Origin of the sequence: Vagococcus jeotgali, from assembly GCF_035918315.1 — a bacterium.
In the GTDB taxonomy this organism is placed as follows: domain Bacteria; phylum Bacillota; class Bacilli; order Lactobacillales; family Vagococcaceae; genus Vagococcus; species Vagococcus jeotgali.
Genome location: NZ_CP142146.1, coordinates 1,326,444 through 1,384,114, shown reverse-complemented (window position 1 = coordinate 1,384,114; position 57,671 = coordinate 1,326,444). Strand labels below are relative to the sequence as shown.

The 57,671-nt window shown below is 34.4% G+C and carries 55 protein-coding genes, 3 pseudogenes and 1 other annotated feature (1 of these 59 only partly in view); of the genes and pseudogenes, 45 read left to right on the top strand and 13 right to left on the bottom strand.

All coding sequences use genetic code 11. The annotated features are described in order from the left end of the window. The 32 genes and pseudogenes from VSF34_RS06975 to VSF34_RS06825 form a co-directional block, all read left to right on the top strand. Positions 1-2,008, top strand: the 3' portion of a protein-coding gene (locus VSF34_RS06975; RefSeq protein WP_326716622.1) for a PolC-type DNA polymerase III. 2,321 nt of this gene lie to the left of the window's left edge; the window shows 2,008 of its 4,329 coding nt (coding positions 2,322-4,329); its start codon lies beyond the left edge, outside the window; it ends in the stop codon at positions 2,006-2,008. Between the two features lie 175 nt (positions 2,009-2,183). After that, positions 2,184-3,353 carry an IS256 family transposase gene (locus VSF34_RS06970; RefSeq protein ID WP_326716337.1) on the top strand — a complete coding sequence of 390 codons (1,170 nt, stop codon included), beginning with the start codon at positions 2,184-2,186 and terminating at the stop codon, positions 3,351-3,353. 125 nt (positions 3,354-3,478) lie between these two features. Continuing rightward, a complete protein-coding gene (locus tag VSF34_RS06965; RefSeq protein WP_326716621.1) occupies positions 3,479-3,742 on the top strand; it encodes a linear amide C-N hydrolase in 264 nt (87 codons plus the stop codon). Between the two features lie 61 nt (positions 3,743-3,803). Continuing rightward, positions 3,804-4,505 (top strand): linear amide C-N hydrolase, encoded by a 702-nt coding sequence (locus tag VSF34_RS06960; protein ID WP_326718043.1) that lies wholly within the window; start codon positions 3,804-3,806, stop codon positions 4,503-4,505. An 81-nt stretch (positions 4,506-4,586) separates the two neighbouring features. Beyond that, positions 4,587-5,576, top strand: coding sequence for a UDP-glucose 4-epimerase GalE (gene galE, locus VSF34_RS06955; RefSeq protein WP_326716620.1), 990 nt, complete (start codon positions 4,587-4,589; stop codon positions 5,574-5,576). 168 nt (positions 5,577-5,744) lie between these two features. Beyond that, complete coding sequence (gene rimP, locus VSF34_RS06950; RefSeq protein ID WP_326716619.1) at positions 5,745-6,218, top strand: ribosome maturation factor RimP; 474 nt, start codon at positions 5,745-5,747, stop codon at positions 6,216-6,218. 20 nt (positions 6,219-6,238) lie between these two features. Beyond that, entirely contained in the window at positions 6,239-7,483 is a 1,245-nt protein-coding gene (gene nusA / locus VSF34_RS06945; protein ID WP_326716618.1) for a transcription termination factor NusA, read from the top strand. Between the two features lie 21 nt (positions 7,484-7,504). Next, complete coding sequence (gene rnpM, locus VSF34_RS06940) at positions 7,505-7,804, top strand: RNase P modulator RnpM (RefSeq protein ID WP_326716617.1); 300 nt, start codon at positions 7,505-7,507, stop codon at positions 7,802-7,804. Then, on the top strand, positions 7,794-8,099 hold the full coding sequence (locus tag VSF34_RS06935) for a YlxQ-related RNA-binding protein (protein WP_326716616.1): 306 nt from the start codon (positions 7,794-7,796) through the stop codon (positions 8,097-8,099). Before rnpM ends, VSF34_RS06935 begins: the two co-directional genes overlap by 11 nt. A gap of 12 nt (positions 8,100-8,111) precedes the next feature. Next, a pseudogene (locus VSF34_RS09950) lies at positions 8,112-8,220 on the top strand (translation initiation factor IF-2 N-terminal domain-containing protein); the annotation flags it as partial. 380 nt (positions 8,221-8,600) lie between these two features. Then, positions 8,601-10,457, top strand: a pseudogene (gene infB / locus VSF34_RS06930) (translation initiation factor IF-2); the annotation flags it as partial. A gap of 30 nt (positions 10,458-10,487) precedes the next feature. Next, complete coding sequence (gene rbfA / locus VSF34_RS06925; RefSeq protein ID WP_326716614.1) at positions 10,488-10,835, top strand: 30S ribosome-binding factor RbfA; 348 nt, start codon at positions 10,488-10,490, stop codon at positions 10,833-10,835. A 107-nt stretch (positions 10,836-10,942) separates the two neighbouring features. Continuing rightward, positions 10,943-11,914 carry a Gfo/Idh/MocA family protein gene (locus VSF34_RS06920; protein ID WP_326716613.1) on the top strand — a complete coding sequence of 324 codons (972 nt, stop codon included), beginning with the start codon at positions 10,943-10,945 and terminating at the stop codon, positions 11,912-11,914. Between the two features lie 132 nt (positions 11,915-12,046). After that, the gene (gene truB / locus VSF34_RS06915; protein ID WP_326716612.1) at positions 12,047-12,964 is read left to right on the top strand and encodes a tRNA pseudouridine(55) synthase TruB; all 918 of its coding nucleotides are present in this window, start codon (positions 12,047-12,049) and stop codon (positions 12,962-12,964) included. A gap of 13 nt (positions 12,965-12,977) precedes the next feature. Next, complete coding sequence (ribF, locus tag VSF34_RS06910) at positions 12,978-13,925, top strand: riboflavin biosynthesis protein RibF (protein ID WP_326716611.1); 948 nt, start codon at positions 12,978-12,980, stop codon at positions 13,923-13,925. Between the two features lie 2 nt (positions 13,926-13,927). Continuing rightward, positions 13,928-15,079 carry a radical SAM family heme chaperone HemW gene (gene hemW, locus VSF34_RS06905; RefSeq protein ID WP_326716610.1) on the top strand — a complete coding sequence of 384 codons (1,152 nt, stop codon included), beginning with the start codon at positions 13,928-13,930 and terminating at the stop codon, positions 15,077-15,079. A gap of 316 nt (positions 15,080-15,395) precedes the next feature. Further along, entirely contained in the window at positions 15,396-16,433 is a 1,038-nt protein-coding gene (gene hrcA / locus VSF34_RS06900; protein ID WP_326716609.1) for a heat-inducible transcriptional repressor HrcA, read from the top strand. A gap of 24 nt (positions 16,434-16,457) precedes the next feature. Continuing rightward, positions 16,458-16,997, top strand: a complete 540-nt coding sequence (gene grpE / locus VSF34_RS06895; RefSeq protein WP_370659282.1) for a nucleotide exchange factor GrpE — start codon at positions 16,458-16,460, stop codon at positions 16,995-16,997. Positions 16,998-17,053: 56 nt separating this feature from the next. Then, on the top strand, positions 17,054-18,883 hold the full coding sequence (gene dnaK, locus VSF34_RS06890) for a molecular chaperone DnaK (RefSeq protein WP_326716607.1): 1,830 nt from the start codon (positions 17,054-17,056) through the stop codon (positions 18,881-18,883). A 140-nt stretch (positions 18,884-19,023) separates the two neighbouring features. Further along, positions 19,024-20,184 carry a molecular chaperone DnaJ gene (gene dnaJ / locus VSF34_RS06885; RefSeq protein WP_326716606.1) on the top strand — a complete coding sequence of 387 codons (1,161 nt, stop codon included), beginning with the start codon at positions 19,024-19,026 and terminating at the stop codon, positions 20,182-20,184. A gap of 135 nt (positions 20,185-20,319) precedes the next feature. Then, positions 20,320-21,285: a metal ABC transporter substrate-binding protein gene (locus tag VSF34_RS06880; protein WP_326716605.1), complete on the top strand. Its 966-nt coding sequence runs from the start codon at positions 20,320-20,322 to the stop codon at positions 21,283-21,285. A gap of 190 nt (positions 21,286-21,475) precedes the next feature. Next, positions 21,476-22,903 (top strand): NADP-dependent phosphogluconate dehydrogenase, encoded by a 1,428-nt coding sequence (gnd, locus tag VSF34_RS06875; RefSeq protein WP_326716604.1) that lies wholly within the window; start codon positions 21,476-21,478, stop codon positions 22,901-22,903. Positions 22,904-23,057: 154 nt separating this feature from the next. After that, entirely contained in the window at positions 23,058-24,785 is a 1,728-nt protein-coding gene (locus tag VSF34_RS06870; protein ID WP_326716603.1) for an ABC transporter ATP-binding protein, read from the top strand. Next, a complete protein-coding gene (locus VSF34_RS06865) occupies positions 24,778-26,553 on the top strand; it encodes an ABC transporter ATP-binding protein (protein ID WP_326716602.1) in 1,776 nt (591 codons plus the stop codon). Before VSF34_RS06870 ends, VSF34_RS06865 begins: the two co-directional genes overlap by 8 nt. A gap of 156 nt (positions 26,554-26,709) precedes the next feature. After that, on the top strand, positions 26,710-27,399 hold the full coding sequence (locus tag VSF34_RS06860) for a response regulator transcription factor (RefSeq protein WP_326716601.1): 690 nt from the start codon (positions 26,710-26,712) through the stop codon (positions 27,397-27,399). Beyond that, a complete protein-coding gene (locus VSF34_RS06855) occupies positions 27,399-28,922 on the top strand; it encodes a HAMP domain-containing sensor histidine kinase (protein ID WP_326716600.1) in 1,524 nt (507 codons plus the stop codon). Before VSF34_RS06860 ends, VSF34_RS06855 begins: the two co-directional genes overlap by 1 nt. A 109-nt stretch (positions 28,923-29,031) precedes the next feature. Next, positions 29,032-29,373 (top strand): putative DNA-binding protein, encoded by a 342-nt coding sequence (locus VSF34_RS06850; RefSeq protein WP_326716599.1) that lies wholly within the window; start codon positions 29,032-29,034, stop codon positions 29,371-29,373. Between the two features lie 12 nt (positions 29,374-29,385). Beyond that, positions 29,386-30,828 (top strand): signal recognition particle protein, encoded by a 1,443-nt coding sequence (gene ffh, locus VSF34_RS06845; protein ID WP_326716598.1) that lies wholly within the window; start codon positions 29,386-29,388, stop codon positions 30,826-30,828. A 40-nt stretch (positions 30,829-30,868) separates the two neighbouring features. Beyond that, positions 30,869-31,375, top strand: coding sequence for a P-loop NTPase family protein (locus VSF34_RS06840; protein WP_326716597.1), 507 nt, complete (start codon positions 30,869-30,871; stop codon positions 31,373-31,375). A gap of 125 nt (positions 31,376-31,500) precedes the next feature. Beyond that, positions 31,501-32,949 (top strand): amidase, encoded by a 1,449-nt coding sequence (locus tag VSF34_RS06835; protein ID WP_326718042.1) that lies wholly within the window; start codon positions 31,501-31,503, stop codon positions 32,947-32,949. A gap of 144 nt (positions 32,950-33,093) precedes the next feature. After that, positions 33,094-33,369, top strand: coding sequence for a 30S ribosomal protein S16 (rpsP, locus tag VSF34_RS06830; protein ID WP_326716596.1), 276 nt, complete (start codon positions 33,094-33,096; stop codon positions 33,367-33,369). Between the two features lie 13 nt (positions 33,370-33,382). Continuing rightward, entirely contained in the window at positions 33,383-33,637 is a 255-nt protein-coding gene (locus VSF34_RS06825; RefSeq protein WP_326716595.1) for a KH domain-containing protein, read from the top strand. A gap of 80 nt (positions 33,638-33,717) precedes the next feature. On the opposite strand, the gene VSF34_RS06820 is transcribed toward VSF34_RS06825, so the two are convergent. Both VSF34_RS06820 and VSF34_RS06815 read right to left on the bottom strand, forming a co-directional pair. Beyond that, positions 33,718-34,578: a YitT family protein gene (locus VSF34_RS06820; protein ID WP_326716594.1), complete on the bottom strand. Its 861-nt coding sequence runs from the start codon at positions 34,576-34,578 to the stop codon at positions 33,718-33,720. A 104-nt stretch (positions 34,579-34,682) separates the two neighbouring features. Next, positions 34,683-35,501: an NUDIX domain-containing protein gene (locus tag VSF34_RS06815; RefSeq protein ID WP_326716593.1), complete on the bottom strand. Its 819-nt coding sequence runs from the start codon at positions 35,499-35,501 to the stop codon at positions 34,683-34,685. A gap of 198 nt (positions 35,502-35,699) precedes the next feature. Here VSF34_RS06815 and VSF34_RS06810 point away from each other — a divergent pair, with 198 nt between their 5' ends. The 3 genes from VSF34_RS06810 to VSF34_RS06800 are packed head-to-tail and all read left to right on the top strand — an operon-like array spanning position 35,700 to position 37,933. After that, a complete protein-coding gene (locus VSF34_RS06810) occupies positions 35,700-36,011 on the top strand; it encodes a rhodanese-like domain-containing protein (RefSeq protein ID WP_326716592.1) in 312 nt (103 codons plus the stop codon). Beyond that, positions 36,011-37,651: an FAD-dependent oxidoreductase gene (locus VSF34_RS06805; RefSeq protein ID WP_326716591.1), complete on the top strand. Its 1,641-nt coding sequence runs from the start codon at positions 36,011-36,013 to the stop codon at positions 37,649-37,651. The genes VSF34_RS06810 and VSF34_RS06805 overlap by 1 nt, the downstream gene beginning before the upstream one ends. Before the next feature lie 21 nt (positions 37,652-37,672). Next, the gene (locus VSF34_RS06800; protein WP_326716590.1) at positions 37,673-37,933 is read left to right on the top strand and encodes a metal-sensitive transcriptional regulator; all 261 of its coding nucleotides are present in this window, start codon (positions 37,673-37,675) and stop codon (positions 37,931-37,933) included. 58 nt (positions 37,934-37,991) lie between these two features. On the opposite strand, the gene VSF34_RS06795 is transcribed toward VSF34_RS06800, so the two are convergent. The 3 genes from VSF34_RS06795 to deoC all read right to left on the bottom strand — a co-directional run bounded on the left by VSF34_RS06795 (position 37,992) and on the right by deoC (position 40,524). Next, on the bottom strand, positions 37,992-38,558 hold the full coding sequence (locus tag VSF34_RS06795) for an NADPH-dependent FMN reductase (RefSeq protein ID WP_326716589.1): 567 nt from the start codon (positions 38,556-38,558) through the stop codon (positions 37,992-37,994). An 8-nt stretch (positions 38,559-38,566) separates the two neighbouring features. Continuing rightward, the gene (locus VSF34_RS06790) at positions 38,567-39,625 is read right to left on the bottom strand and encodes an LLM class flavin-dependent oxidoreductase (RefSeq protein WP_326716588.1); all 1,059 of its coding nucleotides are present in this window, start codon (positions 39,623-39,625) and stop codon (positions 38,567-38,569) included. Positions 39,626-39,879: 254 nt separating this feature from the next. Continuing rightward, positions 39,880-40,524, bottom strand: a complete 645-nt coding sequence (gene deoC, locus VSF34_RS06785; protein ID WP_326716587.1) for a deoxyribose-phosphate aldolase — start codon at positions 40,522-40,524, stop codon at positions 39,880-39,882. 170 nt (positions 40,525-40,694) lie between these two features. After that, positions 40,695-40,945 (top strand) — a binding site (T-box leader). Between the two features lie 68 nt (positions 40,946-41,013). Between deoC and VSF34_RS06780 the strand changes: the two genes are divergently transcribed. Genes VSF34_RS06780 through VSF34_RS06770 form a run of 3 tightly spaced genes read left to right on the top strand, consistent with a single transcriptional unit; the run spans position 41,014 to position 43,586 of the window. Beyond that, positions 41,014-42,051 carry a methionine ABC transporter ATP-binding protein gene (locus VSF34_RS06780; protein ID WP_326716586.1) on the top strand — a complete coding sequence of 346 codons (1,038 nt, stop codon included), beginning with the start codon at positions 41,014-41,016 and terminating at the stop codon, positions 42,049-42,051. After that, positions 42,044-42,730: a methionine ABC transporter permease gene (locus VSF34_RS06775; protein WP_326716585.1), complete on the top strand. Its 687-nt coding sequence runs from the start codon at positions 42,044-42,046 to the stop codon at positions 42,728-42,730. The genes VSF34_RS06780 and VSF34_RS06775 overlap by 8 nt, the downstream gene beginning before the upstream one ends. Before the next feature lie 25 nt (positions 42,731-42,755). After that, positions 42,756-43,586, top strand: coding sequence for a MetQ/NlpA family ABC transporter substrate-binding protein (locus VSF34_RS06770; protein ID WP_326716584.1), 831 nt, complete (start codon positions 42,756-42,758; stop codon positions 43,584-43,586). A gap of 84 nt (positions 43,587-43,670) precedes the next feature. Here VSF34_RS06770 and VSF34_RS06765 read toward each other — a convergent pair whose 3' ends face one another. From VSF34_RS06765 to VSF34_RS06750, 5 genes are all read right to left on the bottom strand, one after another. Then, a complete protein-coding gene (locus VSF34_RS06765; RefSeq protein ID WP_326716583.1) occupies positions 43,671-43,910 on the bottom strand; it encodes an LrgB family protein in 240 nt (79 codons plus the stop codon). Then, positions 43,874-44,101 carry a transposase family protein gene (locus tag VSF34_RS09945; RefSeq protein WP_370659281.1) on the bottom strand — a complete coding sequence of 76 codons (228 nt, stop codon included), beginning with the start codon at positions 44,099-44,101 and terminating at the stop codon, positions 43,874-43,876. Before VSF34_RS09945 ends, VSF34_RS06765 begins: the two co-directional genes overlap by 37 nt. 194 nt (positions 44,102-44,295) lie before the next feature. Next, on the bottom strand, positions 44,296-45,159 hold the full coding sequence (locus VSF34_RS06760) for a DUF2268 domain-containing putative Zn-dependent protease (RefSeq protein ID WP_326716582.1): 864 nt from the start codon (positions 45,157-45,159) through the stop codon (positions 44,296-44,298). Continuing rightward, positions 45,143-45,916: a MerR family transcriptional regulator gene (locus VSF34_RS06755; protein WP_326716581.1), complete on the bottom strand. Its 774-nt coding sequence runs from the start codon at positions 45,914-45,916 to the stop codon at positions 45,143-45,145. Before VSF34_RS06755 ends, VSF34_RS06760 begins: the two co-directional genes overlap by 17 nt. 35 nt (positions 45,917-45,951) lie before the next feature. Beyond that, the gene (locus VSF34_RS06750) at positions 45,952-47,814 is read right to left on the bottom strand and encodes a LytS/YhcK type 5TM receptor domain-containing protein (protein WP_326716580.1); all 1,863 of its coding nucleotides are present in this window, start codon (positions 47,812-47,814) and stop codon (positions 45,952-45,954) included. Positions 47,815-48,117: 303 nt separating this feature from the next. On the opposite strand from VSF34_RS06750, the gene sufC reads away from it, so the two are divergent. From sufC to VSF34_RS06715, 7 genes and pseudogenes are all read left to right on the top strand, one after another. Next, positions 48,118-48,891 carry a Fe-S cluster assembly ATPase SufC gene (sufC, locus tag VSF34_RS06745; protein ID WP_326716579.1) on the top strand — a complete coding sequence of 258 codons (774 nt, stop codon included), beginning with the start codon at positions 48,118-48,120 and terminating at the stop codon, positions 48,889-48,891. An 18-nt stretch (positions 48,892-48,909) separates the two neighbouring features. Further along, positions 48,910-50,199: a Fe-S cluster assembly protein SufD gene (gene sufD, locus VSF34_RS06740; protein ID WP_326716578.1), complete on the top strand. Its 1,290-nt coding sequence runs from the start codon at positions 48,910-48,912 to the stop codon at positions 50,197-50,199. Further along, complete coding sequence (locus VSF34_RS06735) at positions 50,200-51,435, top strand: cysteine desulfurase (protein ID WP_326716577.1); 1,236 nt, start codon at positions 50,200-50,202, stop codon at positions 51,433-51,435. Beyond that, positions 51,422-51,895: a Fe-S cluster assembly sulfur transfer protein SufU gene (gene sufU / locus VSF34_RS06730; RefSeq protein ID WP_326716576.1), complete on the top strand. Its 474-nt coding sequence runs from the start codon at positions 51,422-51,424 to the stop codon at positions 51,893-51,895. The genes VSF34_RS06735 and sufU overlap by 14 nt, the downstream gene beginning before the upstream one ends. Before the next feature lie 14 nt (positions 51,896-51,909). Further along, a complete protein-coding gene (gene sufB, locus VSF34_RS06725; protein ID WP_326716575.1) occupies positions 51,910-53,304 on the top strand; it encodes a Fe-S cluster assembly protein SufB in 1,395 nt (464 codons plus the stop codon). A gap of 184 nt (positions 53,305-53,488) precedes the next feature. Next, positions 53,489-53,966, top strand: a pseudogene (tnpA, locus tag VSF34_RS06720) (IS200/IS605 family transposase). A gap of 286 nt (positions 53,967-54,252) precedes the next feature. Further along, positions 54,253-55,494: an IS256 family transposase gene (locus VSF34_RS06715; RefSeq protein WP_227258472.1), complete on the top strand. Its 1,242-nt coding sequence runs from the start codon at positions 54,253-54,255 to the stop codon at positions 55,492-55,494. A 165-nt stretch (positions 55,495-55,659) separates the two neighbouring features. Here VSF34_RS06715 and VSF34_RS06710 read toward each other — a convergent pair whose 3' ends face one another. The 3 genes from VSF34_RS06710 to VSF34_RS06700 all read right to left on the bottom strand — a co-directional run bounded on the left by VSF34_RS06710 (position 55,660) and on the right by VSF34_RS06700 (position 57,538). Continuing rightward, positions 55,660-56,349 (bottom strand): Fic family protein, encoded by a 690-nt coding sequence (locus tag VSF34_RS06710; protein WP_326716574.1) that lies wholly within the window; start codon positions 56,347-56,349, stop codon positions 55,660-55,662. Between the two features lie 14 nt (positions 56,350-56,363). Beyond that, positions 56,364-57,062 carry a tyrosine-type recombinase/integrase gene (locus VSF34_RS06705; protein WP_326716573.1) on the bottom strand — a complete coding sequence of 233 codons (699 nt, stop codon included), beginning with the start codon at positions 57,060-57,062 and terminating at the stop codon, positions 56,364-56,366. Positions 57,063-57,415: 353 nt separating this feature from the next. Then, positions 57,416-57,538: a hypothetical protein gene (locus VSF34_RS06700; protein WP_326718072.1), complete on the bottom strand. Its 123-nt coding sequence runs from the start codon at positions 57,536-57,538 to the stop codon at positions 57,416-57,418. Positions 57,539-57,671: the final 133 nt, after the last annotated feature.

Sequence of the window (57,671 nt, the reverse complement as noted above, 5' to 3'; positions counted from 1 at the left end):
TTTAACAACAAATGAAATGTTAGATGCCTTTACATTTTTAGGAAAAGAGAAAGCCAAAGAAATCGTCGTAACAAATACACGCCATATTTTAGATATTTGTGAGACAGTTGTCCCAGTGAAGAAAGAGTTATATACACCAAAAATTGAAGGGTCAGAGCAAGAAATTACAGATCTAAGTTATAATGAAGCTCATAGACTATACGGACAAGATTTACCAGAAATAGTAGAAAAAAGAATAGAGAAAGAGTTAAAAAGTATTAATGGTAATGGTTTCTCAGTTATTTATTTGATTTCTCAAAAATTAGTTCATAAGAGCTTGAAAGATGGTTATCTAGTTGGATCTAGGGGGTCTGTTGGTTCTAGTTTTGTTGCAACTATGACAGGGATTACTGAAGTTAACCCACTCCCTCCTCATTACCGTTGTCCAAGTTGTCAGTATTCAGAATTTTTTGATGATGGGTCTTATGGTTCAGGATTTGATTTACCAGAAAAAAATTGCCCTAACTGTGAAACTAGGTTAGAAAAAGATGGACATGATATTCCTTTTGAGACCTTTCTAGGTTTTCACGGTGACAAAGTACCTGATATTGATTTGAACTTTTCAGGGATATACCAGCCTGAAGCTCATAATTATACAAAGGTATTGTTTGGTGAGGAATACGTTTACCGTGCTGGAACGATTGGTACTGTAGCAGACAAAACAGCTTACGGATTTGTTAAAGGGTATGAACGAGATAACAATCTGAATTTAAGGAGCGCAGAAATTGACCGCTTAGCAAAAGGTTCGACAGGCGTGAAGCGAACTACTGGGCAGCATCCAGGGGGGATTATTGTTATTCCTGATTACATGGATGTATATGATTTTACACCCATTCAATTTCCAGCAGATGATCAAGAGTCAGAATGGAAAACAACCCATTTTGATTTTCATTCTATTCATGATAATGTTTTAAAATTAGATATTTTAGGACATGATGACCCAACTGTTATTCGTATGCTTCAAGATCTATCAGGAATTGACCCAAAAACAATCCCAACTGATGATCCTGAAGTCATGAAGATATTTTCAGGTCCAGATGTTTTAGGTGTGGCAGCTGGTGAGATTTTTTCAAAAACCGGAACATTAGGTATACCAGAGTTTGGGACAAAATTTGTAAGAGGGATGCTTGAGCAAACAAAACCAACAACGTTTGCTGAGTTACTTCAAATTTCAGGGCTTTCCCATGGGACGGATGTTTGGCTTGGTAATGCTGAGGAGTTAATTAGAAAAGGTGAAGCAACACTTGCTAAAGTAATTGGCTGTCGTGATGATATCATGGTGTATTTAATGCATGCTGGTCTTGAGGATGGTTTAGCCTTTAATATTATGGAAAGTGTGCGTAAAGGAAAAGGAATCAGTGATGAATGGCAAGAAGAGATGCGAGCTCAAAATGTACCTGAGTGGTATATTGATTCTTGTCTAAAAATTAAATATATGTTTCCAAAAGCCCATGCGGCAGCCTATGTGTTAATGGCACTACGTGTTGCTTACTTTAAAGTTCATTTTCCAATTCTATACTATGCAGCTTATTTTTCAGTTAGAGCAGTTGATTTTGATATTGCAGCTATGGCTAAAGGTAAAGATGCAGTTAAGGCTAGAATGAAAGAAATTATGGATAAGGGTATGGAAGCTTCAACAAAAGAGAAAAATTTACTGACAGTTTTAGAAATTTCAAATGAAATGCTAGAGCGAGGCTTTAAATTTCAAATGATTGATTTATATAAATCAGATGCGGAAAACTTTATTATAGAAGGAGATACATTAATCGCTCCCTTTAGATCAGTTCCAAGCTTAGGTGCTAACGTTGCTAAACAAATTGTCATAGCAAGGCAGGAACAAGCATTTTTATCTAAAGAAGACCTATCAAACCGCGGTAAGGTATCGAAGACATTGATTGAATACATGACAGAAAATGGTGTTTTAGACGATTTACCTGATGAAAATCAATTGTCCTTATTTGATATGTAAATTAAATTTTTATCTTATTGGAGTAGAAATCTTTTTATTATAGTGATTTGTAGTGAAGAGAAAAAGAAGATAGCGTAAAATATTTTGTGTAAATAGAAATTTAGGGTAGAAAAAAAGAAAGTCCATTCTGTAAAATTAAAGTTACCACACAAAAATTTTATAGGAGGACTTTCTCATGAATAATTTTACTACAGAAATTATGGAAACACTAATCAATAAAGGTGATTTGGATGATTTGTTTCGCCATCATCTAGAGCTAGCTATTAATTCATTATTAAAAGCTGAACTGACAGCATTTCTTGACTATGAAAAATATGATAGATCTGGATTTAATTCAGGTAATTCCCGAAATGGGAATTATTCACGTTCATTTAAAACGGAGTATGGAGAACTAAATTTAGTAATCCCTAGAGATAGGAATGGTGAGTTTTCTCAACAAACATTACCTGCTTATAAAAGAACCAATGACTCTTTAGAAACGACTATTATTCAGCTATTTCAAAAAGGAATAACGATGTCTGAAATCTCTGATTTAATTGAAAAGATGTATGGTCATTATTACACGCCACAAACTATTTCAAACATAAGTAAAATTGTATCTGAAGATGTTTTAGCTTTTAAAGAAAGAACTTTAGAGGCTAAATACTCAGTTATTTTTATGGATGCTACTCATATTCCAGTAAAAAGGAAAACCGTAGCAAAAGAAGCTATTTACATAGTAATTGGTATCCGGTTAGATGGAACCAAAGAAGTTCTAGGATTTACTATTGCTCCAACTGAATCTGCCTACATTTGGAAAGAGATACTTCAAGACCTAAAAGACCGTGGTTTAGAAGAGGTTTTATTAGTTGTAACTGATGGTTTAAACGGTATTCACGATAGCATCCATAGTGTCTATCCAAATGCTCAATTTCAACAATGTTGTGTCCATATCTCTAGAAATATTGCTCATAAGGTTCGTGTTAGTGATCGACAAGAAGTCTGTAATGATTTCAAATTGGTTTATCAAGCAGCTTCAAAAGAAGAAGCTATGAATCAAATAAGTTTTATGATAGATAAATGGAAAAAGCAGTATCCACGAGTAGTTAAATTACTCTTGAATCCTGCTATATTAACTTTCTATAACTTCCCACCATCAATCAGAAGAACTATCTACTCAACTAACTTGATTGAGGGATTTAATAAACAGTTAAAAAAATATACAAAGAGAAAAGAACAATTTCCTAATGAAGAATCTCTGGAGAGATTCCTTGTTTCTCAGTTCAATGAATATAACCAAAAATTTTTAGGCAGAGTACATAAAGGATTTAAGGAAATACAAGATACATTAGAATCAATGTTTTAACTTAAAAAAATGGAATGGATTTTCCATTTACACATAATTCTTGACGCAACCAAAAAGAAATAAGCATATTGTTTTTAATTTATAATAGAATATATAAAATTCATAAAAAGATAAGGGTATGTGTTATGTGTACATCATTAACGATGACAACAAAAGATAATGTTAATTTGTTAGCTAGAACCATGGACTTTTCATTTGAATTAGGAGCTTCACCAGTTTTTATTCCGAGAGGTCATGCTTTTAAGAGTGATGTAGGAGCAGATTGTACTTATACCTCTGACTATGCTTTTGTCGGATCGGGACGAAAGCTTGCTGAGTACATGTTTGCTGATTGTGTAAACGAAAAAGGAATAGGGATTTGCGCCTTATATTTTAGTGGATTAGCCTAATGCCTTATATTTTAGTGGATTAGCCTAATATAGTGATAAAAAAGATGAAACAAAACAAAATATCGCCCCCCATGAATTTGTTACTTGGGTATTAGGCTCAATCGATTCTTTAGATACTTTAAAAACAAAACTTAATGACTTAAACATTATGAATATTAAGAATAGTTTTTTAAATGCTATTACTCCATTGCACTGGATTGTGGCAGATGCTTCAGGTAATTCATTAATTATTGAAATGACAGCTAGTGGTACTCATATTTATGATAATGAAGCCTCAGTTTTTACTAACAATCCTGAATATCCATGGCATTTAACAAATTTAAATCATTATTCATTCTTATCAAATGTTACTAGCCCTACAATGGATTTTGGAAAGCACGTTAGTATTTCTGATGGTATGGGAAGTGGTGCTATGGGCTTATCTGGAGATTTCACTTCTGAATCACGTTTTATTAGAGCAGCCTTTTTAAAAACTAATATCTATCAACCAGAAAATGCTGTTGAAGCGATTAATACTCTAGCTCATATTCTTAATTCAGTTGATACTCCTAAAGGGGATAAAGCAGCTAAAAATGGTGTCATTGATTACACGCAGTACAAAGGTTTTATGGATTTATCTAATAAAAATTACGTTATGATGCCGTATACAAATACTTGCCCTGTCCAAGTCAAACTAACTGATGATTTGATCCAAACAGGCCAGCCATTTGTGTTTAAAATGAATGAGGTTCAAGAAATTGTTGATCTATCTACTCAAGCATAAAAATAAGGAACTTGAAAAAAGTCTGATAGTTAAGTAAAATTAACTATCGGGCTTTTTATTAAGCAATTAAGGAGTGAAGAGATGAGTGTTTTAGTTTTAGGCGGTGCCGGATATATTGGCTCACATGCTGTAAAAGCATTAGTTGAGAGTGGTAAAGAGGTTATAGTAGTTGATAATTTACAAACAGGGCATCTAAAAGCTATTTCAGATAAAGCTAAGTTTTATCAAGGTGATATTAGAGATAAGATATTTTTAAAATCTGTTTTTGAGCAGGAAAGCATTACGGAAGTGGTTCATTTTGCAGCCAGTTCTTTAGTTGGAGAGTCAATGATAGAGCCGTTATTATATTTTAATAATAATGTATATGGTATGCAAATATTACTTGAGGTCATGAATGAATATCATATTAAAAAAATTGTCTTCTCATCAACAGCTGCGACTTACGGAGAACCTGACGTTGTACCTATTACAGAAAATACACCAACAAACCCAACAAATCCATATGGACAAAGTAAATTAATGATGGAGCAGATGATGAAGTGGTGTGATGAGGCTTATGGTATTAAATATGTTTCGCTTCGCTACTTCAATGTAGCAGGTGCCTCACTTGATGGATCTATTGGGGAGGATCATACGCCAGAGACGCATTTATTACCAATTATTTTAGAGGTGGCACTTGGTAAACGTCAAGAATTACGTATTTTTGGTGATGATTATCCAACACCTGATGGGACTTGTATCAGGGATTATGTTCATGTAGTGGATTTGGTAGATGCTCATTTATTAGCTCTTGATTATTTAGAGACGCATCAAGAGAGCCAGATTATAAATTTAGGTAGTGGTAGTGGTTTTTCAGTGAAGGCTTTACTTGATGAAGCAGAACTTGTAACAGATAAAGAAATACCTTTTGTTATGTCTGAAAGAAGACAGGGAGATCCAGCTATATTAATTGCCTCAAATCAAAAAGCAAAAGACATTTTAGAATGGCAGCCTAAATATACAAATATTGCTACTATCATTTCTACTGCTTGGAATTGGCATGAGAAGCACCCACAAGGTTATGAAGATTAATAAAAATTAAGAAACGATAATTAGTTTGGATTGTAGAATTGCTATATTGTGTTTATAGGAAAAACATGTTAATCTAAATGTGTATGATATGAACGAAAGGGAGTGAGCGTCTTGACGCTCACTCTTTTTGATGAATTTCTCAAATAAAGTATAGGGAGGCGAAAACTATTGGCAAATGTAGTCGAAGTAGTCACTAGCTTGGTAGAACCAATTTTGGAAGACTATCATTTTGACTTAGTAGATGTTGAGTATGTTAAGGAAGGAAAAAATTGGTTTTTAAGAGTCTTTATTGATAAGCCTGGTGGTATTGATATCAATGAATGTGTTCTTGTTAGTGAACAATTGGGGGAAAAATTAGATACAATTGATCCTGATCCTATTCCTCAAGCCTACTTTCTAGAAGTTTCTTCTCCAGGAGCTGAGCGACCATTAAAAAAAGAAGAAGATTATCAAAATGCTATTGATGAATATATTAATGTCTCTTTTTATCAAATGGTTGAAGGTGAGAAGCAGTACCACGGTTTCTTAAAAGAAGTAACTCCTGAAACAGTAACCCTATTAGTTAGAATCAAAACACGTGAAAAAGAAATGACATTTGATCGAAAAAATATAGCCAAAGCAAGATTAGCAATTCAATTTTAGAATGGAAGGTAAGAAATAATATGAACAAAGACCTGTTAGGAGCCTTAGATGCTCTTGAAACAGAAAAAGGTATCTCTAAAGAAATCGTAGTAGAAGCACTTGAAGCAGCAATGATTTCAGCTTACAAAAGACATTATGGACAAGCTCAAAATGTTGAAGTAGAATTTGATGACAAAAAAGGTGACGTTCACATTTATTCTGTGAAAGAAGTGACAGAAGAAGTCATGGATTCACAACTAGAGGTTAGTCTAGAAGAGGCCTTAAAAGTAAATGGTGCTTATGAGATTGGTGATATGGTTCGCTTTGAAGTAACACCTAAAGATTTTGGGCGTATTGCAGCTCAAACTGCTAAACAAGTTATTTTACAAAGAGTAAGAGAAGCTGAGCGCTCAATTATTTATAACGAATTTAGTGCTTATGAAAATGAAATCATGCAAGGGATTGTAGAACGTCAAGACAAGCGCTACATTTATGTTAACTTGGGCAAGATTGAAGCTGTTTTATCAAAGCAAGATCAAATTCCAAATGAAGTATATCAACCACATGACCGTATTAAAGTTTATATTTCTAAGGTAGAAAACACATCAAAAGGACCTCAAGTATACGTAAGTAGAAGTCATCCAGATCTTTTAAAACGTCTATTTGAACAAGAAATACCTGAAGTTTATGATGGTGAAGTTGAGATTGTAAGCATTGCTCGTGAAGCTGGAGATAGAGCTAAAGTTGCTGTAACAAGCGCTAATAAGGATATTGATCCAGTTGGAACTTGTGTTGGACCTAAAGGACAACGTGTTCAAGCTATTGTTAATGAATTAAAGGGTGAAAATATGGATATTGTTGAATGGGATGAGGATCCAGCAGTTTTTATTTCAAATGCTTTAAATCCAGCCCAAGTATTGGACGTTATTTTTGATCCACATCAACGTGCCTGTACGATTGTTGTCCCTGATTTTCAATTATCACTAGCTATTGGTAAACGTGGGCAAAATGCTCGTTTAGCAGCTAAATTAACAGGGTATAAAATTGATATTAAACCTGAATCTGAGTGGGAAGAAATTGCTGCTAAAAATGAAGCAGAGTTAATTGCTGAAGTATTAGAAGCAGGTGCTGAATTAGTTGAGGAAGTTATTGAAGAAGCCATGTTAGAAGAATTATCTGAAGAAGTCATTGAAGAGGCATTAGTTGAGGCTGAAACGGAAAAACTAGTGGATTCAATTATTGAAGATGGTTTAACAGAAACTGAGGATATTACTGAGGACAAGTAAAAAAGAAAAGAGGGACCATAGATGAAAGAAAGAAAAATGCCACTTAGAAAATGTGTAGTATCAGGTGAAATGAAGCCTAAAAAAGAAATGATTCGTGTCGTACGTTCTAAAGAAGAGGAGATTTCGATCGATCCAACTGGAAAAATGCCAGGTCGTGGTGCTTATTTATCTATGGAACCTGAAGTTGTCCAAAAATCTTGGGATAAAAACATACTTGATAAACAATTAAAACAACATTTGTCAGATGAATTTTATCAAGAGTTACTAGACTATGTGTCTCATCAAAAAGCGAGGAGAGAATTGTTTGGTCATGGAAAATAATGAACGAGTATTAAACCTTTTAGGCCTTGCTATGAGAGCAGGCAAATTAGTAACTGGTGAGGAAATGACATTACAACGAGTGAGAAGCGGTCAAGTTAAATTAGTAGTCTTAGCTAATGATGTTAGTGAAAGCACACTAAAGAAGATGACCAATAAGTGTCAATCATACCATACACCGCTGATTAGTCCTTTTAACTCAGGGGAGATAAGTCATGCGATTGGAAAAAGTCGTCGTATTATCGGTGTATGTGATTCAGGATTTGCAAAAAAAATGAGTGACTTAATGAAAGAATAGGACGGTGAAGAGATGAGTAAAAAACGTGTCTATGAACTAGCGAAGGAATTAGATGTTCCTAGTAAAGAAATCGTTACAAAAGCTCAATCCATCGGTATCGATGTCAAAAATCATATGAGCACTTTAAATGATGCAGATATAGTAAAAGTTAATCAGGCATTGAAACCTAAAAATGGAAAAAAAGAAACAGATAAACAAGAAGCAAAACAAGCTGAAACTAAGAAAACAGCTTCAAATAAACATCATTCTGATAAAAAATCAGGAAATAATGATAACAGTAAGGGTAATCGAGTGAATAATCAAACTAACCAAGGGATGCAACCTAAGAAAGCTGGACAAAAACCAGCAATAAATCAAGGATCAAAATCGACAGGAAAACCAGCAACAAATCAAGGGGCAAAACCGGCAGTTAAACCGGCAGCTAAACCTGCAACGCAACAAGCTAACCGTGGTGGGCAATCATCTCAATCAGCTAACAGAGGTGGAAATCGTCCGTACCAAGGAAATAATAATAATCGCTACAAAAAAAATAATCGTCGTAAAAAAGGGAAACATCCAGTTTCAACTAAACCAGCTGTGCCACCACGTAAATTTAAAGAGCTACCTGAAGTATTAGTTTATACAGAAGGTATGAATGTAGCTGATATTGCGAAGAAAATTTATCGTGAACCAGCAGAGATTATTAAAAAATTATTTATGCTAGGTGTGATGGTTAATCAAAACCAAGCACTTGATAAAGATACAATTGAGATTCTAGCTGATGATTACGGTATTAAAGCTGAAGAAAAAATTCAAGAAGACGTAGCAGATATTGATAAATTCTTTGAAGTTGACGTGATAGATGAGGACCACTTAGTTACTCGTCCGCCAGTTGTGACAGTCATGGGACACGTGGATCATGGTAAAACAACACTTTTAGATACACTTAGAAATGCTAGAGTATCATTTGGTGAAGCCGGTGGTATTACGCAACATATTGGGGCATATCAAATTGATATTGACGGTAAACCTATTACGTTCCTAGATACACCAGGACATGCGGCTTTTACAAGTATGCGTGCACGTGGGGCTAGTATCACGGACATCACCATTTTAGTTGTAGCTGCTGATGACGGGGTTATGCCGCAAACTGTTGAGGCGATTAACCATGCTAAGGCTGCTGGTGTTCCAATTATTGTTGCAGTAAACAAGATTGATAAACCAGAAGCTAACGCTGAGCGTGTGATGCAAGAGTTGAGTGAATATGAATTAATTCCAGAAGCTTGGGGTGGGGATACAATTTTCGTTCCAATCTCAGCTAAATTCGGAGAAAATATTGATGAATTATTAGAAATGATTCTACTTGTTGCAGAAGTTGAGGATTTAAAAGCTGATCCAACACAACGTGCCATAGGTACTGTTATTGAAGCAAGACTTGATAAGAGTAAAGGACCTGTTGTCACACTTCTTGTTCAACAAGGAACACTACATATTCAAGATCCAATCGTCGTTGGTAATACTTATGGACGTGTTCGTGTTATGACAAATGATATTGGTCGCCGAGACAAAGAAGCCGGGCCAGCAACTCCGGTTGAAATCACTGGTTTAAATGATGTTCCTCAAGCAGGAGATCGTTTTGTAACCTTTGAAGATGAGAAAACAGCTCGTGCTGCTGGTGAGGAAAGAGCTAAACGTGCTCTACTAGAACAACGCCAAGTAAGTCAACGTGTCACACTTGATAACTTGTTTGAAAGCCTTAAAGATGGCGAGATGAAGGAAGTTAATGTTATAATCAAGGCAGATGTTCAAGGTTCAGCTGAAGCACTTGCAGCAAGTTTAACTAAAATTGATGTAGAAGGTGTTCGTGTGAAGATTGTTCATTCGGCAGTTGGAGCAATTAATGAGAGTGATATTACACTAGCATCAGCAAGTAATGCGATTATCGTTGGTTTTAACGTTCGACCAACACCGCAAGCTCGTACACAAGCCGAGCAAGAGCAAGTGGATATTCGCCTGCACCGTATTATCTACAAAGTAATTGAAGAAATCGAAACAGCAATGAATGGTATGTTAGATCCTGAGTTCGTTGAGAAAATTACTGGACAAATGATGATTCGTGAAACATATAATGTATCTAAAGTTGGAACAATTGCTGGTTGTTATGTGACAGACGGCTTTATCCGTCGTGATGGTGGTATTCGTTTAATTCGTAACGGTATTGTTATCCATGAAGGAAAATTAGCTAGTTTGAAGCGTTTTAAAGATGACGCAAAAGAAGTTAAACTTGGTTTTGAGTGTGGGGCTATGATCGAGAACTATAATGATGTTAAAATTGATGATGTCATTGAAGGCTATATTATGGAAGAAGTTAAAAAATAACCTTTTAATGCGTCATTAGGAGGAAAAATTATGGCAAACTATCGAGATCGTCGAGTAGCACAAGAAATTTTAAAAGAAGTTAATGACATTTTACGTAAAAAAGTCAGAGACCCAAGAGTTCAAGATGTGAATATCACTGATGTTAAAGTAACCGGAGACTTGCAACAAGCAACAATCTATTACAGTGTGTTGAGTGATAAAGAATCAAAAATTGAAGATGCAAAACAAGGGCTTGAAAAAGCTGCTGGTTTAATTCGTAAAGAGCTGGGCCAACGCCTAAGTATTTATAAAACGCCAGAAATTGAATTTGTTTTAGATGAGTCAGTGGCTTATGGTAGTCATATTGATGATTTGTTGAGAAACTTGAACAAAGATTAGTTATTTTTGATATCACTTAAATCCTAACTTATTGGGATTTAAGTGATATCTTTTTTTAATCATTTATTTTTATGATACACTAAATGAAAACAAGTGGAGGTTTTCTCATGATAAAGAATATAGGTATCGTAGGTACAGGTGATATTGCTACACAATTTGTAACGCAAATAGATACGAAAAAATATAACATTCATTCAGTTTTTAACCGAACGTCAAGATCTTTAATTAATTTTACCCAGATACATGATTTGACTAATGGTTACACTGATTATATGGAATTTTTGGATGATGATGCTTTGGAGTGTGTGTATATCGCTACACCTAATCAAACTCATTTTAAGTATGCTAAAGAAGCAATAGAAAAAGGTAAACACGTTTTATGTGAAAAAGTATTAGTCTTAACTGCTAGTGAAGCTAAAGAATTATATCGTTTAGCAAAAGAAAAAAATCTCGTTATTTTAGAAGCAGTCACTCTTTTTTATATGCCTTTGTATGAAGAAGTAAAACGTTTGATGCGAGATGGTGTTTTAGGTCAAATTAGTGGCGCAAACATTACATTTGGAAGTTGTAAAGAATATGATATCAATAATCGCTTTTTCTCATTAGAAAAAGGTGGAGGAGCTTTGTTTGATATTGGCCCTTACGGATTAAGCGCTGCTGTTTATTTACTTGGAACAGACTTAGACTTAGTTGCAACAAGTGCTGTCATGGCTAAAAGTGGTGTAGATGAAAAGTCAGTGACAATTTTACAAAACCCACAAGGTCAACAGGCAAGTATTCAATTATCATTTAGAGGTAAGATGCCAAAGCAAATTGTTTTAACTGGGGATGAGGGATACTTAATTATAAATGACTTCCCAAGAGCTGAAGTTGGTGTGGTAACGTTTAATGACGGCTCAACCAAAGTGATTGAAAAAGGTCATGCTAAAGATGTTTTTACTTATGAGATGGATATGCTAAATCATTTATCTAAGCGCCCTGAGACAAGTGAAGTACCAGATGTTCGAGATGTCAGTCTTAGAGTTTTAGAATTAATGGATGACATGAGAGAGTCTTGGGGATATAAATTATTTAAATAATAATTTCTTACTTTAAGAGGTTAACTTAGAATAGTTAGCCTCTTATTTATATGAGATAAATTTAACTTTAGGGAAACCATTTCAACTTATGCTATAATATTTGAGAGATTAAAAGAGAAATGGAGAACGTCAATGGAAGGTATTATTCCTTTATGGAAACCACGTGGAATGACAAGTCATGATTGTGTCTTTCAACTTCGTAAAATATTAAAAACAAAAAAAGTAGGTCATAGTGGTACACTTGATCCAGATGTAGATGGTATTTTACCAATTTGTATTGGAAAAGCCACAAAGGTAGTTGAGTATCTACAAGATTCTAATAAAATTTATACAGGAGAAATTACGTTAGGCTTTTCTACAGAAACAGAAGATGCGAGTGGAGAAGTTGTAGAAGTGACACCTGTAATAAGCCCAGTATCAGATGAAGAAATTGATGAAGCTATGACACAATTAACAGGTAAGATTAAGCAAGTACCACCTATGTACTCTGCTGTAAAAGTCAACGGTCGGAGACTTTATGATTATGCTAGAAATGGTGAAACAGTTGAAAGACCAATTAGAGATGCTAATATCTATTCATACAGACGTCTTAGTGAGTCTGTTTATAATGAAGTCAAACAAACTCAGTCATGGCGATTCGAGGTGGACTGTGGTAAGGGAACGTATGTGAGGACTTTATCTGTTGATACAGGTAAAAAGCTAGGATTTGCAGCCCATATGTCTGACTTAACAAGGTTAGCCAGTGGGGGATTTAGTGCTAGTGAGGCAGTGAGTCTTGATATGGTCAAAACGTGTGCTGAAGCTGACACATTAGATCAAGTCCTATATCCCTTAGAAAGAGCACTGAGCTCTTTTAAACGAATAGATTTGTCTGAGCAAGACTACTCTGTTATAAAAAATGGTTCCGTTGTTCCTCATACATTTTTCAAAGAACAGGTTAAAGGAGAGATAGTTGCTCTTTATTATCAGGATAAGGCAGTTAGTTTGTATGCTGATCATCCTAGTAAAGTAGGATATTTAAAACCTATGAAAGTACTACGAAACGATTAAAGGAGATTTTATTATGGAAATAATTCACATACACCATCCTTATGATACATCAAAAATTCCAAAAGGAGATGTTGTTTTAGCTTTAGGATTTTTTGATGGTGTTCACAAGGGACATCAAGAGGTCATCGAATTAGCAAAAGAAGAGGCCTTGAAAAAGAATGTTAAATTAGCAGTTATGACATTCAATCATCATCCCTCTGTAGTGTTTCAAAAGATTGATCATAAAAAAATGAAATACATTACAACAGTAGATCAAAAAGAAAAGCGTATGGCTAGCCTTGGTGTTGATATTCTTTATGTGATTGAGTTTACGTCATCATTTGCAAGTTTATCACCTCAAGCTTTTGTAGATGAGTACATGGTAGGGCTTCATGCGACAACTGTCGTAGCAGGATTTGACTACACATATGGCAAACCCGATGTTGCTAATATGACAGCTCTACCTACTTATGCTAAAGGTAGATTTGATATTATTGAAGTTGAGAAACTAAGCCGTTGTGATAAAAAAGTTAGTTCAACAAATATCCGTGAGATGATGAAAAAAGGTGATATTGAAAGTGCTAATGATTTTCTTGGCTACCACTATGAAACAAACGGTGTTGTTGTTCATGGTGATAAACGAGGACGCACTTTGGGGTTTCCAACAGCTAATATTAAAGTATCCCCATTATCTTTATTACCAGTGGCGGGTGTTTATGTCGTTAAAATAAAAGTTGCTGATACATGGTATAAGGGAATGGCTCAAATTGGATATAATATAACATTTGAAAGTAATAGACCTAAGACGATTGAAGTAAATATTTTAGATTTTAATGCTGATATATATGGTGAAAACGTATCAGTAGAATGGCTATATTATTTACGTGGTGAGAAGAAATTTGATGGTGTAGAAGACTTAATCACACAATTAGAGCAAGATGAGATTGATACAAGAGAGTATTTTAAGAAAATAGGTGATTAAGAATGACATCAGCATATATTCATATTCCTTTTTGTGAACATATCTGTTTTTATTGTGATTTCAATAAAGTGTTTATAGAAGGACAGCCAGTCGATGAATATATCGAGGCTTTACTAAAAGAAATAGAATTAACAAAAGAATTACACCCAAGTGACAAGACGGAAACAATTTATATTGGTGGTGGGACACCGACTTCTCTTTCAGCCAAGCAATTAGACCGACTTTTAGGTGGCGTTAGGCAGAGGCTACCATTTGATTCAAGTGATGAATTCACAGTAGAAGCTAATCCGGGAGATTTGACGATGGATAAAATTCATGTGATGCAAAAGTACGGGGTAAATAGGTTATCTATGGGGGTTCAGACCTTTGATGATCGTTTACTTAAAAAAATTGGAAGAAAGCATACAGCTCGTGACGTATTTGAAACCATGGCATTACTTGAAAAAGCCGATTTTAAAAATGTCAGTATTGACTTGATTTATGCACTACCCAATCAAACCATGGAAAGCTTTGAAGATACGTTGACAAAAGCTATTGATTTAGACTTACCACATTACTCTATGTACTCTTTGATTCTTGAAAATAAAACTATGTTCTACAATTGGGCAAGACAAGGTAGACTACATTTACCAGGTATTGATGTTGAAGGTGATATGTTTGAGCGTGCTATTGAGAGAATGGAAAAGGCTGGAAAAATTCAATATGAAGTTAGTAATTTTTCAGAACCAAATCAGGAGAGCCGTCATAATTTAGTTTATTGGAACAATGAACATTACTATGGTTTAGGAGCAGGAGCTAGTGGATATTTGGGTAATATTCGTTATAAAAATCATGGACCTATTCAGCATTATCTAGAACCATTAAGAAAAAATCAACTACCAATTATCACAACAGAAGATTTAAGTGTGAAGCATCAAATGGAAGAAGAACTCTTCTTAGGGCTTAGAAAAAGAAACGGAGTATCTATTGCTCATTTTGATGAAAAATTTCCACAAAAATTTGATGATGTTTACGGAATGGTAGTTCAGGACTTGATAAAGGATGGAATGGTTCAAGTTCAAAATGGTCACTTGTCTTTATCTGAAAAAGGATTGATTTTAGGTAATGATGTTTTTGAAAAATTTTTGCTTGATAAAGTTGATCATGCTACATAAAAAAAGATATGACAAAAAAGTTAGTTTTGAACTAGCTTTTTTTGTATATAATGTTTGGTCAACTTATCAAGTGTTGAATATTTCAATAAGTTAAATATCATTTCTTTAGCAGTAGAACAGAATAATAAAGATAATTTTTCTTTTAAAAAAAGCATAGTATGAGGTTATAAGAGCATAATCACGGATTTTAGCAGTCTTTAATCAAGAGTGCCAAAAAAAGAAGGGTTATGTGTTGACATTTATCTTAATCCTTGATATATTTATAACTGTAATTAGCACTTATAACTAAAGAGTGCTAAAAAGGAAGGTGATTCGCATGTTGAGCAATAGACAGAAGAACATCTTTCAACTATTGGTACAGTTATATGCGGATACCGATTCTCCTGTAGGGTCAAAAACCTTAATGAATAGTGGGATTAAAGCTAGCTCAGCAACGATTCGCAATGATTTATCGAAGTTAGAAGAGTATGGTCTGATACAAAAAATGCATACATCGTCTGGGCGAATTCCATCAATGCAAGGATATCGCTACTATGTTGATTATCTAATGCACCCTCAAGAATTAGATTCAGCTGATATTCAGCAAGTGAGGCAGTTATTTAATCACAACTTTAATGAAACAAATGATATCATTGAGCTAGCAGCTGATATTTTATCAGAACTAACAGGTTATACTGCTTTTTCTTTAGGACCTGAGGTAAAAGACAGGCGCTTGACAGGATTTCAATTCGTCCCTCTAAATGATAAACAATTAATGACTATTATTATTATTGATAAAGGTTATATTGAAAGCCAGGTGTTTTCAATACCTAATCATTTAACTCTTAATGATTTAGAGAAGGTCGTTGATATTATTCATGAACGTTTGTTAGGCGAAACCTTACTAAGTGTGTATCAAAAGCTTAGAACTGAGATACCTTTAGTTCTACAGAGGTACTTCAACAATTCTTCCAATATTTTATATTTGTTTGAAGATGTGTTTACCAGAGCATTTGATAGTCAAATTTATGTTGGTGGCGGAATGAATTTACTTAATTCTACTGCTGTCACGAATACTCAAGACTTTAAGTTAGTTTATTCTTTGCTAAATGACACAGATCAACTAGCTGATCTATTGCTTCTTGAAAAAGATAAAAAATTGAGTATTAAAATTGGCGATGAACTTAATAATCAATTCTTGCAAGATATGAGTTTAATAACAAATACTTACGATGTATTTGAAAAAGGAAAAGGGATTTTAGCGGTTTTAGGACCTGCAAATATGCCTTATCCTAAATTATTAGGTTTAATTGATGTTCTAGCTGATGAGGTATCATCTCATTTAGCATCCTATTATAGGCATTTAGAAAAATAGTATGAAACAAGTGAAAGGAGAGTAATCAGATTGAAGAACGATGAAGAAGTAGAATCAACTGAAGAATTAGAACAAGAAGTAACCTCTGAGGAAGTCGAAGTTGAAGACGTTGTTAGTGTTGAGGATACACTAAAAGCTGAATTATCTGACATGGAGGACAAATATTTACGCGCTCAAGCAGAAATTGTTAATATGCGTAACCGCCAAAAAAAAGAACGTGAGGACGCATCTAAGTACCGAGCGCAAGATTTAGCAAAAGAATTAATTCCAGCCTTAGATAATTTAGATCGTGCTTTAGAGATCGAAGTGGTTGATGAGCATGGTGAGAGTATGAAAAAAGGTATTGAGATGGTTCGTGAGAGTATGACTCACGCTTTTAAATCATCAGGTATCATTGAAATAGAATCTCTTGGACAACAATTTGATCCAAATCTTCATCAAGCAGTTCAAACTGTACCTGCAAGTGAAGGACAAAAGCCAGATGAAATTGTTCAAGTGTTGCAAAAAGGTTATACGTTACATGATAGAATTCTTAGACCAGCAATGGTTATTGTAGCTCAATAGTTATGTTAGAAAGTAAAAAATTATAAAAATTAAAATAGATAAAGGAGATATTTATTATGAGTAAAATTATTGGTATTGACTTAGGAACAACTAACTCAGCAGTCGCTGTATTAGAAGGTGGAGAAGCAAAAATCATCCCAAATCCAGAGGGAAATCGTACAACACCATCTGTTGTATCATTTAAAAATGGAGAAATTCAAGTTGGAGAAGTTGCTAAACGTCAAGCAGTAACTAACCCTGATACTATTTCATCAATTAAACGTCATATTGGTGAAGCTGGTTACAAAGTAGAAGCTGATGGTAAAAATTATACACCACAAGAAATTTCAGCGATGATTTTACAATACTTAAAAGGTTTTGCTGAAGATTATTTAGGTGAAAAAGTAGAAAAAGCTGTTATTACAGTACCTGCTTACTTTAATGATGCACAACGTCAAGCAACAAAAGATGCTGGTAAAATTGCTGGGTTAGAAGTAGAGCGTATTGTTAACGAGCCAACTGCAGCAGCACTTGCTTATGGTTTAGATAAAACAGATAGAGATGAAAAAGTATTAGTATTTGACCTTGGTGGTGGTACATTTGACGTATCTATCCTTGAATTAGGTGATGGCGTGTTTGATGTATTATCAACTGCTGGAGATAACAACTTAGGTGGCGATGATTTTGACGAAAAAATCATTGAATACTTAGTTGCTGAATTTAAAAAAGAAAATGGTATTGATTTATCACAAGATAAAATGGCCGTTCAACGTTTGAAAGATGTTGCTGAAAAAGCTAAAAAAGACTTATCAGGTGTATCAAGCACTCAAATTAGCTTACCATTTATTACAGCTGGTGAAGCTGGACCTCTACATTTAGAGATGACTCTAACTCGTGCTAAATTTGATGAATTAACTTCTGATTTAGTTGAAAGAACAAAAGTACCTGTTCGTCAAGCAATCAAAGATGCTGGTATTTCAACAGTTGATATTGATGAAGTTATCTTAGTTGGTGGATCAACTCGTATTCCTGCAGTAGTTGAAGCTGTACGTAAAGAAACTAACAAAGAGCCAAACAAATCAGTTAACCCTGATGAAGTAGTAGCAATGGGTGCTGCTATTCAAGGTGGAGTAATTACAGGTGATGTGAAAGATGTTGTTTTACTTGATGTAACACCTTTATCATTAGGTATTGAAACTATGGGTGGTGTGTTTACTAAATTAATTGACCGTAACACAACAATTCCAACAAGTAAATCACAAGTATTCTCTACAGCAGCTGATAACCAACCAGCAGTAGACATTCACGTGTTACAAGGTGAGCGTCCAATGGCTGTTGATAACAAAACATTAGGTCGTTTCCAATTAACTGATATTCCTGCAGCACCACGTGGTGTACCACAAATTGAAGTAACATTTGATATTGACAAAAATGGTATTGTAAACGTAAGTGCTAAAGACTTAGGAACTCAAAAAGAACAAACAATTACTATTAAATCATCTTCAGGTTTAACTGATGAAGAAATTGAAAAAATGGTTAAAGATGCTGAAGCTAATGCTGAATCAGATAAAGAGCGTAAAGAAGAAGTTGACTTACGTAACGATATTGATGCTCTATTATTCTCAGTTGATAAAACTTTAGGTGAATTAGAAGGTAAAGTGGATGCTGATGAAGTAAGCAAAGCTGAAGCAAAACGTGATGAGCTTAAAGCTGCAGTTGAAGCTAATAATATTGAAGAAATGAAAGTTAAACGTGATGAATTAAATGAAATTGTTCAAGCGTTAACTGTTAAATTATATGAACAAGCTGCTCAACAACAAGCTGAAGAAAACCCAGAAGCTGCTCAAAGTGGTGCTGATGATGTTGTTGATGCTGATTTTGAAGAAATTAATGATGATGAAAAATAATGATTAATGATGAAAAAGCCGAAGCATTGCGCTTTTGGCTTTTTCGTTTGAAAATCTGAATTTTGAGTTCTAAAAACATAGAAATTATGGTATGATTTAATCGATTTAGTTGTTTTAAACAGAAGATGGAGGGTTAGTTAATGGCCAAAAGAGATTATTATGAAGTTTTAGGAGTATCTAAAACGGCAACAGATGATGAGATAAAAAAAGCCTATCGAAAACTATCCAAAAAATATCATCCAGATATTAACAAAGGGGATGATGCTGAAGATAAATTTAAGGAAGTATCAGAAGCCTTTGAAACATTAAGTGATGCACAAAAACGTGCTGCTTATGATCAATATGGTCACGCTAGCACTGATCCAAACTTTGGAGCAGGTGGTTTTGGTGGTGGCTTCCAAGATTTCAGTGGTAGTTTTGGTGGATTTGAAGATATTTTTGAATCATTTTTTGGTGGCGGTGGCAGATCAAGTAACCCCAATGCCCCAAGACAAGGAGCCGATTTACAATATACATTAGATTTAACATTTAATGAAGCTATTTTTGGTTTGGAAAAAAATATTCGTTATAACCGTGAAGACATTTGCGCAACTTGCCATGGTAGTGGTGCAAAACCTGGTACACATCCAGTAACTTGTCCAAAATGTCATGGAACAGGTGTCATTAATGTTGAACGTCAAACACCACTTGGGCGTATGATGAGTCAACAGCCATGTGATGAGTGTCATGGAACAGGTAAGATTATTAAAGAAAAATGTAGTACTTGTCACGGAGCAGGACGTATTGTTCAATCTCACTCAGTTAAGGTCACTGTACCTGCAGGAGTTGAAGATGGCCAACAAATGCGTTTAGCAGGTCAAGGTGAAGCAGGTTATAATGATGGTCCTTATGGTGATTTATACGTTGTCTTCCGTGTTGAAGATAGTCCAATATTTGAACGTGAAGGATCAGAGATTTTTTATGATCAAACAATTACTTTCGTTCAAGCAACTTTGGGTGATGAAATTGAAGTGCCTACAGTTCATGGACGTGTGAAATTAAAAATTCCAGCAGGAACACAAACAGGTACTGTCTTTAGATTAAAAGGTAAAGGAGCCCCTAAATTACGTGGCTCTGGTAATGGGGACCAACAAGTAACTGTTAATATTGAAACACCTACTAGTCTTAAAGATGAGCAGAAAAAATTATTACGTGAATTTGCTGAACTTAGTGGTGATAAAGCTGCTATTGAACAAGAAGAGGGTTTCTTTGATAAAATGAAAGATGCTTTTTCTTCAGGTGGTAAGAAAAAACGTAAATAATTTTTATAAAGGTAGTTTTTTAAAGCAAAACAAAATGTTTTGCTTTTTTTTATGTTTTCTATTGATAATTTTTTTTAAAACAGGTATTATACAACAAGTAAATAGTAATCATTACGATTTAAAAGGAGAAAGAATATGAAATCATTTATAAAAATATTATTAGGTATTAGTTTAGTTACATTATTAGTTGGTTGTGGTACGTCAAATTCTGAAGAAGGTTCTGGTGACAAATTAAAAGTTGTGACAAGTTTTTATCCAATGTATGATTTTGCCAAAGAAATCACAGCAGATAAGGCAGATATTTCAGTTTTAACAGCATCAGGTGTTGAGCCTCATGATTATGAACCAACAGCAAAAGACATGGCAAAAATTCAAGATGCCGATGTCTTTATTTACAATTCAAATGATATGGAAACTTGGGTTAAAGATGTCTTATCTTCAATTGATACAAGTAAAGTCACTGTGATTGAAGCAAGTAAAGGAATAGAGTTAATGAGTGGAGAACGTGAAGAGGATCATGATCACGAAGTCGATGATGACCATAATCATGAGGGCGAAGAAGGTCATGATCATTCTCATGCTGTGGATCCACATGTTTGGTTAGATCCTGTTTTAGCTAAAAAAGAAGTGGATAATATTAAAGAAGGTTTAATCAAAGCTGATGAGAGTAACCGTGATGTTTATGAAAAACAAACACAAGTCTTTCAAGAACAATTAGATAAATTAAATGAAGCTTTTGGTGATGCTACAAAAAATGCCAAAGAAAAGAAATTTGTCACACAACATATGGCATTTTCTTATCTAGCTAAACGTTACGGTCTAACTCAAATTCCAATCTCAGGTCTTTCACCTGAAATTGAACCAACTCCAAAAGAATTAAAAAAAATTGAAGACTTAGTTAAAGAAGAAAATATAAATGTTATTTACACAGAGAGTAGTGCCTCTTCAAAAGTAGCTGAAACCATTGTGAGTGCTACTGGTGTTGAATTATCAGTGTTAAATCCATTAGAGAGTTTAAGTAAGCAAGATATTGCAAATGGAGAGAATTATATTTCTGTGATGTATCAAAACTTAGAACATTTAAAGTTATCAATTAAATAATATGTTAATTAAAAAAGGAGCCTTTGTACTAAAAATACAAGGTTTTTTCTGTCTTCTTAGATGTTTTGCTATCAAAATAAGATAATTAAAGTAAAAGCTACTATATTTCTATTTTGCTTAAAATAGGCTATAATAAGCTCAATGATTCTTTTCATGAAAAAGAAAATTAAAGACCTTGGGAGGAAAACACATGTCAAAACAACAAATTGGTGTTGTCGGTATGGCAGTTATGGGGAGAAATTTAGCTTTAAATATTGAAAGTCGTGGGTATAGTGTTTCAATTTTTAACCGTACTGCTTCAAAAACAAGAGAAGTTATTGCTGAGAACCCTGATAAAAAATTAGTCGCAACATATAGTATTGAAGATTTTGTTAATTCTCTAGAAAAACCACGTCGTATTATGCTAATGGTTCAAGCTGGAAAAGCAACAGATTTAACAATTGAAGCATTATTACCTCATTTAGATGAAGGAGATATCTTAATCGATGGTGGTAATACGAACTATAAAGACACGATTCGCCGTAATGAAGCATTAGCAGATTCTGGTATTAATTTTATTGGAACGGGTGTATCTGGCGGGGAAGAAGGAGCATTAAAAGGCCCTTCAATGATGCCAGGTGGTCAAAAGGAAGCCTATGATTTAGTGGCACCAATCTTCACTGAAATTGCAGCTAAAGCAAATGATGGTGAGGCTTGTGTTACTTATATTGGGCCAAATGGTGCTGGACATTATGTGAAAATGGTTCACAATGGCATCGAATATGGTGATATGCAATTGATTGCTGAATCATATGATATTTTAACACGTGTTTTAGGTCTTTCAGTGGAAGATGTAGCTAGTATTTTTAGTGAGTGGAATGAAGGGGAATTAGACAGTTATCTAATGGAGATCACCTCGGACATATTAACACGTAAAGATGATCTAGGAACAGGCAAGCCAATTGTTGATGTGGTGATGGATGCTGCTGGAAACAAAGGAACTGGTAAATGGACAAGTCAAAATGCACTTGATCTAGGCACGCCATTACCTCTTATTACAGAATCAGTATTTGCAAGATACATTTCAGCTCTAAAAGAAGAGCGTGTTGAAGCAAGTCAAATTATTCCACAACCAACATTAAAACCATTTACTGGTGATAAAAAAGTCTATATTGAAAAAATTCGTGAGGCTCTATATTTTAGTAAAATTATGAGTTATGCCCAAGGATTTGCTCAAATGCGTATGGCAAGTGAAGAGTATGATTGGGATTTGAATTACGGTGAGATTGCCAAGATTTTTAGAGCAGGCTGCATTATTCGTGCCCAGTTTTTACAAGAAATAACAGATGCTTATGAACGTAATCCAGAAATAAAAAATCTATTATTAGATGAGTATTTCTTAGATATTACAGCTAAGTACCAACAATCAGTTCGTGATGTGGTGTGTTTAGCTGTTCAATCAGGTGTTCCAGCGCCAACATTTTCTTCTGCCATTGCTTATTTCGATTCTTATCGTACAAAAGATTTACCAGCAAATATCATTCAAGCACAACGCGATTACTTTGGTGCACATACATATCAAAGAAAAGACCGTGAAGGTGTGTTCCATTATGATTGGTACTCTGATAAGGAAGATTAATCACATAGGTTCAAGTAAGAAGTTGACTGTACAGTCAACTTCTTTATTTCTCTAAAAAAAGTGACATAATGTAACAATTGAAAAAGAAAAATGTAGCAGTTCTTTTTTTTATGGTGTATGATAATATTCTGACTAAAAGGAATGGGGGAAAATGATGGGTCTTTTAATTGGAAATTTAAAGAATCATAAAAAACTAGTATCAATTTCACTAGTGATGACAATTGTCATGGTTGCATCTCAACTTTGGCAACCAAAATTATTACAACGCATTATGAATGCGATTATTACAGAGGATCAAGGGGAATTAAAAAGTATTGGTGTGCTACTTATATCAGTTGCTTTAGTAGGATTAGTAGCTGGTATTTTAAATACCATTATTTCTGCTAAAATTTCTCAAGAGGTTGCTTCAGGTATTCGTGCTCAAGGATTTAAAAAAGTCCAAGAATTTTCTTTTGAAAATATAGAATCATATTCTACAAGTAATTTAGTGGTTCGTTTGACAAATGACATCACACAAATTCAAAATGTTGTGATGATGAGTTTTCAGACGATACTTAGAATACCATTTATGTTTATTGGAAGTTTCATTTTAGCTATGTTAACCATTCCAGAACTATGGTGGATTATTATTTTATTAGTTGTACTAGTATTTATTACAGTTATGTCTGTATTTGGTATGATGGGAAAACACTTTGTAAAGATTCAAAAATATTTAGAAAAAAGCAATGGGGTAGCTAAAGAGAACTTAATGGGTATCAGAGTAGTGAAATCTTTTGTCCAAGAGAAGAATCAAATTGCTAAATTCACTAAAATTTCAGAGAAATTAACGAAACACACGATCTCTGTTGGAAATTTATTTTCTATTATGGTACCAACTTTTATTTTAATATCTAATCTAGCTATTGTAGGTTCTATTTTCTTTGCTGCTAATTTAGCTGAAACTAACATTGAAGTCATTAGTGCTATTGTGTCATTCATGAATTATTTAATGCAAATAATGATGAGTATTATTATTGGTGGCATGATGATGATGATGGCTTCTCGTGGGATGGTTTCTCTAAAGCGTCTTCAAGAAATATTAGATACTAAACCAACTATTACCTATAAAACAAAAGATACAGAAGTCATTGAAGATGGCTCTATCTCTTTTGAAGATGTAACGTTTACTTATGCAGGAGATGATTTACCAACTTTAAAAAATATTTCTTTCTCTATAAAAAATGGTCAATCTATTGGTGTAGTAGGAGCGACTGGGGCTGGAAAGTCAACACTAGCCCAGCTTATGGTAAGAATGTATGACCCAACAAGTGGTGAGGTCAAAGTAGGTGATGCTGATTTAAGGGATGTGAGTAAATCAGACTTACGTCATTCTGTAGCGCTAGTTTTACAACGTGCAATTTTATTTTCAGGAACCATTGCAGATAATTTAAGACATGGAGATAAGGATGCTAGTGATGATGATTTATTGCGTGCCTCATCTATTGCACAAGCTTATGAGTTTATTGATCGTCAATTAGATGGTTTTGAAAGTCGTGTAGAAGAACGAGGATCAAACTTCTCTGGTGGGCAAAAACAACGTCTGTCAATTTCAAGAGGTGTTATTGGAAAACCAAAAGTATTGATTTTAGATGATAGCACTAGTGCACTAGATGCTAAATCAGAAAAATTGGTTAAAGAAGCTTTAGCTAATGAGCTGAAGGAAACAACAACAGTTATCATTGCTCAGAAAATATCATCAGTGGTTCAAACAGATAATATTTTAGTATTAGATAAAGGTAAACTTGTTGCTCAAGGGACTCATGCCCAGTTATTAAAAACAAGTGATGTCTACCGTGAAATCTATGACACACAAAAAGCAAAGGAGGTTGAGAATATTGAATAAGAAAAAACCAAGTGTATTATCCTTCTTTTGGGAATATTTAAGTGTTTATAAATTTAAATTGATTATTATTGTTGTGGCTATTATCTGCTCTACTTATCTTCAAGTAAAGGCTCCTCAGTTTACTGGTAAAGCAATTGAGGAATTAGCTAATTATGCCGGACAATACATGGCAGTAGGAAGTGCTGATAAATCACCTTTTACAAGTGTTATTAAGCTCTTAGTAGGTCTTTATGCTCTAAACTGGATTGCGATGTTTGTTCAAAATATTTTAATGTCGCGCTTAACCGGTCAATCAACTAATAACATGCGAATTAATTTATTTTCTAAATTACAACGTATGAAAGTTAGTTATTTTGATACTCATCAAGACGGAGAGACATTAAGTCGTTTTACAAGTGATTTGGATAACATATCAAACACAATGAACCAAGCATTGATTCAAGTCCTAACTAATATTTCAATGTTAGTAGGAGTCGTTATTATGATGTTTAGAGAAGATGCTAAAATGACTTGGATTACATTAGGTATGTCACCAATTGCTATTGTGATTGCCATTGTGATTATTAAAAAAGCTGAAACACACATGGCTACGCAACAAAAAAATGTTGGACGTTTAAATGGTTATATTGATGAGAAAATATCTGGTCAAAAAGTCATCATTACAAATGGTTTAGAAGATGAAACTATGGCAGGGTTTGATACACTTAATCAAGAAGTAAAACAAGCTACATTTAAAGGACAGGTTTACTCTGGTTTACTATTTCCAACTATGCAAGGGATTTCGCTTTTAAACACGGCGATTGTTATTTTTGCTGGTGGTTGGTTAGTCAGTAGTGGCTCAATTGAAAAAGCAGCCGGTCTTGGATTAATTGTTATGTTTATTCAATATTCTCAACAATTTTATATGCCACTGACTCAAATTTCCTCCCAATTTAGCATGTTGCAATTAGCATTTACTGGAGCTGGACGATTGAATGAGGTTTTTGTTCAGCCTGATGAACCAAAAGGAAATACTGATGTAGCTTTAACTGGACTAAATAAAAATGTAACATTATCTCATGTTGATTTTTCATATATACCAGATAAGCCGATATTAAAAGATATTTCTATGGAAGCTAAAAAAGGACAGATGGTAGCACTTGTTGGGCCAACGGGTTCAGGAAAAACTACAGTTATGAACCTATTAAATAGATTTTATGATGTAAATTCTGGGGATATTACGATTGATAATCGTGACATTCGTGATGTGTCATTAGATAGTTTACGAGAACATATTGGAATTGTGTTACAAGATTCCATCTTATTTTCTGGTACTATTCGTGATAATATTACGTTTGGAAAACCAGATGCTACTAGTGAAGAAGTCATTCATGCTGCTAAACAAGCTAATATTCATGACTTTATTATGAGTCTAGATGAAGGTTATGACACATTTGTTAGTGATGAGAATAGTGTCTTTAGTGTAGGTCAAAAACAATTAATTAGTATTGCTAGAACAATTATTACAGATCCGTCATTATTAATTTTAGATGAGGCAACTAGTAATGTAGATACAGTAACAGAAAGCCGTATTCAAAAAGCAATGGAGACAATCATTGATGGTCGAACAAGTTTTGTGATTGCTCATAGATTAAAAACCATTTTAAATGCTGATTACATTATTGTTTTAAATCAAGGTGAGATAATTGAAAAAGGCACACATGATGATTTAATTAAACAAAAAGGCTTTTATGCTGAGCTTTATCAAAATCAATTTGTCTTTGAATAAAGGGGTGAGCTTCCTATATGTTTAGGAAGCTCATTTTTTGTCTTATCAAATTGTGTGAAAAGAATAATTAATAGATTTTTTCTTACAGAATGGTTATAATAAATGAGAATAGTTTTAATTTTATTAAAAGATTGTATAAGAAAGGCATGGGTAAAAATGTCAAATAACATTTTAATTATAGAAGATGAAAAAAATCTAGCTCGTTTTGTGGAGTTAGAATTAAAACATGAGGGGTATGAAACAGAGGTACATTACAATGGTCGAACAGGATTAGAAGCAGCTGTTAACGGAAATTGGGATGCGATTTTGTTAGATTTAATGTTACCAGAGTTAAATGGTTTAGAGGTTTGTCGTCGTATAAGACAAGTTAAAAACACACCCATTATTATGATGACAGCTAGAGACTCAGTAATTGACCGTGTATCAGGGCTAGATCATGGGGCAGATGATTACATTGTTAAGCCGTTTGCAATTGAAGAATTATTAGCTAGATTACGTGCGCTACTTCGCCGAATTGATATTGAAGGAGACAAAAATGTTACGAAACAAACAACGATTACTTATCGTGATTTAACGATTGAAAAAGAAAATCGTGTTGTTAGACGTGATGATGATATCATCGAATTAACAAAGCGTGAATACGAATTACTACTTATTTTAATGGAAAATGTCAATGTCGTTTTATCACGTGATGTGTTATTAAATAAAGTATGGGGTTATGAAATCGAAGTGGAGACGAATGTGGTTGATGTCTATATTCGTTATCTGAGAAATAAAATTGATAAACCAGGTGAGGATAGCTATATTCAAACTGTTCGTGGAACTGGTTATGTGATGCGTTCATAATGTCTGATAGTCAGCTAAGTCATAAAATAGAAACATCTTCTGTTTTATCTTGGAAATCAATAACACTGAAATGGACTATTTTAACCTCAGTAGCTATTTCAGTGTTATTTACCTTGTTTGCTCTAACTATTTATAAAACCAGTACTAATTTAATGATTGAACAAGAAGAATTAACTTTTAGTCGTACGATGTCAGAGGTAACTAGGCGCTTATCAAGAAGTTCTGATTCCTTGAGTTTTAACTCCACAACTTTTTACTTAAAAGAGTCAACGGGTGAATATGTTGGGGAAGGGTATTATGGTAAGGAAACGCTGGAAGCTAGTTTAATGAATTTAAATAGCTTTATCTCTGAATTATCTCGGCCTGAGTTGAACGTAAAGGTGTATGATCCTGCTAAATATTTAATTTTTGAAACAAAAAGTGCTTACATCCCTTTTGATGAAGAATTTAAGAATTCAGTTAGTATTAAATCTTATAATCATATTGCCGGATTAATTTCCTTAACGCCAATTCACTCTGATAAAACAGGGGAGTTGATCGGTTATACACAAGGTTTTTATGAATTAGAAAACTTTTATAACTTTAGACGTAATTTATTAAAGAACTTTTTAATGATTGGCTCAATTGGTCTGGTCATTAGTGTGGTTATTAGCTTTTTATTATCAAGGTATTTTACTAAGCCTTTAAGGAAAATGGCAAAAGCATTAAATAGTGTAGAAGATGCTCATAAAACTGGTATGAGAATGCCTGTGCCAAAATCTAATGATGAAATTTCAGATTTAGCGAATGCCTTTAATGAGATGTTGGAGCGGATGCAAGGGTTTATTACACAACAGCAACAGTTTGTGGAAGATGTGTCTCATGAGCTTAGAACACCAGTTGCTGTGATTGAAGGGCATCTTAGTTTATTGAACCGTTGGGGAAAAGATGATCCTGAAGTGTTAGAGGAGTCCTTATCAGCCTCTCTTCAAGAAATCACTCGGATGAAAAGTTTAGTACAAGAGATGCTTGATTTATCTAGAGCAGAACAATCAGAATTTTCTCATCAAAATGAAACTTGTTTGGCTAAAGAGACCATTGAAACAACAGTAAGCAATTTTCAGATGCTTTACCCTGAATTTGTTTTTAACTTAGATATAGAAGATTTAAGTCATAAAGTAGAGCTTCATATGTATCGTAATCATTTTGAACAGCTTCTGATTATTTTGCTAGATAATGCTGTTAAGTATTCAAAAGATAGAAAAGAAGTCTTAATTTCAGTATCAAAATCATTTAAGTTTGTAGACGTTATGATTCAAGATTTTGGTGAAGGAATCACAGATGAAGAAAAAGAAAAAATCTTTAACCGTTTTTACCGTGTGGATAAAGCCAGAGCAAGACATACTGGAGGAAATGGTTTAGGATTATCCATTGCCCAACAATTGATTGAGAATTATAATGGTGAAATTTCTGTAAATAGCCATTTAGATATGGGAACTGCCTTTTATATTTCCATTCCATTTGTTGAAGAAAATCAAAATTAAAGGAGTATTCTAGTTTACTAGATACTCTTTTTTTTGATATAAGCATAAATATTTTATAAGCCTTGTGGTATAATGTTAAAGTGATTGAAAACGTTGAAGGAGGGATATGATGGAAATCGAAAAAACCAATCGAATGAATTCCTTATTTGAATTTTATTCGACTCTTTTGACTGAAAAACAAATGAATTATATTGAATTATATTACGCTAATGATTTATCATTAGGTGAGATAGCTAATGAGTATGATGTTAGCCGTCAAGCTGTTTATGATAATATTAAGCGAACTGAAAAATTACTTGAAACATATGAGAAAAAACTACATCTTTTTTCTAATTATGTGATTCGCCAAGAATTGATTGATTCGATTAAAGGGCATTTAAAAGAGAAAAAACAATTAGATAATGAGATATTAGCTTTATTAGATAGTATTCAAGAAATAGAAGAAGATTAGGAGTAGAAGAATATGGCTTTTGAAAGTTTAACAGACCGCTTACAGGTCGCAATGAGTAAATTAAAGAAAAAAGGGACGGTAAAAGAAGAAGACGTTAAAGATATGATGCGTGAGATACGTCTTGCATTACTTGAAGCCGATGTTAACTTACAAGTCGTTCGTGGCTTTGTTAAAAGTGTTGGAGAGCGTGCCGTTGGAGTTGAAATCTTAGAGTCACTAAATCCAACACAGCAAATTGTTAAAGTTGTTGATGAGGAGTTAACTAAAGTCTTAGGTTCTGAAGTGGTTGAATTAAATAAATCACCAAAAATTCCTACAACAATTATGATGGTTGGTCTACAAGGTGCTGGTAAAACAACATTTACTGGTAAATTATCAAATTTTTTAAAGAAAAATGAAAATGCTAGACCACTACTTATTGCAGGGGATGTGTATCGTCCAGCTGCTATTGATCAGTTAAAAGTAATAGGTCAACAACTAGATATTCCTGTGTTTGAAATGGGAACTGATGTGGACCCTGTTGAGATTGTAAAACAAGGTTTAGCTTATGCAAAAGAACATAAACATGACTATGTTTTCATTGATACAGCAGGTCGCCTTCATATCGATGAACAGTTAATGAGTGAGTTACAACGCATTAAAGAATATGCTAAACCTGATGATATTTTACTAACTGTTGATGCCATGACAGGTCAAGATGCTGTAACAGTGGCTCAAAGTTTTGATGAACAACTAGATGTGACAGCGGTCGTTTTAACTAAACTTGACGGAGATACTCGCGGGGGAGCTGCACTTTCTATTCGTGCGATTACTGGAAAACCAATTAAATTTATTGGTACAGGTGAAAAATTAACAGATATTGAAATTTTCTATCCAGACAGAATGTCTAGCCGTATTTTAGGTATGGGTGATATGCTGACCTTAATCGAGAAAGCTCAACGTGAGTATGACGAGGATAAGGCTGAAGAATTAGCTCAAAAAATGCGTGAGAACAGTTTTAATTTTAATGATTTTATTGAACAACTAGACCAAGTGATGGACATGGGACCCTTAGAGGATTTAATCAAGATGATCCCAGGAATGAATAATGTTCCAGGGTTAGATCAACTACAGGTAGATCCAAAAGATGTTGCTAGAAAAAAAGCGATTGTCTTTTCTATGACACCAGCTGAAAGAGAAAACCCAGAATTACTTAATCCAAGTCGTAGAAGACGTATTGCAGCTGGTTCTGGAAATTCAGTAGTTGAAGTGAATCGTATGATCAAACAATTTAACGAATCACGTAAGATGATGCAACAAATGAGTAAAGGCAACATGCCACCTGGAATGGAAGAGATGATGGGAACTGGCATGAAAGGCAAGCTTGGAAAAATGGCTATGAATCGTATGGTTAAACAAACGAAGAAGAAAAATAAGAAAAAAGCAAAACAAAAGAAAAATAAAAAGAAAAAATAGAAGATGAAAATCTTCTATTTTTTTGTCTAGAAGGTAGGGAATGAAAATAGCTATGATGGGATTTAGTGGTAGTGGTAAGTCAACGTTGACTAGATACTTTTCTAAAACACAAGACTTACCTAGTCTACATCTAGATCAAATTCAATTTATAGATAATTGGAAACTAAGGGATAGAGATGAAGCCAGACAGTTAGTCACTCATTTTTTAGATGAAAACTCTTCTTGGGTGATTGATGGTAATTACAGTAATTTTTTAAGAAATCGTAGAGTTAAAGAAGCTGATATGACTATTATTTTTATGTATTCTCCTTGGCGTTGTTTGTACCGTGTATTAAAAAGGAGTCATAAATATAGAGGACAAGTACGTCCTGATATGGCTAAGGGCTGCATAGAACAATTAGATTTTTCTTTTATTTGGTGGGTACTTTATAAAGGAAGAAAGCAAAAGTCATTCTTTCTATCTTTAAAAACTCAACATCCAGGAAAGGTTGTCATATTAAAGAGACCAAAAGATTTAGAGAACTATTTCAATCAAATAATAAAATAAACAAAATTGTTCTAGTTTGACTTAAAATAGCTACCAAAAAGAGCTAGTAGTGCGAAAATAATCCCCTTTCATTGATTAAAAATCTAAATATGATTAACTAGATATGTTAAGGAGGATGAAAAATGATTAAAGATGCGACATATTATGCAGAACTAATTAGAAAAAAAGAGGTAACTCCAGAAGAATTGATAGACTCTGTCGTAAGAAAGGCTAGAGAGCATCAAGACTTACATGCCTTTACCGAGTTAGAACCAGAATTTTCACAACAACTCTTACAGACTAAAAAGAGTAAAGTATCACAACAGCCCTTTTATGGTGTTCCCTTTCCAATTAAAGATTTAGGACAAAATAGAGAAGGAATGGCACAAACATCAGGGTCTCGTTTGTTTAAGGGATTAAAAGCTTCTGAAACTAATAGTTATATGGCTAGAATAGAAGATATTGGTTTTGTTCCTTTAGGTGTTACAACAGCACCAGAGTTTGGATTTAAAAATATATCAGATCCAGCTTGTTATAACACAACAAAAAATGTGTGGAATAAGGATTACCATGCAGGAGGAAGCAGTGGTGGAGCAGCTTCTGTTGTAGCTTCTGGTATCTCACCTATTGCTGGGGCAAGTGATGGTGGAGGTTCTATTAGAATACCAGCTAGTTTTTCAGGACTAATAGGGATGAAGCCTAGCCGAGGAAGAATTGTAACAGGACCAAGTAGTTGGCGTGATTGGCAAGGGGCTTCTGTTAATTTTGCTTTGACAGTATCTATGAGAGATACTGCTAGATTACTTGATTTATTAAAACCAACTAATCAGATTTCACCATTTTTAATGCCCCAAGAACATTTACCTGAAAAAGGTAGACCGTTAAAAATTGCTGTTTGTGTAGACTCTCCAATAGACTCTTTTGTATCAGATGAAGCAAAACTTGCAGTAGGGAACATGGTTAGTTTACTTGAGAGTATGGGACATAGTGTTGAAGCAATTCCCTATCCAGTTGACGGGGCACGTTTAATCAGAAGTTATTATAAAATGAATGGCGGGGAGACAGCTAATATGATGGCTGGTATTTCTCAGGCAATTGGACGTGAGTTAACTAGGGATGATATGGAACCTATGTCATGGACTTTGTATCAATATGGCTTACAATTATCAGCTGCTGATTATGCCTCTTCATTTAATGAATGGGATGAAGCAACATTTAAAATGGAAACCTTATTTGAAGAGTATGATTTATTCTTATCACCAACAGCAACAGGAATTGCACCTAAGATAGATGAGGATTTACAGAGTGATAAGATTAGAGAAGAGATGACTAGAGCTAGTGAGTTAGATAAAGAAGAATTAGCAAGTCTAGTTTATGACATGTTTGAAAAAAGTCTAGCTATTACACCTTATACACAATTAGCTAATTTAACTGGACAACCAGCTATCAGCTTACCAACTCACGTAACCAAACAAGAAGAGATGCCAATTGGTGTTCAGTTCATGGCTAGTAAAGGAAATGATCAATTGCTGATTGATGTTGGAGTACTCATAGAAGCATTAGGTGCTTTTATACTACCGAAAGCTTATAGGTAAATAAATGAGGATAACGATATTTAGGCATTGAATTCACAAAAAAACAAATAAAATTCAACCTGTAAAGAAAAAACACTTTACATTGGTCTAGAAACCTGTTAAACTAATTTTTGTGATTAAAAGAAATGTGGAGGTGCCTCATTAATGGCAGTTAAAATTCGTTTAAAACGTATGGGTTCTAAAAAGAAACCTTTTTATCGTATGGTAGTAGCAGATTCTCGTTCACCTCGTGATGGACGTTACATCGAAGTTGTGGGAACATATAACCCCTTAACAAACCCAGCTACAATTACAGTAGAAGAAGAAACAATCTTAGAATGGTTATCTAAAGGTGCACAACCTTCTGATACAGTTCGTAATATTTTATCTCGTGAAGGAATCATGAAAAAACATCACGAAGCTAAATATACTAAAAAATAAGGTGGGGACATGAATGACTGATGTAAAGAATTTGGTATTAACCATTGTCCGTCCGTTAGTTAGTCAACCCGACGCTGTTGAATTAGATGTGAGAGAAGAGAACGATTTTATGGAGTATGACTTAAAAGTTTCTCCAGAAGATGTCGGCCGAATTATTGGTAAACAAGGTCGAGTGATCAAAGCCATTCGTACCATTGTTTATAGTGTTCGTACAACAGAACCTAAAAGAGTTCGTCTAAACATACTAAGCAATGACGCAGAAAACTAGCCTGAGAAGGTTAGTTTTTTTTATACAAAAAATGCAGAGGAAGTGATATCAATATCTCGCTTCCTCTGCATTTTTGTTAATTATGATCTAGCTGTAGAAAATCCTTTTCCAACCACTTCATTGGCACTTGTGATGACCATAAAAGCATTTGGGTCAATTTGTAATACAGCTTGTTTTAAATCCAAATATCGTTCTTCTTGAATGACGGTCATAATCATTTTTTTATTTTCTGATTTTAAGCCACCTTCAATCGGAACAATAGAAGCACCAAAGTTTAAGTCGTTAATAATCATCTCTTTAATATCATCTTGATTATCAGAGATGATAAAGACGTTTTTAGAAAAGTCAGGTCCTACTTGAACGGTATCAATCATCTTACTTGTTAAGTAAAGTGAGATTAAAGCAAATAGAACGGTCTGAATATTAAAAACAAATAAGGCACTAATAATAATTAATCCATCACAAAAACCAAGTAACACACCTAGTTTAGCTGGAATGAATTTTTGAATTAATAACGCAATTAAGCTTGTTCCACCGGTAGAACCATTTCCTAAGTAAACCAAACCAATTCCTAAACCAACGACAATTCCTCCAAAAATAGCAGCCAGAATCATGTCGATTTCTCCAATAGAAACTCCTTTAAGTAAAGAAACAAAGGTTGGTACTAATAAGCTACCCAAGATACTTTTTGCTAATATTTCTTTACCTAAGAAAAAATAACAAAAAATCAGCAGCACTATATTGACTGAATATAGAACTAGACTAGGTGCTAGACCAAAGACTTCATTTAAGATAATGGTTAAACCATTAACGCCACCAGATACAATTTTATTTGGTAGTAAAAACACATCAAAACCAAAGGCAACTAAAAAAGCCCCTATAGTAATGAAAATCGTATCTGTTACACGCTTTCCTAATTTATGTTGTAATTTTTGTATCATAAACACTCCTCCCAATCTCCCCTGTTATCTTATTTGATACAAGGGTTCAACACAAAAATAAAAAGTCGTCATTTCTAATTAACTTGATTAGAAATAGTTCCTTTTTACTTATCTGATATTAATTTGTAAATTTTAGAAGGTCTACCAACACCTGTTGACCTCTCACCAATTTCCTTAAAGTAGGGAAGCATTGCTTTTTTAAAGTTCGAATGATCAATCATTTTAAAATCCACACCTAAAAATTTAGCATAAACTTTTCTAGCTTCAGTAATTGTAAAGTCCTCACCTAATACTCTTAATACTTGTGGCTCATGATACATTTTGTTACAAACTCTATTAAAAGCTTTAATAATAATTTCTGCATGGTCAAAAGCCAGAGTATCTTCTCCTTTTGATTCACCAGTCTTAAGGTCTAAACAAATATGGGCTTCATTGCCATGAGTCAGCGTAAGCAATTGTTCGTCTCGGTTTAAATCAAACCATGAAGCTTCTTGTGCTTCATCTCCTGCTTCAAGAGGGTCTTCTCCAATAAAAGCTAGATAACTTACTGTAATCACCCAACCACGAGGATCTCTATTTGGTGTGCTAAAAGTATGAAGTTGTTCTACGTGTTCTCTTGTGATAGTAACATTGGTTTCTTCTTTTGTCTCCCTAATACAACTCTCGGTCGTTGCCTCACCACGCCTAACAAAACCACCAGGCAGTGCCCATGAACCTCTAAAGGGATGAGTTTTTCTTTTAATTAATAATATTTTTAAAGCATCTTGTTCTCTGTTGTAACAAAATAAAACGTTATCTACTGTAATAGAGGGCATATCTTGTGAGGGGAAATTTTGCTGTTTGTACCAGGCTAGGTATTCTTCCTCACTTGCTTTTGTTTCATAATAATGGGCTTCTTCTGACTTAGTATTAAAAACAGTCATGGTTTACTTCCTTTCTAATAAATCAATATCTTTATTTTATCAGAAAAAGATTTTTTTTAAACTCTTTTGAGAATGATTTTTGACTTACGCTATAGCTTTTAAAGAAAATATTATGTTTATGAGCATATTTGTTTCTTTTTAATAGGGTAGGGGGTATATTGTGAGTGTAGAAAATAAATCACATGTTGGAGGTTACCTATGTTTTTATTTAAAAAAGTACCAAGTATTAATCAAACAGAACTACAGGCAAAATTAAAAGGACCAATCGAATTAATCGATGTGAGAAGTCCTGAGGAATATGCTCAGGGACATATTGCAAAAGCTAAAAATATTCCTATGGAGAGAATTAAGTCATATAAAGGAAAAGGCAAACCTGTTTATTTAATTTGTGCTTCAGGAGCAAGAAGTAAACGTGCAGCACAACAATTAATTGCAGAAGGTATAGAAGCTTATAATATTGATGGTGGCATGATGCAATTCATGGGACCAGTGAAAGTGGGGAAAAAATAATGAGAACAATTATAGTTGGTGGCGTTGCTGGTGGTATGTCAGCTGCTACAAGATTACGTCGTTTAGATGAAGATATGGATATTGTAATTATTGAAAAAGGGCCTTATGTGTCATTTGCAAATTGTGGCCTACCTTATTATGTATCAGGAGAAATCAGTAACCGTGATGATTTATTAGTTCAAACACCTGAAAAGTTAAAAGCTCGTTTTAATTTAGATGTTAGACCTAATTCAGAGGTCATTGAAGTAAATCCAGATAAAAAAGAAGTAGTAATCTCTCACGAGGGAGAGACTTACTCGCTATCTTATGATAAATTAGTCTTATCACCTGGAGCAAAACCGTTTATTCCACCACTGAAGGGAATAGATGAGGCTGATAATTTATTTACTTTAAGAAACGTACCTGATGTGGATCAAGTCATGACTTACATTGATGAGAAGCATCCTAAAAAAGCTGTGGTGATTGGTGCTGGTTTCATCGGCCTAGAGATGGCTGAGAATTTAGCTCACCGTGGTATTGAAGTAACCATTATTGAAATGGCACCTCATGTTTTACCTACAGTAGATAAAGAAATGGCAGCCTTTATTACTAATGAATTGAAAAATAAAGGTGTTAAAGTTTTAACAGAACAAGGTGTGGTTGAGATGGAAGATCATGGTCATACTCTTGTGTTAAATAATGGTGCTAAAATTAAGACAGATTTAGTATTAATGTCAGTTGGAGTTAGACCTGAAAATGCTCTAGCTGAGTCAGCTGGTATCAAGTTAGGAATGCGTGGTGGTATTTTAGTTGATGATACTTACCAAACAAACGTTGATGATATTTATGCTGTAGGTGATGCGATTATTGTTAAAAACCAAATTAACAATGAAGATGCAATGATAGCCCTAGCATCTCCTGCTAACCGACAAGGTCGTCAAGTAGCTGATGTGATTGGTGGAGTAAAACGTCAGAATAAAGGAAGCATTGGTACAGCTATAGTTCGTGTCTTTGATGAAACGATTGCCTCTACTGGTTTGACTGAAAAACAAGTAAAAGACTTAGGCTATGATTATGAAGTGGTTCATGTGGAAGGAAAAAATCATGCAGGTTATTACCCTGGTGCTAGCCCAATTGTGCTAAAATTAATTTTTAATCCTACAACAGGTAAGATTTATGGAGCTCAAGCAGTAGGTCATGATGGAGCTGATAAGCGAATTGATGTGATTGCTACAGCGATTAAAGGTGGCCTAGGTGTTGAGGATTTACCAGAATTAGAATTAACATATGCACCACCATTTGGTTCAGCTAAAGATGTGGTTAATATGGTTGGTTATGCAGCCCTTAATTTAATGGAAGGTATCGCTAAGAGCATTCAGTTAGATGAGTTAGAAGAAGCAAGAGAATCTGGAGTTGTATTGATCGATGTGAGAAGCAAAGAAGAATATGATAAGGGAACAATTGATGGATTTATTAACATACCATTAAATGATTTACGTGAGCGAGTGTCAGAATTACCAAAGGACAAAGAGATTATTTTAAGTTGTCATAGTGGTCAGCGTAGCTATATTGCTCAACGTATGTTATCTCAAATGGGTTATGATGCAAAAAATCTTGATGGCTCTTATCTATTATATCAAGCAGTGAATAATTCATTGTAAAATCAGATAGGGGGCCCCCAAATGGATGAGACAAAACGTAATGTCAGTAACCGACTTAAACGCTCTGAAGGTCAAATTAGAGGTGTTTTAAAAATGTTAGATGAGGATAAAAGTTGCCGGGATGTAGTGACACAACTCTCAGCAATTAGATCTAGTATTGATAGAGCGATTGGTGTGATCGTGGCAGAAAATTTAATTGAATGCATTGGTAATGAAGATATAAATGAGCACGATCGGGAAGAGAAAGTTAAAGAAGCAATTGAGTTAGTGATAAAAAAATAAAAAAGATAAGGGTTAGTTAAGCAACCTTAATACGTTGCCTAACTAACCCTCTTTATGTTTAAAAATCAAATTCAGCTTCTTTTTTTTCTTTAATAAAGGCATTTGCTTCCCTTAAATCAAAAGTATCTTCTACTAGTCTATCTAAACGAAACAAAGTGTCATCATTGATAATTTTTTTTCTTAAGATATCTTTTTCTTCGATAAAGACATAGGTAGGGACAATGTGAGCTTTCATGTAAAACAAAATAGGTTTTAATTGTTGTTCCATGACTAAATAATGTTTTTGGCTACCAGCTGTAGCCAATATACCTACAACTTTATCTCTTAGACCATAAACAGGTAACAAGTCAAAAATATTTTTTAAAGGAGCAGGAATAGAAGCTTGAAAGACTGGTGTCCCGATTAAAATAATATCTGCTGCCATTAGAGTTTCAGCGACAAATTTTGTGTCACCCTCGTATTCAAAATAATGCCTACCATCAGAAAAACGAACGTCATACTGAGCTAAGTCTAAAAAAGTAATTGTGGCATTTGGGGCTTTGTTTTTTAATATTTCTTCGACATAAGTCAAAGCAGCTTTAGTGTTACTGCCAACAACTGAACCTGATAATAATACAATATTCATCCTGTTTCCTACTTTCTTTTTGTATGTTTTTTAATAGCTGGTAGAATGTCTTGACCAATAATTTCTACATTTTTCATTAATTTATCAAAAGGCATACCACCTAAATCAATTTGAGCGCTGAAACGTTGCATACTAAATAATTCATATTGATAAAGTAATTTTTCGATAATTTGATTTTTATCTCCAACCATCAAAGCATCACGGTAATCAACGGCATTAGCAAATTGTTGTTTAGGGTAATCTGAACCTCGGAGTAATTTTGTTCCTTGGTTTAAATAAGGGTACATATCCTTTAGAGCACCTTGAGTCGTATCTCCTACATAAAATAAACTTGTTGTACCAAGTGGAAAGTCATCTACTTTATACCCGCTCACAGATAAAGCCTCTTTATAAGCTGATACTGCTGGAGTAAAATTGACAGCAGGCCCACCAAGAGTAGTCAACATCATAGGAACACCCATATATCCTGCTTTAATGGCACTACCAGGATGACCTCCTACTGCTCGCCAAAGTGGTATAGAACCAGTTGTTGGTTGAGGTAGAATTTCGGCATTTTCTAAAGGTTTACGGTAATTTCCACTCCAGTTAATGGGATCTTGACTCTCATTTAGTAATTTTAATAATTCTAATTTTTCTTCAAAAATATCGTCATAATCTTGTAAGTCAACTCCAAGTAAATGATAAGCTCCAACTCTAGAACCACGTCCAGCTACTATTTCAGCACGTCCACCAGATATTAAATCAATCGTTGCAAAATCTTCATAGACTCTAACTGGATCACTGACACTTAAAACTGTCGCAGAACTTTGTAATTTAATGTGCTTTGTGGCTTGAGCTAGAGCTCCTAGTATAACAGTATGACCTTGGCTAACAAAGTGAGTCTGATGACTCTCTCCAACACCAAAAGCATCAATGCCAGCTTGGTCAGCTAAAACACCTAGCTCTATAATTTCTTTAATTCGTTGTTCTTGAGATATTTTTTTTTCTGTAACAGGGTTTGTCATATGGTCTCCTAGAGTATATAAACCAAATTCCATACCCTTTTCTGGATTGATATTGTTTAACATATTATTTCTCTCCTTCATTATGATATGTTTGTCGTTTTATTGTGACTACTTATAAGTGTTGAAATTCAAGTCATAAAAAGCCATAGTAAGAGGCCTACCTTTTTTCAGGATTTATTTTTAGATATTTTGCTTAATGTCACTTTAATACTAAACTGATAAAAAAGGAAATCATATGCTTACTTTTAGTTAGCTATATAGTTATAAAAAAAGACAACTACCAAAATGATAGTTGTCAGTTAAATGTTAATAATTGATTAGTCTTGGGCTAAAACGATTCCTGAGCTTGTTCCTAAACGATCTGCACCATTTTTAATCATGATTTCAGCATCTTCCTTAGAACGTACACCACCTGAGGCTTTAACTAGTGCGTTATCACCAACAGTTTCTTTCATTAATTTTACAGCTTCTGGAGTAGCACCACCAGTAGAAAATCCAGTTGATGTTTTAACAAAATCAGCTTTAGCAGCAACTGATAACTCACAAGCTTTGACAATTTCCTTGTCTGTTAATAGACAAGACTCGATGATTACTTTAACGATTGCTTCTGGATGAGCTGCTTCAACAACTGCAGCAATATCTTTTTCAACAGTATCATAATCTTTATCTTTTAATGCGCCGATGTTAATCACCATATCAATTTCATCAGCACCGTTTTCAATGGCATTAATTGTTTCAAACACTTTAGTTGCTGTTGTATTTGCACCTAAGGGGAAACCAATAACTGTACAAACTTTAGCATCAGAATCTTTTAATAATTCTGCTGAATAAGATACCCAATAAGGATTGACACAGACTGAAGCGAAGTTGAACTTAGCTGCCTCTTCACATAAAAGTTTGATTTGTTTTTTTGTTGCTTCTGGTTTTAAAATAGTATGATCTACATATTTTGCAAAATTCATGGTATTAACTCCCTTTGATTAGTTATTGTAAGCGTTACTTTTCCTTGCTACCAGTTCATTTTACAATGAAAACTAGACAATAGCAAATAAGAAAAAGGTGAGCGATAAATCGAATTTAAAGAAAAATGGTTGACACTAAATTCATAGTTTGATACGATTCTTCTTAATAACATATCGCTTTGAAAAGAAGAGTACATTTTTGGACTGTATAAAGAGACCTCGGATGGTGAGAAAGAGGAGCAGAAAAAAAATAGAAGATGGTCTTTGAGCGTAAAAACATGAGCTAAAGCTAGTGTTTTTCGGGAGTTCCCGTTAGCGGACAACAGTATTAAGAGGGAATTCTTGCGTACTGGGTGAGGTTATCGTTGTGAGATGATAACGAAAAAAGGTGGTAACACGAAACAATGCTTTCGTCCTTTGTTTACTTTATATTAAAGTAGATAAAGGACGGAAGCTTTTTTCGTAGAAAAGCTAAAAGGAGGATAATAGATGCATCATATTGAATTAGTTGATGTGAGTAAAACATATCAAACAAAAAAACAAACGATAGAAGCTGTTAAAAATGTAAATTTAGCTATTGATAAAGGTGATATTTTTGGCATTATAGGTTATTCAGGAGCAGGAAAAAGCACGTTAATTCGCCTATTAAACGATTTAGAGAGACCAACAAGTGGAGAGGTCTTAGTCTCAGGAGAAAACGTGAGTATCCTAAGTGGTAAGGAGCTAAGAGAATATCGTAAAAAAGTCGGAATGATTTTTCAGCACTTTAATCTGTTATGGTCTAGAACTGTTATGGAAAATGTCATGTTACCTCTTGAATTGAGTCGTTTTCCAAAAGAAAAACGAATAGAAAAAGCCAAAGAACTAATTAAATTAGTAGGTCTTGAAGGACGTGAGAATGCTTATCCTAGTGAATTATCAGGAGGACAAAAACAACGTGTGGGAATCGCTCGTGCTTTGACTAATGATCCAGAAATATTATTGTGTGATGAGGCCACTAGTGCCCTTGACCCACAAACGACAGAGGAAGTTCTGGACTTACTTCTTGATATTAATAAAAAACTAAACTTAACGATTGTTTTAATCACCCATGAGATGAATGTGATTAGAAAAATTTGTAATAAAGTGGTTGTGATGGAGCACGGGGTAGTCATTGAAACAGGAGACGTATTATCTGTCTTTAAACAACCAAAACATGCTGTAACTGCTAGGTTTGTGAAACAAGATGTTAATGAGGATACTGATGAACAAGAAGATGCGATTGAATATTTATTATCACAATCACCAGAAGGAATGATAGTACGACTAACTTTTGAAGGTAAAAAAAGTACAGAAGCGATCATTTCATCAGCTATTAAAAATTATGATATGGATATAAACGTTCTACAAGCAAGTATTAAACAAGTTAATCAAGGCTCATTTGGAACAATGCTCGTTCAAATGACAGGACAAGAATCAACCGTTTCAGAAAGTCTAGTTTACTTTGAGAAAAACGGTGTAGGAATCGAGGTATTACAATATGGATAAAAGTTTTAAAGAAACTTATTTTGATTTTAGTTCAATCAAGTCAGATATTTTTGTTAAAGCGACTAAAGAGACCCTTTATATGACGCTTTGGGCGACATTTTTTGTAATTATCATTGGTTTAATTATTGGGTTGATGCTGTATTATTTTGGGAAAAGTAACAAACCAGTATTTAAAGTACTATATGGTATCGTTTCAGTTATCAGTAATACATTTCGCTCGATACCCTTTATTATTTTAATTATTTTATTATTCCCAATCACAAAAGCAATTATTGGAACGATGTTAGGGGCAACAGCAGCTATACCCGCTCTAGTAATCTCAGCAGCACCTTTTTATGCAAGGTTAGTAGAGATTGCTTTTAGAGAAGTGGATCACGGAGTACTTGAGGCTAGTGAAGCCATGGGAGCAACACAGACTCAAATTATTTTTAAAGTCTTAATTCCAGAGAGTTTACCAGCTTTAATATCTGGTGTAACAGTGACGACGATTACGATGATTGGCTTTACTGCAATGGCAGGTGTGATTGGAGCAGGTGGACTTGGTGCTGTAGCTTATCAAGCTGGTTTTTTAGGAAATAACTATACAGTAATTATGGTAGCTACTATTTTACTGCTAATCATTGTCTTTATTGTCCAGTGGTTAGGAGACTTATTAGTAAAAGTAACAGATAAAAGATAATAAAAAATTTTAGGAGGAAATGAAAATGAAAAAGAAATGGTTAGCCTTAGGAGTTGTAGCAGTAGCAGTATTAACATTAGGAGCATGTGGTAGTGACAAAGGAGCAGACTCATCTAGTAAAGAAGATAAAGTGATCAAGGTTGGAGCTTCTCCGACACCACACGCAGAGATATTAGAAGAAGTTAAACCGATTTTAAAAGAAAAAGGTTATGATCTTGAAATCGTTAATTTCCAAGATTATGTTCTACCAAATAAAGCTCTATCAGAAAAAGAATTAGATGCTAATTACTTCCAACATATCCCATATTTTGATAAGGAAGTCGCTGATAAAAATTATGATTTTTCAAATGCCGGAGCAATTCATTTAGAAAAAATAGCCCTTTATTCTAAAGACTTAAAAGATGCTAAAGATATTAAAGATGGTGGTACCGTTCTTGTAAGTAACTCACAAACGGATTGGGGACGTGTGATTACTATGTTACAAGATGCAGATCTTATTAAAGTCAAAGAAGGAACAGATTTAACTCAAGCAACATTTGATGATATTGAAGAAAACCCTAAAAATTTACAATTTAAGTATGATATTGATCCAGCAATTATGACAACAACGTATCAAAATAATGAAGGTGATTTAGTTGCGATTAATGCAAACTTTGCTGAAGGAATTGGCTTAAATCCAGAAGAAGATGGAGTATTAGTTGAAGATAATAATTCACCATATGCTAATATTATTGCTGTTCGTACTGAAGATAAAGATAGTGACAAAACAAAAGCTTTAGTAGAAGCCTTACACGATGAGAAAATTAAAACCTTTGTAAATGAAAAATGGAAAGGGACAATCACTGTTGTTGATTAATCTCTTATAAATAAAAAGATGATGAATTTGGTAGCTTTTTCTACAAAATTCATCATCTTTTTATTTATAGAATCAATTATTTGTTTATCCAACACCTAGTATACTAGCAGCAATTGGAACAACAACAAAAGCAGTGAGTGATGAGATACCACCAATAGATTCTGCAATAGGAATTGCAATAGCTGTTGTGGCAGTTTGTGGTAGTAAAGAAGCTACCATATTTGAGTCCATTTGAATCATTCGACCAACAACAACGATACTAATGACAGATATTAAATGGCCTTCATCTATATCTGGAAGACTTTCAAAGAATGTAGCCCACACTCATTACATTTGTAACGTTGTCTTTTAACGAAGATGCCAACTCGTTTAGCGTGCATCGGCAAATCAAAGAATAATTGTTCCTTTTTACCATGCTTATATAGATTAGCAACCGTACCACATTTTGGGTAATAAGAAGGAGGTGGCAATGTAGTCTCAACTAAGAACCTATAATCATATTCACTCTCCTTCATATCAAGAATCTTAAAACTTGGTAGATTGAGCATATTAGTTGTCATTATTTCATTTCCCTTTGTTTTATTGAGCATTTAATAAGAAAATCATATGAATTGCAGTTAAATAAGAAAGGCATTACTTAGCTATCACAGTAATGCCTTCATTAGTACAAACAGGTTATTTAGAAAACAGTCCACAATTGCTTAGTATTTCATCTGTGCCAAGTAAGGTAGCTTCTTCTATCCCCAACATTATTGGTTTCCATGAAAGACTGCACTGCATGGTAGCCTACTGCATAACCAACAAATGGTGATAAGCCAACAGGTTGATAGCCTTGTTCCTTTGCAATGGTATCACCAAACATATAACTGCTGACCTCAGCAAATCCTTTAATATCTAAAGCATCCTTTATAACTTCTTTTGAATATTCTAAGTCTTCTTTATCAAAAGAAGTAACCCAAGGTCCTAAAAGATCTTCTCCATAAAGTTCTTTTGCAAATGACTCAGCTAAACCCTCTATAATTAAGTAATCACCAACGGTAACGTCTCCATGATCCCAATCAAAATATGAAAAACGGATATTATGATGGAATTCATGTGCAATTACAGCAGGAATCCTTGGAATATTATAAGAGTTTGGGTAAATAGATACTTGAATAAACCCTGGAATTCCTCCAAAACCACAATAACCTTTTTGTAATTCGAGCTTCTTTGGGTCAGCTATATACATACCAAATCTCAATTCATCAGCATTAATATATATATTATTTTTTTCAATAAAATCAATACAATGATTCAAAGTGCTATGTGCTGTTTGAAGAGCCTGAATTTCTTTTAAACTTTCTAATGCTTGTCTTCCAGTTTGAGTATCTGATACATTAAGATAGCCAAGCATATTTGTAGCCATTATTACATCATACCCATTAGGTTGCTTAGCCTTTAATGGAACATTAATCATATTCCACATCTTTTCAAAAGGCTTCATCATTGAGTACCGATAAAAATTTTCTTTATCTTCTTCCATTGAAAACAATTTATCGTATTGTTCAGTTGTATCCTCAATTATTATTTTCATTGCTACCACCTCTTATTTGATTATTCGTAAAGACCTCCATCGCCTCACTCATGAGTTTTGCTAAACCCTCACCATACTGATCTATATTTTTTGTGAAACGTTCATCATTAATATAAAGTTGACCTAATCCATAAAAGGCATCAAGAGAGTACTTACTAAAATTTTCATTTAAAAAGTCATACCATTGTTTAATTGTTGCTTGTACCTCTTTGGATTCGGGGGATTGATCACGAAGGCATGCAAGTTTATTGAAGATCATATCCCATCTATCAGATAAATCATTTTGTTCACCTTTGGACATTCCCTTTAGTTTTGCGTTTATCTCATCAATAGATTGATTTCCCCAACGGCGACGAGCCTCTTCTTCAAATTGGTTGAATCCAACGTTAATTCCCTCAAACCTCTCTTCATTCGTCATTTGTATTTCTCCCGCCATATGTTTAATCGTCTTATCAATGGTTTCAATCATTTTATCGACTTTTTTTCGTTTCTCAATCAACATTTTTCGTTGTAAAATCAATGCTTCTTGTCGGTTAAATAAAGAGCTGTTAATAATCTTTTTAATTTCCTTTAAGTTGAATCCAAGTTCCTTGAAAAATAAAATTTGTTGTAATGTTTCAAGGTTTTCTTCTGAATAGAGTCGATAACCAGAATCAGTGATTTCTTTTGGGGTCAATAATCCAATCTGATCATAATGATGAAGTGTACGAATACTAACACCAACCAATTCTGCCACTTCTTTTATCTTCATATCCATCACTTTGTACCTCCTTCAATTACCACTATAGAGTATTACGTTACGTTAGAGTCAATAGAAAGAAGATACTTTATGAAAAGGGATTTTGTATTGAAATACTTATTTTTAAATGAAGAGCTTTTTTGTGAGAGATTATGAGGGTTTATAAGAATTCCACACGATAATCCGAATACCCGAATAAAGTTTGTTCCTCCATTTTCTTGATTCGTCACATTAAACCTGCCTTCATTACCAAATAAGTTCGTTAACCGTTTAGCTAGATTCTCCAGAGCCGTTCCAGTCCCCTTATCTGAAGTGACTGGTTGTTTACCAATTATATCAATTAATTCAGAAGATATTCCAACACCGTTATCACTAACAGAAATGTAACAATTATGTTCAAAAGTAAATAATTTAACCAAAACAGTATTTCCAGATTTCCGATTTCCAAAGGCGTGTTTAATAGTATTTTCAATTAAAATTTGTACCGCATAGAGAGGGACTAAAATATCATCCATCCCATCTTCAATATCAAAATGAATATCAAAACGATCAGGAAATCTAGCTTGCTCTAATGACAGATAGGCCTCAACCTGGATGAGCTCTTGTTTTAAGGGGATAAGAGTGTATCTTGCACCTTGTAAGTTACCTCTAAAATAAGTACTAAGTTGTAGTAATAAAGTACGAGCCTTCTCACTGTCTCGGCGCATTAAAGCAGAAATAGTATTAATTGCATTAAAGAAAAAATGTGGGTTAACTTGAGCTTGCAAAGATTTAATTTCTGCTTCTTTTAATAGTTTTGACTGAACTTCTGTCTCATCTAATTCAATTTGAGAAGAGAAAATACTAGCTAACCCTTCAGCCAGTTGTTCTTCTACATGAGTCAACTGATTGGCATCTGTAAAATACATTTTTAAAGTTCCTACTGTTCGTTCTTGAACAATTAAGGGGATCACAATAGCTGCTTTTAGGGGGCAATCAGGATGGGTACAGCCTATATCTTTTTTGTGATGAACAATGGCTATTTTTCCAGAGCTCAATACTTTTTTTGACAGTTCAGTGATGACTTCGGTATCAGGGATATGGTGATCGCTCCCATCACCTACATGAGCAAGTATTTGTTTTGTATCAGTAATACTAATCGCATTCACTTTTGTATAATGCTTAATAATTTTGGCAACAGCAAAACTTGATTCCTCGTGTAAACCTGCTCTAAAATAGGGCAGTGTTTGGGCAGCTAAATCAAGTACATCATGAGTTTGCACAGCTTTGGCTTGTTCTTCTTGCTTTAAAGTAATCGTTAAAATAGATAGGAAAATGAAATTACCAATACTATTTAAGACAATCATAGGAAAGGCGATTAGATTCACTAATTCCATTCCGTAATAAATACTATTACCAGAAAATAAGGTAACAAATACCATTTGAATGATTTCCATTGAAGCACCTATAATCGCACCTTGTATAGGTGTTGGAAACGTTCCACGTTTTGATAACTTGACACCTAAAGCTCCTGATAAAAAGCCAACCAACATAGAAGAAGGAATATAGAAGAAACTATTGGCACTTCCTTGTAACATCCTATGAATTCCTGCTAAAGCCCCGACGCATATACCAACAAAAGGGCCACCAACAATACCAGATACGCCAATAGCTAATGTTCTAGTATTAGCAATAGATGTATCAAGTGATATATTAGTTAAAATATTACTTGGAATAACTTCATTGCTTGTTATTTCAATACCAGTTAGATTAGAAATCAATGTAAAGATTCCAAAAACTAAAATTAATTGCAATTTAGACGATAATTGATTTCGACTTAATAGAATTTTTTTAAAATAGGGGACATTGACTAATAAAAAGGCTAATAAAATAATTAATCCAACTCGCTCCATCATTAAAATAAACAACTCCAACATACTAACTCCCCCAAGCTTATAGTGACTCGTCCGATTCAGAATATCACAATTAGTTTAAAACTGAAAAAATAATAAGTTTTTCTTTGGGTAATTGATTGTAATGAGAATGATGTTTGTTTTTAATGTGTTTCTTAGCAATAATATATCCTTATTTAAATTAATTATTATTAAGGAATGCCTATATAATAAGGGAAATGTCACATAAAGCTTTATTTTTTTAAAAAATTGGTTTGAAGTTCATTCTTAATTAGGATAAAATTGATAAGGAAGTTAAATATGTGACGATTATTTGGAGGGAAAAACATGTCAGTTTTAGAAATAAAAGATTTACATGTATCAATAGAAGATAAAGAAATTTTAAAAGGTGTTAATTTAACCATGAAAACTGGTGAGATTCATGCCATCATGGGGCCAAATGGAACGGGAAAATCCACTTTATCAGCAGCGATTATGGGAAACCCTAATTATGAAGTCACTCAAGGTGAGATTTTATTAGATGGTGAGAATGTACTAGAAATGGAAGTAGACGAGCGTGCTCGTGCGGGTCTATTTTTAGCTGTTCAATACCCAAGTGAAATCCCAGGAATTACTAATGCTGAATTTATGCGTGCCGCAATGAATTCTAAACGTGATGAAGATAATAAAATTGGTGTCATGGAATTTTTAGATAAACTAGATGAGAAAATGGCTCTACTTGATATGCCAGAAGAGATGGCAGAGCGTTATTTAAATGAAGGGTTCTCAGGTGGTGAGAAGAAACGTAATGAAATTCTGCAACTATTAATGTTAGAACCAACATTTGCAGTTCTTGATGAGATTGATTCAGGTCTTGATATTGATGCGCTTCAAGTAGTATCAAAAGGAATTAATGAAATGCGTGGGGATAATTTTGGTTCACTGATTATTACTCACTATCAGCGTCTACTAAATTATATTGTTCCAGATGTGGTTCATATTATGATGGACGGTAAAGTTGTTATGACAGGAAGCGCTGATTTAGCTAAGCGTCTTGAAAAAGAAGGATACAAAGGAATCAGTGAAGAGCTGGGCATCGATTATATCGAAGTTGAAGACTAATTAAGGGAGACAAGATAAATGAAATCTGTTAATTTACAAGCCTATCTTGACGACATCACACTGTTTTCTGCTAGTTTAGAAGAACCAAAATGGATGTTAGATCGTCGTTTAGAAGCATTAAAAAAAGTAGACGAGTTAGAATTACCAGTCATTGAACGTGTGAAATATCACCGCTGGCCATTGATGAATGTTGGCTCAATCAATGAAGAATATCAAGGAGCACCTATTTTACCAAGTTTTGATGAAATAGAAGATAACCCTTTAGTTATTCAAGGACGTACAACAACGTTTTATGAGCAAATGCCAGTTGAATTAGCTGAACAAGGCGTTATTTTTACTGATATTTTCACTGCAATGATAGAGCATAGTGAGTTAGTTGAAAAATATTTTATGACAAAAACTGTACCCAGTTTAGAAGACAAGATGACTGCTTTTCATACAGCTTTCTTAAATGGTGGCGTATTCCTTTACCTACCGAAAAATGTGGTGGTAAAAGAAGCTTTCGAATCATTATTTTATCATCAACAAGAAGATACAAGTGCGTTTGTTAAGCATGTTTTAATTGTTGCTGAAGAAAATAGTGAATTAACTTACCTAGAACGTTTTGAATCTATTGGTGAAGCCAGTGAAAAATTATCAGCCAATATTGTGGTTGAAGTGATCGCAAAACCAGGTGCTAAAGTAAAATTTGCAGCGATTGACCGTTTAGGAAAAGAAGTTAACACTTATATGAACCGCCGTGCTTATGTTATGAAAGATGCTAGTGTTGACTGGGCTCTTGGATTGATGAATGACGGGAATGTTGTCGCTGATTTTGATTCAGAGCTTGTGGGAGAAGGCTCCCATTCTGAGGTGAAAGTCGTAGCTATCTCAGCAGGACGCCAAGTACAAGGGATTGATACCAGAGTCACAAACCGTGCACCTCACTCAATTGGTCATATCTTACAACATGGTGTGATTCGTGAAAAAGGAACGCTAACATTTAATGGTATCGGTCATATTATTAACGGAGCAAAAGGTGCGGATGCACAGCAAGAAAGTCGTGTATTAATGTTATCTGATCAAGCTAGAGGAGATGCTAATCCGATTTTATTAATTGATGAATTTGAAGTCACCGCTGGACACGCTGCTAGTGCCGGTCGATTAGATCCTGAGGAATTATACTACTTAATGAGTCGTGGATTACCTCAAAAAGAAGCAGAACGCTTAGTAACAAGAGGATTCTTAGGTTCTGTGATTACTGCTATTCCAGTAAAAAGTGTGCAAGAGGAGTTTGTTCAAGTTATTGACAGAAAGTTGGTTGATTAAATGTTAGATGCAACACGTCTAAAACAAGATTTTCCGATTTTACATCAAGAAGTAAATGATGAGCCGTTAGTTTATTTAGATAATGCTGCAAGTACCCAGATGCCACTTAAAGTAATGAATGAACTTAAACATTTTAAAGAAACAGATTATGCTAATGTTCACCGTGGTGTTCACACTTTATCAGAGAGAGCAACTAGTCAGTACGAAGCTGCTCGTGATACAGTGAGTCGTTTTTTAGAGGCTAAAAGTACCAAAGAAATTCTGTTTACAAGAGGCACAACGACGAGTTTAAATTGGGTTGCTCAGTCTCTTGGTGATTTAGTTGTGGAAAAGGGCGATAAAATTGTGATTAGTTATATGGAACATCACTCAAATATCATTCCTTGGCAACAACTAGCCAAACGTAAGGGAGCGGAATTGATTTATATTAATCTAACGCCTGAAGGTTTTTTAGATATGACAGATGCCAAGTCAAAAATTACAGATGGTGTGAAAATTGTATCCATTACTCATGCATCAAACGTCTTAGGTGTCGTAAATGATGTGAAGACTTTAGGTGAATTAGCTCATAGTGTTGGGGCTAAAATGGTAGTAGATGGAGCTCAATCTACACCTCATATGAGGGTTAATGTCACGAAGTTAAATTGTGATTTCTATGCCTTTAGTGCTCATAAAATGTGTGGACCAACTGGAATTGGTGTGTTGTACGGCAGACAAGAATTATTAGAGAAAATGGAGCCTGTCGAGTATGGTGGAGAGATGATTGATTTTGTCTATGACCAGACAAGTACTTGGGCCGAGTTGCCTTATAAATTTGAAGCTGGTACGCCTAACATCACAGGGGCTATTGGTTTAGCTTATGCCATTGATTATTTAGAAGAGATAGGACTAGATAATATTCACCAACATGAACAAGAATTAGTTGAATACGTCTTACCTAAGCTACTAGCTATTGATGGGTTTGAGTTGTACGGACCAAAAGATGTGAATCAACATACAGGTGTGATTGCGTTTAATATTGAAGGGATTCACCCTCATGATTTATCAACAGCCCTAGATATGCAAGGCGTGGCGATTAGAGCAGGACATCACTGTGCTCAGCCACTGCTTAGATATCTTGACGTGATGTCAACTGCTAGAGCTAGTTTTTATTTTTATAATACAAAAGAAGATGCTGATTGTTTAGTCCAATCAATCATCGAAGCAAAGGAGTTTTTCCAATATGGCTTTATCTAGATTAGATAATTTATATCGTCAAGTCATACTCGATCACACGAATCACCCACATAATAGAGGTGTATTAGATGATGCGACTAGCCAAATTGAATTAAATAACCCAACATGTGGGGATGTGATTCAACTTCAATTAAACATTCAAGATGGTGTCATCTGTGATGTCGCTTTTGAAGGTCACGGCTGTTCTATTAGTATGGCCAGTGCTAGCATGATGACTGTAGCGATAAAGGGAAAAACAGAAGCTGAAGCCATTGAAATCATTGCTAATTTTTTAGAATTAGTCCAAGGTGAAGACATTGGTACAGCAAAGAAAACATTAAAAGATGCCCAGATGCTAAGCGGGGTGGCAAAATTTCCAGCACGAATCAAATGTGCAACCTTAGCATGGAAAGCCTTAGAGCGTGGTATAATTCAAGAAAATGAAACAACTATCAGTAGTCAATTACATACTGAGGAATAAGGAGTGTGACCCTAATGAGTGAAGTACCAGAGTTAGAAGATTACCAGTTTGGTTTTCATGATGATGTGAAGCCTATCTTCAGTACAGGAGAAGGGCTAACAGAAGATATTGTAAGAGAAATTTCGGCAGTAAAAGAAGAGCCAGAGTGGATGTTAGAATTCCGCTTAAAATCTCTTGAAGCCTACCATAAAATGCCTATGCAAACATGGGGACCAAGTTTATCCGATTTAGATTTTAATAAAATCAAATATTACCAAAAAGCCAGTGATAAACCAGCTCGTGACTGGGATGATGTACCTGATAAAATCAAAGAGACTTTTGAGCGAATCGGGATACCAGAAGCTGAGCGTAAATACTTAGCTGGAGCTAGTGCTCAGTATGAATCAGAAGTGGTTTATCACAATATGAAAGAAGAATTCCAAAAATTAGGAATTATCTTTACTGATACAGATACAGCTTTAAAAGAGTATCCAGAAATCTTTAAAGAGTACTTCTCAAAATTAGTCCCACCAACAGATAATAAATTAGCAGCCTTAAACTCAGCTGTATGGTCAGGTGGAACATTTATTTACGTACCAAAAGGTGTTAGAGTTGACGTGCCACTGCAAACTTACTTCCGTATTAATGCAGAAAATACAGGACAGTTTGAGCGGACGCTAATTGTTGTTGATGAAGGTGCTAGTGTGCATTACGTTGAAGGCTGTACAGCACCAACATACTCAAGTAATAGTTTACATGCAGCGATTGTAGAAATCTTTACCTTAAAAGATGCTTATTGTCGTTACACAACTATTCAAAACTGGTCAGATAATGTTTATAACTTAGTAACAAAACGTGCTAAGGCAGAGGCTGGGGCAACAGTAGAATGGATTGATGGTAACCTTGGAGCAAAAACAACCATGAAATACCCAAGTGTCTACTTAGACGGTGAAGGAGCTCGTGGAACGATGTTATCTGTAGCTTTTGCTGGAGAAGGACAAATCCAAGATACTGGGGCCAAAATGATTCATAATGCTAAAAATACATCTAGCTCGATTGTGTCAAAATCAATTGCTAAAGATGGTGGAGCGGTGAATTACCGTGGTCAAGTCACATTTGGCAAACAAAGTGAAGGGTCTATTTCACATATTGAATGTGACACAATCATTATGGATGAGCTATCAAAAAGTGATACCATTCCGTTTAATGAAATTCACAATAGCCAAGTGGCACTTGAACATGAGGCAAAAGTTTCAAAAATCTCAGAAGAACAATTATATTATTTAATGAGCCGTGGTTTGTCAGAAGAGCAGGCGACAGAGATGATCGTTATGGGATTTGTTGAACCATTTACAAAAGAACTTCCAATGGAGTATGCTGTTGAGCTTAATAGATTGATAGCTTATGAGATGGAAGGGTCAGTAGGTTAGGTTATTAATATATGCTTCGGATGTTGTTAAAACAACATCCGAAGCTTTTTTATATGTACTGAAAACCACCTGCTATGCAGGTGGTTCTAAAGAGCTTCTAGCGTGGTATTAAAAAAGCCTCCTAAGATGATAAGATAGATTTGGTTTCCCGACCACAAACTATCAAATCACAAGGAGGTTCCTTATGAAAAAGGACAATCAAAGTTTATCACACACAACATGGAAATGTAAGTATCACATAGTTTTTGCTCCTAAATATAGACGCCAAATAATTTATGGAAAGTACAAAAAAAGCATAGGAGAAATATTACGAGATCTATGTGAAAGAAAAGGTGTTGAAATTATTGAAGCGAATGCTTGTAAAGATCATATCCATATATTAGTAAGTATACCACCTAAACTAATTGTTTCTAGTTTTATAGGGTATTTAAAAGGTAAAAGTAGTTTAATGATTTTTGATAGGCATGCAGAATTGAAATATCGTTATGGGAACAGAAAATTTTGGTGTCGAGGTTATTATGTAGACACAGTTGGTAGAAATAAAAAAACAAATTGAAGAATACATAAGAAATCAAATTCAAGAAGATTATGTAGCAGATCAACTTACGTTATTTGAAGAGTATGATCCATTTACAGGAGAAAAAACAAAAAGAATTGAATAAGCAATCCTTTTAGGATTAGCGAGTAAATGTGGTGCACGAGGGGAACCATTCAGTAAGCCTTTTAGGCTTAGGCCGGAAAAAGAGGCTTCCAGCCGAAGGACAAACCTCCAGTTCACACTGGAGGTTTTGATTTATTTTTTCTTAAATTGGTGGGGTCTGTGAAAAGGTCTGTGCATTAAGAAAATTGGAGAGTGTAATATAAACCGTGTAAGTAACCTACCATCCTAGGTAGTGGGTTGCTTCGCGGTTTTTCTTTTTTTACAATAGATTAAAGGAGTGGTAAGTCATGACAAAAAAGAAAAAAGATCAAAAATCAGCGAAGTTAGCTCAATCAATTATTGATGCCTATCAACCAGAATCGGTTGAAGACATGCAAGAAGCCCTAAAAGATGTTTTTGGACCGATGTTTGAAGCAATGCTTCGTGGAGAATTAGATAATCATTTAGGTTATGAGAATCAGTCAAGACAAGAAAAAGAAACTCAAAACAGACGGAATGGATATGGAAATAAAAAATTAAAAACAAGTTTTGGTGAATTAGACATTCAGGTTCCTAGAGATAGAGACGCTTCTTTTGAGCCAGAAATTATTCCTAAAAGAAGCAGAGACGTTTCAAGTATTGAAGGAAAAGTTCTTTCTATGTATGCCAAAGGCATGAGTCAACGAGATATTGCCTCGACAATTGAAGATATTTATGGTTTTACTATTTCTCATGATATGGTGTCGGATATCACAGATCAAATATTACCAGAACTTGAGGAATGGCAAATCAGACCTCTGGCCAAATGCTATGCCTTCTTGTTTGTCGATTGTATGTATGTCACTCTAAGAGAAAATTATGAAGTGAAAGAATGTGCGGTGTATACAATTCTTGGTTATGATTTAAAAGGAAATAAAGAAATTCTAGGTCTTTGGCTAAATCAAACAGAATCGAAAAATAGATGGATGCAGATTTTTGATGAGATTAAAGAGCGTGGCGTTGAAGATATTTTGTTTATTTCAATGGATGGTGTATCAGGGCTTGAAAATGGAGCCAAAGCTATTTTCCCAGGTGTTGTCGTTCAACGTTGTCTGGTCCATTTAGTTAGAAATGCCCTTCGTTATGTGCCAAGTAAAAGTTATAAAGAGGTTTGTAAGGATATGAAGTCTTTTTACAGTGCCTCCTCCTTAAAAGCGGCTCAAACAGCTTTTGATACCTTTCAAACAAAGTGGGCAGTCTATCCTGGAGCTATTGATGTTTGGAAAAGAAATTTCCACCATGTCGAACAATTATTTGATTACGGCTCAGCTATTCGAAAAATAATGTACACGACAAATGCTGTAGAAAGTGTTCACTCTAGTTTCCGCAAGGTAACTAAAAAAGGAGCTTTCCCTAATGAGAATGCCCTTCTTAAGCTATTATATCTTCGAGTGAAAGAACTTCAAAGTAAATGGGAAGGTGGGCATGTTCATAATTGGGCTATGGTGCTTAACCAATTAACGGTCAACGACTCTTTTTCAAAACGTGTCGAAAAATATAATCGTTACTAATCAAAATAAGTGAGACATATAAAATTTGACAACGAGTCTCTCGTCCTGCGATTTTTTATCGGGACAAGAGGTTTATTAAAAATACCCTCTTATTCCTAGAGATTATCACAGGACGACTCATTGTCAAATTGAGTTTCTATTTTTATTTTTAAGGAATTTACACACTTAACTTGACAAACCCGAAAATTGTGTCATTCGTTCAGCTTCAAACTCCATTGATTCTTTAAAAAGTTTAGCTAATCCATGAGAATCTTCTTTTGATAATAGGTTAATGTATAAAGCTCTATCATCTACTTTAACAACCACAGGAGCATAACCAGTCATAAGTGCTAGGTAGATATTAATCATACGTCCAGTACGTCCGTTACCGTCACTAAATGGATGAATACGCTCAAATTGAATATGGCTATCTGCTAATACTTCTGCCACGTCATCAATATTATTGGCTATTTCTAAACGGTATAATGTATTATCAACCCATTGTGTTATCAAGTTTGGTACTTCATGAGGTCTAGCCGTGTTGAAGGTAGCACCAATAATAGCGTTTTGGGTGGCTTTGTACTCACCTTTATCAAATTGAATACGATCAAGTAGCAACTCGTGTATTTTCTTGATAACTCTTTCAGAGAATGGCTCATCATTCTGTAATGCACTGATAATATAATCGAATGCTTGTTTATGATTGGCTACCTCGTAAAACTCCCTCATCTTCATACCCTTTTCAGGGGATATAATAGTATCTTCTAAGATGATTGAAACTGTTTCAGCTAATGAAATGGTGTTGCCTTCAATCGCACTTGAATGGTACGCCATTCGCACTAAAACGTCATCTAAATAATCGTGTGGTAAGTTCATTGTGTCATTCCTTTCTAAAAACCAACAAAATTAGCAAATTTATTGGCTGTCTTTTCTGCTTCTTCAGGCATGACATGACTATAAATTTCTAGCGTAATCTTTATGTCCTTATGCCCTAATCGTTCACTCACTTCTTTTACTGGTATACTAGCTTGTAATAACAAACTAGCATGCGTGTGTCTAAAGTTGTGAGGTGTAATCTTAGGTAGCTGGTACTTCTTAATTAGGTACTTTAACCAGTCATTAGCAATCTGAGGGTAGTATAGTTCATTGCGTTCATTAGTAAATACAAATTGTTTATCACTTGTGGTGTTGAATCCCATTTTAAAATATTTTTCACGCTGAATATTACGCCACCTAGACAGTATCTTGACTGTTTCATCATCTAAGCTTATCTCACGCACACTAGAGCTAGTCTTAGGCGTTTGAATGATAATATCAAGGTTTTCATCAATAGCTAGAGTTTTGCCGATAGACACCGTTTTATTGAATAAATCTATATCTTCCCACTGGAGTGATAAAATTTCACTTTTACGACATCCAGTAAATGCTAAAGCCTTAAAAAAAGCTAATTGTTTGTAATTGCCGAAGTCATTTAGGCACTCAAAGAAGTGTTGTAATTCATCTTTGGTGTAGTATTGTAACTTTTTTTCTTCTTCCTTCTTACGTGGAAGGGTAGTCTTAGCCATTGGATTACTCTTCATAATCTCCATAGCTTCACCATACCTCATGATTTGAGCTGTAACCTTACGAAAGTACGGATATTGCTTATATTTCTCGTACCATTCATTTACAAGCTCCTGACAGTAAACCACTGTTATATCATCTAACTTTATGGCTCTTGTGTCAAGATTACGGACAAAAATAGTCGAATAAAATAATTAAATCAAGTTAATCTCCTTTTAACTTGATTTAAAATTGATGTTAGTATTCCTCATTTAGATAAATGAAGAATCATTATAGGTTGTTCTAGGAATATTGAGTACCATTAAAATACGAGTAATGCGGTGTCCAGCATTTAAATTAAGAGAGACTACCTTTAAAACAGTCTCTCTCCTTAGTTTTATTAACTTTTTGCCAAAAGCACCGCAACGTTATATTCCTTTGATAAAGAGGTGGCTGAACGGCCACTGTGTTTAAGCGAAATCATTGATTGTTTAAATTCTTCTGAATATCTTTTAGTTGTCATAATAAGAAGCTCCTTTAATAGATTATATCATCGAACACTTTGTCCGTAATCTTATTAATAAGAGCCATTAGGATTGATACACATCCACAAAATAAAAGTATGCAGTAAGTTGTAAGTCAGACTGATTTTATTT

Coding starts and splice junctions, on each gene's coding strand:
- VSF34_RS06970 (WP_326716337.1), top strand. CDS start 2,184: ATGAATAATTTTACTACAGAAATTATGGAAACACTAATCAATAAAGGT.
- VSF34_RS06965 (WP_326716621.1), top strand. CDS start 3,479: ATGTGTACATCATTAACGATGACAACAAAAGATAATGTTAATTTGTTA.
- galE (WP_326716620.1), top strand. CDS start 4,587: ATGAGTGTTTTAGTTTTAGGCGGTGCCGGATATATTGGCTCACATGCT.
- nusA (WP_326716618.1), top strand. CDS start 6,239: ATGAACAAAGACCTGTTAGGAGCCTTAGATGCTCTTGAAACAGAAAAA.
- rnpM (WP_326716617.1), top strand. CDS start 7,505: ATGAAAGAAAGAAAAATGCCACTTAGAAAATGTGTAGTATCAGGTGAA.
- VSF34_RS06935 (WP_326716616.1), top strand. CDS start 7,794: ATGGAAAATAATGAACGAGTATTAAACCTTTTAGGCCTTGCTATGAGA.
- rbfA (WP_326716614.1), top strand. CDS start 10,488: ATGGCAAACTATCGAGATCGTCGAGTAGCACAAGAAATTTTAAAAGAA.
- VSF34_RS06920 (WP_326716613.1), top strand. CDS start 10,943: ATGATAAAGAATATAGGTATCGTAGGTACAGGTGATATTGCTACACAA.
- truB (WP_326716612.1), top strand. CDS start 12,047: ATGGAAGGTATTATTCCTTTATGGAAACCACGTGGAATGACAAGTCAT.
- ribF (WP_326716611.1), top strand. CDS start 12,978: ATGGAAATAATTCACATACACCATCCTTATGATACATCAAAAATTCCA.
- hemW (WP_326716610.1), top strand. CDS start 13,928: ATGACATCAGCATATATTCATATTCCTTTTTGTGAACATATCTGTTTT.
- hrcA (WP_326716609.1), top strand. CDS start 15,396: ATGTTGAGCAATAGACAGAAGAACATCTTTCAACTATTGGTACAGTTA.
- dnaK (WP_326716607.1), top strand. CDS start 17,054: ATGAGTAAAATTATTGGTATTGACTTAGGAACAACTAACTCAGCAGTC.
- dnaJ (WP_326716606.1), top strand. CDS start 19,024: ATGGCCAAAAGAGATTATTATGAAGTTTTAGGAGTATCTAAAACGGCA.
- VSF34_RS06880 (WP_326716605.1), top strand. CDS start 20,320: ATGAAATCATTTATAAAAATATTATTAGGTATTAGTTTAGTTACATTA.
- gnd (WP_326716604.1), top strand. CDS start 21,476: ATGTCAAAACAACAAATTGGTGTTGTCGGTATGGCAGTTATGGGGAGA.
- VSF34_RS06870 (WP_326716603.1), top strand. CDS start 23,058: ATGGGTCTTTTAATTGGAAATTTAAAGAATCATAAAAAACTAGTATCA.
- VSF34_RS06860 (WP_326716601.1), top strand. CDS start 26,710: ATGTCAAATAACATTTTAATTATAGAAGATGAAAAAAATCTAGCTCGT.
- VSF34_RS06855 (WP_326716600.1), top strand. CDS start 27,399: ATGTCTGATAGTCAGCTAAGTCATAAAATAGAAACATCTTCTGTTTTA.
- VSF34_RS06850 (WP_326716599.1), top strand. CDS start 29,032: ATGGAAATCGAAAAAACCAATCGAATGAATTCCTTATTTGAATTTTAT.
- ffh (WP_326716598.1), top strand. CDS start 29,386: ATGGCTTTTGAAAGTTTAACAGACCGCTTACAGGTCGCAATGAGTAAA.
- VSF34_RS06840 (WP_326716597.1), top strand. CDS start 30,869: ATGAAAATAGCTATGATGGGATTTAGTGGTAGTGGTAAGTCAACGTTG.
- rpsP (WP_326716596.1), top strand. CDS start 33,094: ATGGCAGTTAAAATTCGTTTAAAACGTATGGGTTCTAAAAAGAAACCT.
- VSF34_RS06825 (WP_326716595.1), top strand. CDS start 33,383: ATGACTGATGTAAAGAATTTGGTATTAACCATTGTCCGTCCGTTAGTT.
- VSF34_RS06820 (WP_326716594.1), bottom strand. CDS start 34,578: ATGATACAAAAATTACAACATAAATTAGGAAAGCGTGTAACAGATACG.
- VSF34_RS06815 (WP_326716593.1), bottom strand. CDS start 35,501: ATGACTGTTTTTAATACTAAGTCAGAAGAAGCCCATTATTATGAAACA.
- VSF34_RS06810 (WP_326716592.1), top strand. CDS start 35,700: ATGTTTTTATTTAAAAAAGTACCAAGTATTAATCAAACAGAACTACAG.
- VSF34_RS06805 (WP_326716591.1), top strand. CDS start 36,011: ATGAGAACAATTATAGTTGGTGGCGTTGCTGGTGGTATGTCAGCTGCT.
- VSF34_RS06800 (WP_326716590.1), top strand. CDS start 37,673: ATGGATGAGACAAAACGTAATGTCAGTAACCGACTTAAACGCTCTGAA.
- VSF34_RS06795 (WP_326716589.1), bottom strand. CDS start 38,558: ATGAATATTGTATTATTATCAGGTTCAGTTGTTGGCAGTAACACTAAA.
- VSF34_RS06790 (WP_326716588.1), bottom strand. CDS start 39,625: ATGTTAAACAATATCAATCCAGAAAAGGGTATGGAATTTGGTTTATAT.
- deoC (WP_326716587.1), bottom strand. CDS start 40,524: ATGAATTTTGCAAAATATGTAGATCATACTATTTTAAAACCAGAAGCA.
- VSF34_RS06780 (WP_326716586.1), top strand. CDS start 41,014: ATGCATCATATTGAATTAGTTGATGTGAGTAAAACATATCAAACAAAA.
- VSF34_RS06775 (WP_326716585.1), top strand. CDS start 42,044: ATGGATAAAAGTTTTAAAGAAACTTATTTTGATTTTAGTTCAATCAAG.
- VSF34_RS06770 (WP_326716584.1), top strand. CDS start 42,756: ATGAAAAAGAAATGGTTAGCCTTAGGAGTTGTAGCAGTAGCAGTATTA.
- VSF34_RS09945 (WP_370659281.1), bottom strand. CDS start 44,101: ATGAAGGAGAGTGAATATGATTATAGGTTCTTAGTTGAGACTACATTG.
- VSF34_RS06760 (WP_326716582.1), bottom strand. CDS start 45,159: ATGAAAATAATAATTGAGGATACAACTGAACAATACGATAAATTGTTT.
- VSF34_RS06755 (WP_326716581.1), bottom strand. CDS start 45,916: ATGGATATGAAGATAAAAGAAGTGGCAGAATTGGTTGGTGTTAGTATT.
- VSF34_RS06750 (WP_326716580.1), bottom strand. CDS start 47,814: ATGTTGGAGTTGTTTATTTTAATGATGGAGCGAGTTGGATTAATTATT.
- sufC (WP_326716579.1), top strand. CDS start 48,118: ATGTCAGTTTTAGAAATAAAAGATTTACATGTATCAATAGAAGATAAA.
- sufD (WP_326716578.1), top strand. CDS start 48,910: ATGAAATCTGTTAATTTACAAGCCTATCTTGACGACATCACACTGTTT.
- VSF34_RS06735 (WP_326716577.1), top strand. CDS start 50,200: ATGTTAGATGCAACACGTCTAAAACAAGATTTTCCGATTTTACATCAA.
- sufU (WP_326716576.1), top strand. CDS start 51,422: ATGGCTTTATCTAGATTAGATAATTTATATCGTCAAGTCATACTCGAT.
- sufB (WP_326716575.1), top strand. CDS start 51,910: ATGAGTGAAGTACCAGAGTTAGAAGATTACCAGTTTGGTTTTCATGAT.
- VSF34_RS06715 (WP_227258472.1), top strand. CDS start 54,253: ATGACAAAAAAGAAAAAAGATCAAAAATCAGCGAAGTTAGCTCAATCA.
- VSF34_RS06710 (WP_326716574.1), bottom strand. CDS start 56,349: ATGAACTTACCACACGATTATTTAGATGACGTTTTAGTGCGAATGGCG.
- VSF34_RS06705 (WP_326716573.1), bottom strand. CDS start 57,062: ATGGAGATTATGAAGAGTAATCCAATGGCTAAGACTACCCTTCCACGT.
- VSF34_RS06700 (WP_326718072.1), bottom strand. CDS start 57,538: ATGACAACTAAAAGATATTCAGAAGAATTTAAACAATCAATGATTTCG.